General features: G+C 63.5%; 49 protein-coding genes and 1 riboswitch (1 of these 50 running past the window's edge). Of the genes, 29 read left to right on the top strand and 20 right to left on the bottom strand.

Translation table 11 applies throughout. From position 1 onward, the window contains the following. On the bottom strand, positions 1-3,903 hold the 5' portion of the coding sequence (gene mnxG, locus ACYCCG_RS21415) for a manganese-oxidizing multicopper oxidase MnxG (protein ID WP_459671693.1). The gene continues 1,941 nt to the left of window position 1, outside the view; the window shows 3,903 of its 5,844 coding nt (coding positions 1-3,903); it begins with the start codon at positions 3,901-3,903; the stop codon falls past the left edge of the window. A gap of 328 nt (positions 3,904-4,231) precedes the next feature. Here mnxG and ACYCCG_RS21410 point away from each other — a divergent pair, with 328 nt between their 5' ends. Beyond that, the gene (locus ACYCCG_RS21410) at positions 4,232-5,305 is read left to right on the top strand and encodes an enoyl-CoA hydratase/isomerase family protein (RefSeq protein WP_459671691.1); all 1,074 of its coding nucleotides are present in this window, start codon (positions 4,232-4,234) and stop codon (positions 5,303-5,305) included. Positions 5,306-5,321: 16 nt separating this feature from the next. Next, positions 5,322-6,473, top strand: coding sequence for an acyl-CoA dehydrogenase family protein (locus tag ACYCCG_RS21405; RefSeq protein ID WP_014590771.1), 1,152 nt, complete (start codon positions 5,322-5,324; stop codon positions 6,471-6,473). 116 nt (positions 6,474-6,589) lie between these two features. On the opposite strand, the gene ACYCCG_RS21400 is transcribed toward ACYCCG_RS21405, so the two are convergent. Then, positions 6,590-7,522: a LysR family transcriptional regulator gene (locus ACYCCG_RS21400; protein ID WP_014590770.1), complete on the bottom strand. Its 933-nt coding sequence runs from the start codon at positions 7,520-7,522 to the stop codon at positions 6,590-6,592. Between the two features lie 114 nt (positions 7,523-7,636). Between ACYCCG_RS21400 and ACYCCG_RS21395 the strand changes: the two genes are divergently transcribed. Continuing rightward, on the top strand, positions 7,637-7,897 hold the full coding sequence (locus tag ACYCCG_RS21395) for a DUF2790 domain-containing protein (RefSeq protein WP_003247932.1): 261 nt from the start codon (positions 7,637-7,639) through the stop codon (positions 7,895-7,897). Between the two features lies 1 nt (position 7,898). Here ACYCCG_RS21395 and ACYCCG_RS21390 read toward each other — a convergent pair whose 3' ends face one another. After that, positions 7,899-8,591 carry a tRNA (adenine(22)-N(1))-methyltransferase gene (locus tag ACYCCG_RS21390; protein WP_339443877.1) on the bottom strand — a complete coding sequence of 231 codons (693 nt, stop codon included), beginning with the start codon at positions 8,589-8,591 and terminating at the stop codon, positions 7,899-7,901. Positions 8,592-8,727: 136 nt separating this feature from the next. On the opposite strand from ACYCCG_RS21390, the gene ACYCCG_RS21385 reads away from it, so the two are divergent. Further along, on the top strand, positions 8,728-9,108 hold the full coding sequence (locus tag ACYCCG_RS21385) for a RidA family protein (protein ID WP_003247927.1): 381 nt from the start codon (positions 8,728-8,730) through the stop codon (positions 9,106-9,108). 200 nt (positions 9,109-9,308) lie between these two features. Continuing rightward, entirely contained in the window at positions 9,309-11,309 is a 2,001-nt protein-coding gene (locus ACYCCG_RS21380) for a peptidase U32 family protein (protein WP_459671687.1), read from the top strand. Between the two features lie 436 nt (positions 11,310-11,745). Here ACYCCG_RS21380 and ACYCCG_RS21375 read toward each other — a convergent pair whose 3' ends face one another. Beyond that, positions 11,746-13,071 carry a sigma-54 dependent transcriptional regulator gene (locus ACYCCG_RS21375; protein WP_392515356.1) on the bottom strand — a complete coding sequence of 442 codons (1,326 nt, stop codon included), beginning with the start codon at positions 13,069-13,071 and terminating at the stop codon, positions 11,746-11,748. A gap of 341 nt (positions 13,072-13,412) precedes the next feature. Between ACYCCG_RS21375 and ACYCCG_RS21370 the strand changes: the two genes are divergently transcribed. Beyond that, positions 13,413-13,679, top strand: a complete 267-nt coding sequence (locus ACYCCG_RS21370) for a hypothetical protein (protein ID WP_003247923.1) — start codon at positions 13,413-13,415, stop codon at positions 13,677-13,679. Positions 13,680-13,785: 106 nt separating this feature from the next. On the opposite strand, the gene ACYCCG_RS21365 is transcribed toward ACYCCG_RS21370, so the two are convergent. From ACYCCG_RS21365 to cobW, 4 genes are all read right to left on the bottom strand, one after another. After that, entirely contained in the window at positions 13,786-14,376 is a 591-nt protein-coding gene (locus ACYCCG_RS21365) for a vWA domain-containing protein (protein ID WP_459671686.1), read from the bottom strand. Between the two features lie 77 nt (positions 14,377-14,453). After that, positions 14,454-15,467, bottom strand: coding sequence for an ATP-binding protein (locus tag ACYCCG_RS21360; RefSeq protein WP_339443882.1), 1,014 nt, complete (start codon positions 15,465-15,467; stop codon positions 14,454-14,456). A 1-nt stretch (position 15,468) separates the two neighbouring features. Next, positions 15,469-19,230: a cobaltochelatase subunit CobN gene (gene cobN, locus ACYCCG_RS21355; protein WP_459671684.1), complete on the bottom strand. Its 3,762-nt coding sequence runs from the start codon at positions 19,228-19,230 to the stop codon at positions 15,469-15,471. A gap of 3 nt (positions 19,231-19,233) precedes the next feature. Then, positions 19,234-20,301, bottom strand: coding sequence for a cobalamin biosynthesis protein CobW (gene cobW / locus ACYCCG_RS21350; RefSeq protein WP_459671683.1), 1,068 nt, complete (start codon positions 20,299-20,301; stop codon positions 19,234-19,236). A gap of 100 nt (positions 20,302-20,401) precedes the next feature. Next, positions 20,402-20,617, bottom strand: a riboswitch (cobalamin riboswitch). Positions 20,618-20,717: 100 nt separating this feature from the next. Between cobW and ACYCCG_RS21345 the strand changes: the two genes are divergently transcribed. The 4 genes from ACYCCG_RS21345 (at position 20,718) to ACYCCG_RS21330 (ending at position 24,358) form a co-directional block, all read left to right on the top strand. After that, positions 20,718-21,095, top strand: coding sequence for a glyoxalase superfamily protein (locus tag ACYCCG_RS21345; protein ID WP_339443885.1), 378 nt, complete (start codon positions 20,718-20,720; stop codon positions 21,093-21,095). Beyond that, on the top strand, positions 21,092-21,454 hold the full coding sequence (locus ACYCCG_RS21340) for a hypothetical protein (RefSeq protein ID WP_339443886.1): 363 nt from the start codon (positions 21,092-21,094) through the stop codon (positions 21,452-21,454). Before ACYCCG_RS21345 ends, ACYCCG_RS21340 begins: the two co-directional genes overlap by 4 nt. 170 nt (positions 21,455-21,624) lie before the next feature. Then, the gene (locus tag ACYCCG_RS21335; RefSeq protein WP_459671680.1) at positions 21,625-23,202 is read left to right on the top strand and encodes an ATP-binding cassette domain-containing protein; all 1,578 of its coding nucleotides are present in this window, start codon (positions 21,625-21,627) and stop codon (positions 23,200-23,202) included. Positions 23,203-23,338: 136 nt separating this feature from the next. Next, positions 23,339-24,358, top strand: coding sequence for a branched-chain amino acid aminotransferase (locus ACYCCG_RS21330; RefSeq protein WP_176683341.1), 1,020 nt, complete (start codon positions 23,339-23,341; stop codon positions 24,356-24,358). A 394-nt stretch (positions 24,359-24,752) separates the two neighbouring features. Here the strand turns inward: ACYCCG_RS21330 and ACYCCG_RS21325 are convergent, their stop codons facing one another. After that, a complete protein-coding gene (locus ACYCCG_RS21325; protein ID WP_209965499.1) occupies positions 24,753-25,181 on the bottom strand; it encodes a multidrug/biocide efflux PACE transporter in 429 nt (142 codons plus the stop codon). Between the two features lie 92 nt (positions 25,182-25,273). On the opposite strand from ACYCCG_RS21325, the gene ACYCCG_RS21320 reads away from it, so the two are divergent. The 6 genes from ACYCCG_RS21320 (at position 25,274) to ACYCCG_RS21295 (ending at position 32,453) form a co-directional block, all read left to right on the top strand. Next, positions 25,274-26,128 (top strand): LysR family transcriptional regulator, encoded by an 855-nt coding sequence (locus ACYCCG_RS21320; RefSeq protein WP_209965497.1) that lies wholly within the window; start codon positions 25,274-25,276, stop codon positions 26,126-26,128. A gap of 152 nt (positions 26,129-26,280) precedes the next feature. Beyond that, on the top strand, positions 26,281-28,026 hold the full coding sequence (gene capB, locus ACYCCG_RS21315; protein WP_012052132.1) for a caprolactamase subunit beta: 1,746 nt from the start codon (positions 26,281-26,283) through the stop codon (positions 28,024-28,026). Positions 28,027-28,039: 13 nt separating this feature from the next. Then, complete coding sequence (capA, locus tag ACYCCG_RS21310) at positions 28,040-30,124, top strand: caprolactamase subunit alpha (RefSeq protein WP_209965496.1); 2,085 nt, start codon at positions 28,040-28,042, stop codon at positions 30,122-30,124. A gap of 150 nt (positions 30,125-30,274) precedes the next feature. After that, positions 30,275-31,231: an AraC-like ligand-binding domain-containing protein gene (locus ACYCCG_RS21305; RefSeq protein WP_209965493.1), complete on the top strand. Its 957-nt coding sequence runs from the start codon at positions 30,275-30,277 to the stop codon at positions 31,229-31,231. A gap of 169 nt (positions 31,232-31,400) precedes the next feature. Next, positions 31,401-31,652: a hypothetical protein gene (locus ACYCCG_RS21300; protein ID WP_459671676.1), complete on the top strand. Its 252-nt coding sequence runs from the start codon at positions 31,401-31,403 to the stop codon at positions 31,650-31,652. An 81-nt stretch (positions 31,653-31,733) separates the two neighbouring features. Beyond that, positions 31,734-32,453: a TorF family putative porin gene (locus ACYCCG_RS21295; RefSeq protein ID WP_252458426.1), complete on the top strand. Its 720-nt coding sequence runs from the start codon at positions 31,734-31,736 to the stop codon at positions 32,451-32,453. On the opposite strand, the gene ACYCCG_RS21290 is transcribed toward ACYCCG_RS21295, so the two are convergent. Next, entirely contained in the window at positions 32,450-33,322 is an 873-nt protein-coding gene (locus ACYCCG_RS21290; protein WP_252458425.1) for a DMT family transporter, read from the bottom strand. The two genes, ACYCCG_RS21295 and ACYCCG_RS21290, sit on opposite strands and share 4 nt — an antisense overlap. Before the next feature lie 202 nt (positions 33,323-33,524). Continuing rightward, complete coding sequence (locus tag ACYCCG_RS21285) at positions 33,525-33,938, bottom strand: RidA family protein (protein WP_252458424.1); 414 nt, start codon at positions 33,936-33,938, stop codon at positions 33,525-33,527. A gap of 345 nt (positions 33,939-34,283) precedes the next feature. Between ACYCCG_RS21285 and ACYCCG_RS21280 the strand changes: the two genes are divergently transcribed. Continuing rightward, positions 34,284-34,610, top strand: a complete 327-nt coding sequence (locus ACYCCG_RS21280) for a hypothetical protein (RefSeq protein WP_252459092.1) — start codon at positions 34,284-34,286, stop codon at positions 34,608-34,610. A gap of 43 nt (positions 34,611-34,653) precedes the next feature. Here ACYCCG_RS21280 and ACYCCG_RS21275 read toward each other — a convergent pair whose 3' ends face one another. Beyond that, positions 34,654-34,866, bottom strand: coding sequence for a PLDc N-terminal domain-containing protein (locus ACYCCG_RS21275; protein ID WP_003247877.1), 213 nt, complete (start codon positions 34,864-34,866; stop codon positions 34,654-34,656). A 103-nt stretch (positions 34,867-34,969) separates the two neighbouring features. Continuing rightward, positions 34,970-35,440 (bottom strand): FAD/FMN-containing dehydrogenase, encoded by a 471-nt coding sequence (locus ACYCCG_RS21270; RefSeq protein ID WP_459671672.1) that lies wholly within the window; start codon positions 35,438-35,440, stop codon positions 34,970-34,972. Between the two features lie 161 nt (positions 35,441-35,601). On the opposite strand from ACYCCG_RS21270, the gene ACYCCG_RS21265 reads away from it, so the two are divergent. Continuing rightward, complete coding sequence (locus tag ACYCCG_RS21265) at positions 35,602-36,609, top strand: GlxA family transcriptional regulator (RefSeq protein WP_252459094.1); 1,008 nt, start codon at positions 35,602-35,604, stop codon at positions 36,607-36,609. Between the two features lie 36 nt (positions 36,610-36,645). On the opposite strand, the gene ACYCCG_RS21260 is transcribed toward ACYCCG_RS21265, so the two are convergent. Continuing rightward, positions 36,646-37,329, bottom strand: coding sequence for a TetR/AcrR family transcriptional regulator (locus tag ACYCCG_RS21260; protein WP_004577026.1), 684 nt, complete (start codon positions 37,327-37,329; stop codon positions 36,646-36,648). Between the two features lie 149 nt (positions 37,330-37,478). Then, positions 37,479-38,369, bottom strand: coding sequence for an NHL repeat-containing protein (locus ACYCCG_RS21255; RefSeq protein WP_252459096.1), 891 nt, complete (start codon positions 38,367-38,369; stop codon positions 37,479-37,481). A gap of 259 nt (positions 38,370-38,628) precedes the next feature. Here ACYCCG_RS21255 and ACYCCG_RS21250 point away from each other — a divergent pair, with 259 nt between their 5' ends. From ACYCCG_RS21250 to ACYCCG_RS21235, 4 genes are all read left to right on the top strand, one after another. Then, a complete protein-coding gene (locus ACYCCG_RS21250; RefSeq protein WP_459671669.1) occupies positions 38,629-39,609 on the top strand; it encodes an aliphatic sulfonate ABC transporter substrate-binding protein in 981 nt (326 codons plus the stop codon). Positions 39,610-39,625: 16 nt separating this feature from the next. Further along, positions 39,626-41,017 (top strand): LLM class flavin-dependent oxidoreductase, encoded by a 1,392-nt coding sequence (locus ACYCCG_RS21245; RefSeq protein ID WP_459671667.1) that lies wholly within the window; start codon positions 39,626-39,628, stop codon positions 41,015-41,017. Positions 41,018-41,123: 106 nt separating this feature from the next. Further along, positions 41,124-41,960 carry a bifunctional allantoicase/(S)-ureidoglycine aminohydrolase gene (locus tag ACYCCG_RS21240; RefSeq protein ID WP_003247865.1) on the top strand — a complete coding sequence of 279 codons (837 nt, stop codon included), beginning with the start codon at positions 41,124-41,126 and terminating at the stop codon, positions 41,958-41,960. A 90-nt stretch (positions 41,961-42,050) separates the two neighbouring features. Then, positions 42,051-42,650, top strand: coding sequence for an START domain-containing protein (locus tag ACYCCG_RS21235; RefSeq protein WP_459671665.1), 600 nt, complete (start codon positions 42,051-42,053; stop codon positions 42,648-42,650). Positions 42,651-42,925: 275 nt separating this feature from the next. Here the strand turns inward: ACYCCG_RS21235 and ACYCCG_RS21230 are convergent, their stop codons facing one another. From ACYCCG_RS21230 to pobA, 3 genes are all read right to left on the bottom strand, one after another. Next, on the bottom strand, positions 42,926-43,807 hold the full coding sequence (locus ACYCCG_RS21230) for a LysR substrate-binding domain-containing protein (protein WP_176683328.1): 882 nt from the start codon (positions 43,805-43,807) through the stop codon (positions 42,926-42,928). Positions 43,808-43,851: 44 nt separating this feature from the next. Then, a complete protein-coding gene (ggt, locus tag ACYCCG_RS21225) occupies positions 43,852-45,642 on the bottom strand; it encodes a gamma-glutamyltransferase (protein WP_209965477.1) in 1,791 nt (596 codons plus the stop codon). A gap of 150 nt (positions 45,643-45,792) precedes the next feature. Further along, entirely contained in the window at positions 45,793-46,980 is a 1,188-nt protein-coding gene (gene pobA / locus ACYCCG_RS21220) for a 4-hydroxybenzoate 3-monooxygenase (RefSeq protein ID WP_209965474.1), read from the bottom strand. A 172-nt stretch (positions 46,981-47,152) separates the two neighbouring features. On the opposite strand from pobA, the gene ACYCCG_RS21215 reads away from it, so the two are divergent. The 3 genes from ACYCCG_RS21215 to ACYCCG_RS21205 all read left to right on the top strand — a co-directional run bounded on the left by ACYCCG_RS21215 (position 47,153) and on the right by ACYCCG_RS21205 (position 49,421). Beyond that, positions 47,153-48,031 carry a helix-turn-helix domain-containing protein gene (locus ACYCCG_RS21215; RefSeq protein ID WP_176683326.1) on the top strand — a complete coding sequence of 293 codons (879 nt, stop codon included), beginning with the start codon at positions 47,153-47,155 and terminating at the stop codon, positions 48,029-48,031. Between the two features lie 75 nt (positions 48,032-48,106). Beyond that, a complete protein-coding gene (locus ACYCCG_RS21210) occupies positions 48,107-48,505 on the top strand; it encodes a MerR family transcriptional regulator (protein WP_176683325.1) in 399 nt (132 codons plus the stop codon). Between the two features lie 19 nt (positions 48,506-48,524). Next, a complete protein-coding gene (locus ACYCCG_RS21205) occupies positions 48,525-49,421 on the top strand; it encodes a hydroxymethylglutaryl-CoA lyase (RefSeq protein WP_176683324.1) in 897 nt (298 codons plus the stop codon). Positions 49,422-49,956: 535 nt separating this feature from the next. Here the strand turns inward: ACYCCG_RS21205 and ACYCCG_RS21200 are convergent. Beyond that, entirely contained in the window at positions 49,957-50,475 is a 519-nt protein-coding gene (locus tag ACYCCG_RS21200) for an MgtC/SapB family protein (protein ID WP_176683323.1), read from the bottom strand. Between the two features lie 135 nt (positions 50,476-50,610). Between ACYCCG_RS21200 and ACYCCG_RS21195 the strand changes: the two genes are divergently transcribed. From ACYCCG_RS21195 to ACYCCG_RS21180, 4 genes are all read left to right on the top strand, one after another. Next, positions 50,611-50,850 carry a DUF3203 family protein gene (locus ACYCCG_RS21195; protein ID WP_209965472.1) on the top strand — a complete coding sequence of 80 codons (240 nt, stop codon included), beginning with the start codon at positions 50,611-50,613 and terminating at the stop codon, positions 50,848-50,850. A 121-nt stretch (positions 50,851-50,971) separates the two neighbouring features. Continuing rightward, positions 50,972-52,375, top strand: a complete 1,404-nt coding sequence (gene ccoG / locus ACYCCG_RS21190) for a cytochrome c oxidase accessory protein CcoG (RefSeq protein ID WP_209965470.1) — start codon at positions 50,972-50,974, stop codon at positions 52,373-52,375. A gap of 50 nt (positions 52,376-52,425) precedes the next feature. Then, positions 52,426-53,835, top strand: a complete 1,410-nt coding sequence (gene mapR / locus ACYCCG_RS21185) for a GntR family transcriptional regulator MpaR (RefSeq protein ID WP_003247831.1) — start codon at positions 52,426-52,428, stop codon at positions 53,833-53,835. 171 nt (positions 53,836-54,006) lie between these two features. Then, positions 54,007-56,073 (top strand): PAS domain-containing protein, encoded by a 2,067-nt coding sequence (locus ACYCCG_RS21180; protein WP_339443899.1) that lies wholly within the window; start codon positions 54,007-54,009, stop codon positions 56,071-56,073. A gap of 9 nt (positions 56,074-56,082) precedes the next feature. On the opposite strand, the gene ACYCCG_RS21175 is transcribed toward ACYCCG_RS21180, so the two are convergent. Further along, positions 56,083-56,829 (bottom strand): SDR family oxidoreductase, encoded by a 747-nt coding sequence (locus ACYCCG_RS21175; RefSeq protein ID WP_209969790.1) that lies wholly within the window; start codon positions 56,827-56,829, stop codon positions 56,083-56,085. Positions 56,830-57,110: the final 281 nt, after the last annotated feature.

Raw genomic sequence — 57,110 nt, 5'->3', positions numbered from 1 at the left:
CACGTTGTCACCGGAATAGGTACGCAGCAATGGGGTGAACGGGTCGCCCGGCTCGGCGCCGGCCGTGTTGATATGTGGCGGGAACAGCGTGGTGCCGCCGGTGGGGCCGACTGCCGAGGTGATCGCCGATGGCGACAGGTTCATCGCCGGGATAGCGCGGTCGGTACGGGTTTGCAGGGCATAGCTGAGGTCGCCGGCCAGGCCGTCGGCCTGCATGCCACGCTTGCCGTCCGGGCCGACCTTGTTCGGGTCGTACACGCGCAGGGCCAGCGGCTCGTTACGGTAGTTGACGACGAACATCCCCGGGTCATCCACCGAGATCGCCTGCGGGCATGGCCGGCTTGGGCAGCCAGGGTTGATCCCACCACGTTCCTCGACGATGGCCTCAAGCAGGCTCGACGCCTTGCCACGCACGGGCGGGTTGATGGCGTAGCGGAAGCTGTCGGCTGTGGCCGGGTACGACTGGGCATTGGGAATGCCGTCCGGCCCTGCGCCTACATACACGCCGGCTTCATAGGCATGCTGGAAGTCGCTGTACTCCAGGAAGAACTCGCGGTAGCTGTCGTTCTTGCCGTCGCCATCGTGGTCGCCGGTCTGGATCACCGCCTGCCACGAGGTCGGGCCGCCGTCCTGGCGCGTGGCCGGGTTGTACAGCTGCTCGCCGGTTTCGGCGTGGTACCAGGTAGAGCCGGCCGGTTCGGCCAGCACGGTGGCATACAGGCCCACTTGCTGGTGGGTCGATGGGCCAAGGTGGTCATGGGTGAAGATGGTGCCCAGGCCGCGGTCGACGTTATGCACGTTCACCAGCGGGTCGGCGAACCAGCGCTGCATGGCTGTACGTGCGCCCAGCCAGTCGGCGCGGCCAAAGCGGCCGAAGTACGGGTGCTGCCTGGCTTCCGGGCAGGCAGCAGTGCCATCGCGGCTATCACCTTCGGTGCAACCGTTATAAGTACGAATGGCATGCACGCGCTCGACAACGCTACCGGGCGAAAGAATGCCGTCCTCGTAGTTCCAGCCGTTGGCCGAACCGTCGGCGGCGGTCAGGTCCCATTTGGGCAGGTGGATGTGCTGGCCGATCACGTCGGTCGGGGTGCGCACCTGGTAATCGTCCATCTCATAGATGTTCGGGATCAGGTTGGTGTGCTGGTACATCGCGCAGTCGAAGGTGTTCATGCGCATCACCAGCGGCTCTGGCGGGCGCTGCTTGGTAATGACCGGCCAGGCGTCCTCCCACAGGGCGATGATGCGTGCCTGCGGGAAGTGGTAGCCCACTTTGTTGTACACCGCGTCGAACTGGATGTTGGCCCCTTTGTAGATGCGTGGGCGGTCGGCAGTGAAGGCCGAGGCGCCACGGAAGTTCACACCCGTCAGGCTCTCTCCACTGTTGAACTCACCGACCCCGGAGGACTGCGTCAGGCGTTTTCCACGGTCATCCATGCAGGGCTCGTAGTACGGCGCACCCGCAGTTGGCAAGGCGCCGTTGGTGCGGAACACCTTGGCCACTGGCTGGTTACCGGGGATCAGTGCATAGCTGGGGTGTTCACCCATGGCGTGGAACTGCATGGCTGCCTGCTCCACATCGGTGCCCTCCTCAGGCAGGTAGATGGGCTTGGCCTTGTGCACGACCTTGGTGAAGTCCAGTTTGGTGGTGGTGGTATCCGCTACGCCACCGGCGGACACACCGTCCAGTGCATGGCGGCCAAGGCCGCCGTCCCAGCCATCGACCTGGTTCGCATCCAGGTTGGCCCACAGGGCTTTACCGCTGTCTTTCAGTTGCCGGGCCAGGGCCGGGTCGAGCATGTCCAGGGGCGGGGTTGGCGGGCGGTTGCCGACGCTGCTTTCCATGCCGCCGATCCAGAACGGGTAGCCTGGGTTTTTCAGCGTGCCGTCGGCATTGCGGTTGGCCTCGGTGCGGTCGACCAGCGCCAGCGAGCCCACGGCCTTGCGCACGGGCGCCTCACTGGCGTAGTCGTCATCATCCTCGTCTTCGTGGTCATCATCGTTGGCGGCAACCAACGCCTCGGAGAGCTTGGGCACGACCACGACTTTGCCGGGCATGGGCGCCATTGCCTTGCCGGGCAACGGCACGATGGCCGGAATAGGCGTACCGGCAATGATCTCGCCATCGGGCAGGGCCCGGGCGCCAACGGCCGGCTTACCGCTGCGCAGGGCGAACGGGGTACTGTGGAAGCCATTCTCGCCCTGCCCGCTTACCTCCAGGCGCGTGCCTTCTTCGAACACGTCATGTACCCGCCACATGGCCCACATGCCCTGGGCGAAGTGCGGGTAGAAGTGACAGTGGTAAATGGCATCACCGGCAACACGGTTGCGGTTGCCCGATCCACCGTTGGCGATTTCGTAGGTGTAGCCGACGCCAGCGCCGATGCCTTGGGCATCGATGTAGTCGGAGTTGTCGTCATTGGGGTTGAACAGCCACTGGTGGCCGTGCAAGTGGAAGATGTGCTGCTCGTGCCCGTTGTGGGTGTTGCGGAACTTGGTGAAGTCACCGATATAGCTGTGGTGCACGTTGGCAGGCTCTGAGGGGTAAAGGGCCATGCTGGCCTTGACCCCGACGGCACTGGCCGGCGGCACTTCGCCCGGGCGGATGTGTTCCAGGCCGACGTTTGCCGGTACATCCACCAGGGTGCCGATATCGCCAACCGTGTGGGCGCTGAGGAAGAACTCTTCATAGGCGCACGACAGGCAATCGTGCATCGGGCCCACCCCCAAGCGGTTGGCCACCACTTCGGCGCCCATGCCACCAGAACCGTAATTGATCATGAACGAATCGCGCGTAGGCTCCAGCACATGGCCCATCACCGGGTCGGCCCAGTAGCCAGGGAAGGCTTGGGTACCGGCAACCTCGTCGGCGAACTGCGAGGCGAAATCACGGAACGCCTCCAGTCGGTTGGGCAGCGCCGGGTTGCGTTTGCCCGTGCTTTCCAGCGGGTAAGTAGAGCTGGGGAAGCTGCCGTCGGGGTTGGGCCCCATGACGATGGCATCGGTCTCGCTGCTGATGATCTCGTTGCCGTTGACCATGGCAATGATCGGCTTGCCGGCCTTGCCTTCGGCGATCCACGGCTCGACCTGCGGATAACGGGCTTCGTAGTCGATCACGGGCTGGCCGGTGGCGGTTCGACCGGTGGTGGCCAGGCGCATTTCTTCTTCAGTGAGGGTATTGCGGTAGGTACGGCCCAGTTTGGGCACCACTACCACCTGGCCGAACAGGCCATTGGAAACGTTGCCCGCCGTGCCCTCGCCGCCGAATGTAGCGGCTTTGCTGGTGGCGGCAAAGGCGCCTTCGCGCTCGGCATACAAGGTGTAGCTGCGGGTGCTGCCGGGGCTGACGAAGAAGTTGCCGTTGCGCCCGGTATAGGCGGAAATATCGGCAATGCTGTTCACCGCCTGCATGCCGTTGACCTGGAAGCCGACCATGCGCTCGGCCACCTGCTCGTCGGCGACAAAGCCTTCGCCGCCTTCGTTTTCAACCTCCGGCCCCTCTTCCTCACCCTCGGGCTCTTCGGCCTCGATGCCGTGCTTGTTGGGGTTCGCCTTGTAATCCAGCAGGTTGGTCAGGTTGACCGTGAGGCAGTCACCGGCCGCCACGCGCAGCACGATAGGCCGCGGGCGCTTGTCCGGGCGCAGGGTGACCTTGCCCGGCACGGCGGCCCCGCCCATGCTCAGCGGGACGAGCTTGTCGTCCACCACATCCTCGCGCAGGGCAAACATCATGCCGTTGGCGTTCTGCGCGCCTAGGCGGTTGAACATCAGTGGCTGATCCAGTGCCACCACGTTGGCGACCAGGGTGCGCTGGCACTGCACAGCCGCCTCGCTGGTTGCTTCCCAGCCAAGCAAGGCCAGTACGAGTGATGACACGATGGGGCCTTTGAGCGGCGTCGACATGCTGCACCTCCGGGACACAGGATCTCTGTGGGGAGCTGGAGCAAGGTGTGTGCCAGAAGAAAAATTTCATATCCGTCAGCAACTTGCGATGTCAACCGAATCAGGTTGGGGAGGATCCCCCAGCGGGTTCCCCCGAATCGGGGGGCGAAATCCCGTGAGGGTAAAGGCTACGCCCCAGGCGCGCGCTGGCCTCGCACAAGGTAAAAACGCACGGTACCCTTGCACAATTGTCGATTGTACAAGGCAAATTCGCATGCCAGGATCCAGCGATCCTCCAGCGAACTCCAGACTTCACTTGGAAAATCAATAACAAAGCAGGGAGAACGCAATGACTGCGCACGCTCATACCCCGGCAGCAACCGACCACGTACTGGCCGAGGTCCGCAACCAGATCGGCCACCTGACCCTGAACCGCCCGGCCGGTCTCAATGCCCTGACCCTGGACATGGTGCGCAGCCTGCGTCAGCACCTGGATCAGTGGGCCGACAACCCGCACGTGCACGCCGTGGTCCTGCGCGGCGAAGGCCCCAAGGGGTTCTGTGCCGGTGGCGACATCCGCTCGTTGTACGACAGCTTCAAGGCCGGCGACACGCTGCATGAAACCTTTTTCGTCGAAGAGTACGCCCTCGACCTGGTCATCCACCGCTACCGCAAGCCAATACTGGTGGTGATGGACGGCTTCACCCTCGGTGGCGGCATGGGCCTGGCCCAGGGCTGCGACCTGCGCGTGGTCACCGAGCGCAGCCGGCTGGGCATGCCCGAGGTCGGCATCGGCTACTTCCCGGACGTAGGCGGTAGCTACTTCCTCTCGCGCATCCCCGGCGAGCTGGGCATCTACCTGGGTGTCAGCGGTGCCCAGATCCAGGCGGCCGACGCCTTGTATTGCGGCCTGGCCGACTGGTACCTGGCCAGCGACCAGCTCGCCGCCCTCGACCAGGGCCTCGACCAGCTCGACTTCAGCGACCACCCGCTGAAGGACCTGCAAAACCTGCTGGCCAGGCTCGGTACCCAGGTACTGGACGATGCGCCACTGGAAAAGTTGCGCCCGGTCATCGACCACTTCTTCGCCCTGCCCGACCTGCCAGCCATCGTCGAGCAACTGCGTGCGGTGAGCCTTGGCGACAGCCACGCCTGGGCGGTGGCCACCGCCGATCAGCTGGAAACACGCTCGCCTCTGGCCATGGCGGTTACGCTGGAGATGCTGCGCCGAGGACGCGAGCTGGGCATTGACGACTGCTTTGCCATGGAACTGCACCTGGACCGCCAGTGGTTCCAGCACGGCGACATTATCGAAGGCGTGCGTGCCCTGATCATCGACAAGGACAAGCAGCCCCGCTGGAACCCGCCGACCCTGGCCGCGCTGCAACGCCAGCGGGTCGAACAATTCTTCGAAGGCCTGTGAGCCCGGGAGTACACAGATGCAAGACCTCGAACTGAGCGAAGAACAGATCATGATCCGCGACATGGCCCGGGACTTTGCCCGTGGCGAAATCGCACCCCATGCCCAGGCCTGGGAAAAGGCCGGCTGGATCGATGATGGCGTGGTGCGCAAGATGGGCGAACTGGGCCTGTTGGGCATGGTGGTGCCCGAAGACTTCGGCGGCAGCTACACCGACTATGTCGCCTACGCCCTGGCAGTAGAAGAGATCGCCGCCGGCTGCGGCGCCACCGGGGCGATGATGAGCATCCACAACTCGGTAGGTTGCGGCCCGCTGCTGGCCTACGGCACCGCCGAACAGCAACAGCAGTGGCTGCCACGCCTGGCCAGTGGCGAGGTGATTGGCTGCTTCTGCCTGACCGAGCCACAGGCCGGCTCCGAGGCGCACAACCTGCGCACCCGCGCCGAGTTGGTGGATGGCCAGTGGGTCATCAACGGTGCCAAGCAGTTCGTCAGCAATGCCCGCCGTGCAGGCCTGGCGATCGTCTTCGCAGTGACCGACCCGGAGCTGGGCAAGAAAGGCCTGTCGGCGTTCCTGGTGCCTACTGACAACCCTGGGTTCAAGGTTGACCGCAGCGAGCACAAGATGGGCATCCGCGCCTCCGACACCTGCGCGGTCACCTTCGACAACTGCCGCATTCCTGCGGCCAATATCCTCGGTGAGCGTGGCAAGGGCCTGGCCATTGCCCTGTCCAACCTCGAAGGCGGCCGTATCGGCATTGCCGCCCAGGCCTTGGGCATCGCCCGCGCCGCATTCGAAGCAGCGCTGGTCTACTCACGTGACCGCATACAGTTTGGCAAGCCGATCAACGAACACCAGAGCATCGCCAACCTGCTGGCCGACATGCAGGTGCAGGTGAACGCCGCACGTTTGCTGATCCTGCATGCCGCCCGCCTGCGCAGCGCCGGCAAGCCGTGCCTGTCGGAAGCGTCACAGGCCAAGCTGTTCGCTTCGGAAATGGCCGAGCGGGTGTGCTCGATGGCAATCCAGGTGCATGGTGGGTACGGTTATCTGGAAGACTACCCGGTGGAGCGCTATTACCGGGATGCGCGGATTACGCAGATCTATGAAGGGTCGAGCGAGATCCAGCGCATGCTGATTGCACGGGAATTGAAAAACTATCCGCTGTAACGCAAAGGCAACGCGGTTCTTGGGGGAGCGGGCGACGCTGTGGCTGGCACCGGCTTTGCCGGTGTTCGCGGGCGCGCCCGCTCCCACAGGAATGTCACCGCGGCAAACTTCTCGCCTCAGCGCCAATACCGCGCATCATCCACCACCCTGGCATGCCCCTCGAACAACGCCGGCAGCTGTTCCTTGAGGTAGTCGATCCAGGTGCGCACCTTGGCGTCCAGGTAGTGGCGTGACGGATACATCGCATACAGCGCACTCTCCCGCAGCCGATACGGTGCCAGCAACCGGCACAAGCGCCCCTGCCCGATCGCCTCGCTGGCGGTGTAGAACGGCAGCAGGCCAATGCCCATGCCCAGCTCGCTGGCCACTAGCATGGCGTCGGCGACGTTGGTAGAGAAACTGTCGTTTGGCGCGATCACGCACTGGTCAACCCCTTGCGGGAACACCCAGTCACCTTCGTACATCGGGTAAGCCATGCGCAGGCAGCGATGGCCGTGCAAGTCTTCCGGGCGCTCCGGTACACCGTGGGTGTCCAGGTAGCCGGGGGCCGCGCAGGGGATACTGAAAATGTTGCCCAGCGGCACAGCGATCAGTTGCGAATCCGGCAGCGCACCGTCCACGGTGATCACCACGTCATGCCCTTCGGCCAGCGGGTCGGGGTTGCGCTGCGACAGCGTCAGCTCGATCACCACCTCCGGGTATAGCGTGTTGTAGCCGGCCACCAGCGGCATCAGCAACAGCCCCATGCCGTGCGGGCAGTGCAAACGCAGATGGCCGCGAGGCGTGAGGTGCGCACCTCGCGCTTCGCCCACGGCTTCTTCGGTCAGCAGCATGATCTGCCGCGCACGCTCCAGAAACCGCTCTCCCGCCTCGCTCATGCGCAGGCGCCGGGTGGTGCGGTGCAGCAGGCGGGTCTGGAGCTGGTTCTCCAGCTCGGCAACGATGCGCGAAACCTGCGCTGCAGAAATATCCAGAGCATTGGCAGCTGCAGCGAAGCTGCCACATTCCACCACCCGGGTGAAGGTACGCATGGCATGCAGCATGTCCATGAAGGGGTGCTCCTTATTGTTGCGTTAAAAGCAGGAATCTATCACGGGTTAGCCCATTTATTGTGGATGACCAATGAATAGATCATTAGCCATCCATTAAAAAAGGAGCCTGTCATGAAACGCTCGATCGCTGTCCTTGCCATTGCCGCTGCCTTCGCCTCGTTCGGTGCTTTTGCCGATGCCGGCAACAACCAGCCCGTCAGCAGCCAATATGAATACGGCATGCCGCTGGACGTGGCCAAGGTCATCTCCATCACCCCGGCCAGTAACGCCGCCGACTGCCAGGTGGGCACCGCACACATGGTGTACGTCGACCATCAGGGCCAGAAGCGCGAAATCGACTACCGGGAAATGGGCAACTGCTCGCAGCAGTGAATCAGGCCAGCACCTGGGTGATCCAGCCCACCTGCTGATTGAAATCGTCGATCTTCGCCTGAGGCACCGCATCGCGGGCCCGCTGGAAATTGGCCAGGGTCTGCTGCTTCTGCCGCAGCATGCGCCGCCACTTGACCACAAACGCCTCGCTTTTCTCCTGCATCAACACGGGGCCGAAGTACAGCTGTTCAGCGCTATACACCCCCCTGCCCGGCTCGGCGACGATGATCTCGTAATCGAAGCGGTTTTCCCGTAACAGCTCTTCGCTGACGATCTGGTAACCATTGCCCGCCAGCCACTGGCGCAGTTCGCGCTCACCGCCATTAGGCTGCAGTACCAGGCGCGTGACGCCGCCAAGGCGCTGCTTGCCGGCCTCGAGGATCTCGCACATGGTGTCGCCGCCCATGCCGCAGATGCTCACCACCGAGATACGGTCTTGCGGCTCGACCGCTGCCAGCCCATCGGCCAGGCGCACGGTGACCCGCTCTTGCAGGCCATTTTTGCGCACATTGCGCTGGGCCGAGGCGAACGGCGTCTGTGCCACCTCACCCGCTACAGCGGCCTCGAGCACGCCACGCAGCATCAAGGCCACCGGCAGGTAGCCGTGGTCCGAGCCAATGTCGGCCAAGCGCGCGCCCTGCGGTACATGGGCGGCCACGCGCTCCAGGCGCCTGGACAAAGTCTGTTCGTTCAACGTAAACCCCTGGTTTTGCAATCGGCCGCGATTCTGACGGCGAACGCCGCGTATTTCAAACACCGAGGCACCCTCGACCGGGCGGATGCGCTCGCGTAGGCTTGCCGTTTTCCTTCCGTTGCAAGGCGAACACACCATGGCAAATGCAGACATCATCTACACCCCGGACCCGGACGCCGAGTCGATTTCCTCCGACGTTGCCGAGTACAACGGCGTACTGGTCACCACGCAAATCCCGACCCACGCCGACGGCAGCCTGGAACTGGGCGGCATCGTCGAGCAGAGCGAATGCACCCTGCAGGCGCTGAAAGTGGCCCTGGAAAAGGCCGGCAGCGGTATGGACCGCGTGCTGCACCTGACCATCTACCTCACCGACATGGCCGACCGCGCGGCGTTCAACGAAGTGTACCAGCGCTTCTTCAGCAAGCCCTGGCCGGTGCGTGCGGCGGTGGGCGTGGCTTCGCTGGCATTTGAAGGCATGCGTGTGGAAGTGACGGCGATGGCTGCCAAGCGCTGAGCTGCGCTTGTTGGGGTGCGCAGCGCCCCCAACGCAAAACCGCCGGGGCCGCTCTGCGGCCCGTTCGCGACCCAAGGCCGCTCCCACAGTTGCGCGTACTCCCAGCCGATCCCGCACCTCCCGGCACCCCAATGATGCCGCCAGCCCGTTTCACCGCTACAATGCCCGCCTAAACCGTGACAGCCCGAAAATATAACGACATGTCCCTTCCAAAGAATCACCTGGAACTGCTCAGCCCTGCCCGTGACGTGGCCATCGCCCGTGAAGCGATCCTGCACGGCGCTGACGCCATCTATATCGGCGGCCCGAGCTTTGGCGCGCGCCATAACGCCTGCAACGAAGTCAGCGATATCGCCGAACTGGTCGAGTTCGCCCATCGCTACCATGCACGCGTGTTCACCACCATCAACACCATCCTCCACGACAACGAGCTGGAACCGGCGCGCAAGCTGATTCACCAGCTGTACGATGCAGGCGTTGACGCGCTGATCGTGCAGGACCTCGGGGTGATGGAGCTGGACATCCCGCCGATCGAGCTGCATGCCAGCACCCAGACCGACATCCGCACTCTGGAGCGGGCCAAGTTCCTCGACCAGGCCGGGTTCTCGCAACTGGTACTGGCGCGTGAGCTGAACCTGCAGCAAATCCGCGCCATCGCCGCCGAAACCGATGCTGCCATCGAGTTCTTCATCCACGGCGCACTGTGCGTGGCGTTCTCCGGCCAATGCAACATTTCCCATGCGCAGACCGGCCGCAGCGCCAACCGCGGTGATTGCTCGCAAGCCTGCCGCCTGCCCTACACGCTGAAAGATGACCAGGGCCGCGTGGTTGCGTTCGAGAAACACTTGCTGTCGATGAAGGACAACAACCAGACTGCCAACCTGGCTGACCTGGTCGATGCCGGCGTGCGCTCGTTCAAGATCGAGGGCCGCTACAAGGACATGGGCTATGTGAAGAACATCACCGCCCATTACCGCAAAGAGCTCGATGCCATCCTTGAAGACCGCCCTCAGTACGCCCGCGCGTCCAGCGGCCGTACCGAACACTTCTTCCTGCCCGACCCGGACAAAACCTTCCACCGCGGCAGCACCGACTACTTCGTGACCGACCGCAAGGTCGATATCGGCGCCTTCGACTCGCCAACCTTCACCGGCCTGCCGGTGGGTGTAGTGGAAAAGGTCGGCAAGCGTGACATGCACGTGGTTACCGACGTACCGCTGACCAACGGCGACGGCCTCAATGTGCTGGTCAAGCGCGAAGTGGTGGGCTTCCGCGCCAACATCGCCGAACCGCATGGCGAGTTCGAAGAAGACGGCCACAAGCGCTACCGCTATCGCGTCGAACCCAACGAAATGCCCGAAGGCCTGCACAAGCTGCGGCCCAACCACCCGCTGTCGCGCAACCTCGACCACAATTGGCAACAGGCCCTGCAACGCACCTCCTCCGAACGCCGGGTCGGCGTGGAGTGGCACGCGGTCCTGCGCGAGCAGCGCTTGATGCTGACCCTGAGCAGTGAAGAAGGCGTGAGTGTGCAGGTGGCCCTGGACGGCCCGTTCGGCGTAGCCAACAAGCCGCAGCAGGCACTGGAGCAGCTGCACGACCTGCTCGGCCAGCTGGGCACCACCCTGTACCACGCCGACCGCATCGAACTGGATGCCCCACAGGCGTACTTCATTCCCAACTCGCAGCTCAAGGCCCTGCGCCGCGAAGCCATCGAGGCGCTGACTGCAGCGCGTGTGCAGGCGCATCCGCGTGGCGGGCGCAAGGCCGAGAGCACACCACCGCCGGTGTACCCCGAGTCGCACCTGTCATTCCTGGCCAACGTATACAACCAGAAGGCCCGCGACTTCTACCACCGCCACGGCGTGCAACTGATCGATGCGGCCTATGAAGCCCACGAAGAACACGGCGAAGTGCCGGTGATGATCACCAAGCACTGCCTGCGCTTCTCCTTCAACCTGTGCCCCAAGCAGGCCAAGGGCGTGACCGGCGTGCGCACCAAGGTGGCCCCGATGCAGCTGATTCAGGGTGACGAAGTGCTGACCCTGAAGTTCGACTGCAAGCCGTGCGAGATGCATGTGATCGGCAAGATGAAGAGCCACATCATCGACCTGCCGACCCCGGGCAGCGCGGTGGCCCAGGTGGTGGGGCATATCAGCCCGGAAGACTTGCTCAAGACCATCCCGCGCGGACCGCACTGAGTTCGCCTGGCAGGGCCTCTTCGCTACACGGGCTTGTGGTTCCCTGTAGGAGCGGCTTTAGCCGCGAATACGGTAGCCGAGACAACGGTGAACGGCAGGTGGAAATTGGCCAGCAGGCACGGCCCTTTCGCGGGTAAACCCGCTCCTACACGGGCTGGTTCCCTGTAGGAGCGGCTTTAGCCGCGAATACGGTAGCCGCGACAATGGTGAACGGCGGGTGGACATTGGCCAGCAGGCCCGGCCCTTTCGCGGGTGAACCCGCTCCTACACAGGCCCTGTAGGAGCGAGTTTACCCGCGAATACGGTAGCTGCGACAATGGTGAACGGCGGGTGGAAACTGGCTAGCAGGCCCGGCCCTTTCGCGGGTGAACCCGCTCCTACACGGGCTTGTGTAAGAGCGGCTTCAAAGAACGGCGCAAGCGTACCTCAGCAGCGCTCAGCGTATCTGGTGCTTGTGCAGCAAGCGGTAGAACGTCGGCCGCGAAACGCCCAGCACCTTGGCCGCCACGCTCAGGTTGTCGCTGTGCCGGTTGAGCACATCGCACAGCGCCTGCCGCTCGGCGCGGTGCTTGTATTCCTCCAGCGTGCCCAGCGGCTGTTGTTCCGGGTCGAGCAACTGCAACCCCAGGTCCTGCGCCTCGATCTGCCGCCCTTCAGCCAGCACCAGCCCGCGGCGTACACGGTTGGCCAACTCGCGCACATTGCCCGGCCAGTCATGCCGCCCCATCGCCGCCAGGGCATGGTCGCTGAACGACCGTGGCCGACGCCCGGTCTCCACGCTGTAGAAATGGGCAAAATGGTTGGCCAGCATCGACAGGTCACCATGCCGGTCGCGCAACGGCGCGGTCACCACCTGCAAGACGTTCAGGCGGTAATACAGGTCTTCGCGGAAACGCCCTTGCTCAATGGCCCGCTCGAGGTCCACATGCGTGGCCGCCAGCACCCGTACATCCACCGGTATTGGCTGGCTGCCACCCACCCGCTCGATGTGCTTCTCCTGCAAAAAACGCAGCAAGTTGGCCTGCAACTCCAACGGCAGGTCGCCGATTTCATCAAGAAACAACGTGCCGCCATCGGCCGCTTCGATACGCCCGGCCTTGCGCTGGTGGGCGCCGGTAAAGGCGCCCTTCTCATGGCCGAACAGTTCGGACTGGATCAAGTGCTCGGGGATCGCCCCGCAGTTGATAGCGATGAACGGCTGCTCGCTGCGTTGCGACTGGCGGTGCAGGGTGCGCGCCACCAGCTCTTTGCCGGTGCCGCTCTCACCGCGGATCAGCACCGGCGATTCGGTGGGTGCCAGTTTACCCAGCAACTTGCGCAACTCGCGGATAGGCCGGCTTTCGCCGAGCAATTCATGGGTCGTCTCATCGACCTTGACAGCCCCCTTGCCGCGCAGGCGCGCCATGCCGAAGGCCCGGCCCAGGGTTACCTGCACACGGGAGACGTCGAACGGCAGGGTATGGAAGTCGAAAAACCATTCACACACAAAATCGCCGAACGCCGGCATGCGCAGCTGATCGGCGCTGAGCACGGCAATCCATTCGGTGTTGCTGCGCTTGATCATGTCCTTGACCGCATCCGGGTGCCTCAGGTGCGAAGCCTGCAAGCGCAATAGCCCGACATCGCACGTGTGGTCCAGCGCAGCCCCGAGCAGACAGCTGTCCACATCCCAGCCTGCGTTGCGCAGGCCAGGTAACAAACGGTGGCAATCGTCGCAGGGGTCGACGATAAGCAAACGGCGTTGAGCGGCAGGCTGCTGCATGACCGGTCCTTGGCGCCAGTTTTTGGTTTTTTGAAGTAAAACAGCAAGTTGTGGCGCTCGTTTAACAGTAGCAACGAAGTTGACGGTTCCCAGTACCGTTTGTCTGCCGAATCATTTTTTTACAAACCACTACGGGAATTTTCGCACTTTATCGACATCACAAGGCGGCGCAGGCAAGAACAGCGGCGCCCCTGGAAAAAAATTTACAACCAATGTGTGACTTACCCACTAACAACGAGCATCAGTACACACAACCCCGCGCTGCACTTCGCGATACATGAGGCGACTTTGAAGCAACGCGGACTTCACTTCGATGTTTGGGACCATAGAGAGACCGAACCATGAATGCCCCGCTCCGTGTCAACGAAGCACTGCTGATTGCCGACCACGCCTTCGAACCTTTCCAGTGCGTAGCCTGGGATGCGCCCAACGGTACTGGTGAACTGAGCCTGGCAGTGATCGACCGGACCAGCACCCGCATCGGCGCCAAGCAGGTGTCGTCGCGCATCTACTCCGACCCGGCCCAATGGGCCAGCCTGATCGAAGAAGTGCGCGCCGAATTGTGTGAAAAGGGTTACGACCTGCAACCGTGGTCGATGCCAAAGTAATATCGGCCAGCACAGCAAGTGCGTGCACTGTCACGCACTTGTACAACTTCTCTGTTGCTGTTGCGACAACTTTTCTGATTGCGACATAGTGTCGCAAACCGCCCTTTCAATCCACCACCTTGAATTGTTGCAAATGCTGGTAATCGGCATGCAATTGTTCTGCCAGACGCTGCGCGCGCCCCAGGCGCACTGGCGCCAGCTCCATATCGACCAACAACGTGGTGCATGGCATCGGCTGCACGGTATTGCTGTGCTGCAGGCGACCGTCGGTGAACACCAGACAACGCAAGGCCTCTTGCGGATGCGCTCGCTGCCGCGTCTGTAGCCAGTGCCGGGCCTGCTCCAGTGCGGCTAACAACGGCGTGCCCCCACCTGCCCCCAAGGCCTGCAACCAGGGTTGTAAGGCGGCCGATGCCTTCAGCCCGTGGCGCTGCCACTGTGGCGTGCGCCCGCTGGCAGTCAGCAGGGCCAAGCGGGCGCGCTGGCGATAGGCCTGGTCGAACAATGCCGCCAGCAACCCTTTGCTCTGCGCCAGCGCCTGATGACGCCGGGTTGAAGCCGAGGCATCGACGATCACCAGCCACAACTCTGCAGGCCTGCCCTTGCGCTGCTGCCAGCACAGGTCCTGTCGCTGACGCGGCCGCCCTTTGAGCAAGGTCGGCAGCCAGGCTACCCGGCCGGCCGCCGCATGATGCACGGGGCCACGGCGGGTACCGTTCTGCTTGCCTGTGCCCGCTCTGGCATCCGCCCCTTTGGCTGGTGGCTGGGGGATGCTCAGGGCTTTTTTGCCCAGTTCGGCACCTCGCGGCGGGCGCCGCTGGCAACCGGCTGTGCCGGTAATGCCCCCCAGTCGCCCTGCCCGCCCCGTTCACCCGGGTTGCCGGCGCCAGGCTGCTGGTCAGGCGGCGGTGGCGCCGACGGCGGGTTGGCCTGGGGCGTCATACGGCGGCGATGGCGCAAGGCGAATTCGGCCACCGCCTCGACATCCACTTCTTCGATAGCCTCAGCGCCGCGCCAGGCACAGTGGGCGCGCGCAGCGCGCAGCCACACCAGGTCGGCGCGCAGGCCGTCCACGCCGGCGGCGTAGCAGCGCTCGGTAATCCAGGCCAGCGCCTGGTCATCCAGGGCAATGTCGGCCAAGGCCTGGCGCGCCGCCTGGCAGCGCTCGCGCAGTTGCGCCTGGGCCTGGGCCCAGTGTGCGCAGAACGCCTGAGGGTCACTGTCGAAGGCCAGGCGGCGGCGAATGATCTGCTGCCGGGCCTCGGGCTCCGGCAAGCCCTCCAGCGCCACGTTCAGGCCGAAACGGTCGAGCAACTGCGGGCGCAGCTCGCCCTCTTCCGGGTTCATGGTGCCGATCAGTACGAAGCGGGCGCTGTGCCGGTGCGAGATACCGTCACGCTCGACGCGGTTTGTGCCGCTGGCAGCCACGTCAAGCAACAGATCGACCAAGGTGTCGGGCAGCAGGTTGACCTCATCGACATACAGCACACCGCCGTCGGCCTGGGCCAGCACGCCCGGGGAAAACTGCGCCTTGCCCTGCCCCAGCGCGGCATCCAGGTCGAGGGTGCCGACCAACCGCTCTTCACTGGCGCCCAATGGCAAGGTGACGAACGGGCCTTCGCCAAGCAGGTCGGCCAGACCACGGGCCAGGGTGCTCTTGGCCATGCCACGCGGCCCTTCGATCAGCACACCACCGATCCTGGGGTCGATGGCGGTCAGGCACAGAGCCAGCTTGAGGTCGTCTGCACCGACCACGGCCGCCAGCGGAAATTGTACGGGTTCACTCATTTCAAGCCTGTTCCTCGCCGTCGAGCAGTTGGTCCTCAAGGGCTTCGCGGTAGTCGCCCGGCGCCTGCCACAAGCCGCGCTGCTGGGCCTCCAGCAGGCGCTCGGTGAGGTCGCGCAGGGCCTCGGGGTTGTGCTCGCGCATGAAATCGCGGGTCGCCGGGTCGAGCACATAGGCATCGGCCAGCCCCTGGTAATGATGGTCGTCGATCAGGTGCGTGGTGGCGTCGAAGGCGAACAGGTTGTCGACTGTCGCTGCCATCTCGAAGGCACCCTTGTAGCCGTGACGCTTGACCCCGTCGATCCACTTGGGGTTGAGCGCACGGGCACGGATTACCCGGTTCAGCTCTTCCTTGAGGGTACGGACGCGCGGTCGGTCGGCCTGGCTGTGGTCGCCATGGTAGCTGGCCACCACCGCCCCGGACAGGGTTTCCGAGGCCGCCAGCATGCCGCCCTGGAACTGGTAGTAATCGTTGGAATCGAGCAGGTCGTGCTCGTGGTTGTCCTGGTTCTGCAGCACTGCCTGCACCTTGGCCAGGCGTTGGGCGAACTGGGCGCGGGCCGGGGTGCCGTCGTCGCTGCCGCCGTAGGCATAGCCGCCGTGATTGAGGTAGACCTCGGCCAGGTCGTCGCGGCTGTGCCACAAGCGCCCGTCGATGGCGTTCTGCACCCCGGCACCGTAAGCCCCGGGTTTGGCGCCGAACACCCGCCAGCCAGCCTGACGTGCGGCCTGCTCGGCATCCATGCCTTGAGCCTGCAGCGTTGCCCGCTCGCTGCGCACACGGGCAGCCAGTGGGTTGAGGTCGTCAGGTTCGTCCAGCGCGGCCACTGCCTGCACGGCGGCGTCGAACAGGCGGATCAGGTTACCGAAGGCATCGCGGAAGAAGCCGGAAACACGCAAGGTCACGTCCACCCTGGGGCGGTCGAGAAGGCTCAGCGGCAAGATTTCGAAATCGTCGACCCGTTGGCTGCCGGTGGCCCAGACAGGCCGCACGCCCATCAGCGCCATGGCCTGCGCGATGTCGTCGCCGCCGGTGCGCATGGTCGCCGTGCCCCACACCGACAGGCCGAGCTGGCGCAAGTGATCGCCGTGGTCCTGCAGATGGCGTTCGAGGATCAGGCTGGCCGAGGCGAAGCCCAGGCGCCAGGCTGTGGTGGTGGGCAGGTTGCGCACGTCCACGGTATAGAAGTTGCGACCGGTGGGCAGCACATCGAGGCGCCCTCGGCTAGGCGCACCACTGGGGCCGGCTGGCACGAAGCGCCCGGCCAGTGCCGCCAGCAGGCCATTCATTTCAGCCGTGCCGCAGGCGTCCAGGCTGGGGGCTACCGCTTCACACAGGGCCTGCACTACAGCGTGCACCGGTTGCCACTCACTCAGGTCGGGTAACTGTGCTGTGCCTTCCAGCGCCTGCCCGATCAGCTGCAGTGCCAACAGCTCAAGGCGCTCGCGGGTGTCGCCACAAGTGCGCCAGGGCTCATTGCTCATGGCCTGCAGCTGTTCAGGGCGTATGCCCTGCCACGGCTGCCCAAGGTCGCAATCGAGCGGGTCCCAGCCCGGCACCAGTGCTTTCGCCAGGGCGCGCAGCAGGCTGGCATTGCCGCCACGACCGTCGCCACGCTCGACCCGCAACAACGCCAGCAGCGTATCCAGGCGTAGCCGCCCTTCAGGTGACTGACCAAACACGTGCAGGCCATCGCGAATTTGCGACTCCTTCAGGTCGCACAGGTAGGTATCCAGGCGCGGCAGCCAGAGCGCCGCATCGTCCAGTTGCCCTTCCAGTTGCAACTCACGGTCAATGTGGGTGGCCTTGACCAGCTCGAGGATGTCACGCTGCAACTCGCGGGCACGCCGAGGGTCGAGCAACTGCGCTTCATAGAACTCGTCGGCCAGTTGTTCCAGGTGGCGCAGCGGGCCATAGGTTTCGGCACGGGTCAGCGGCGGCATCAGATGGTCGATGATTACCGCCTGGGTGCGCCGCTTGGCCTGGGCGCCCTCGCCCGGGTCGTTGACGATGAACGGGTAGATGTTCGGCAGCGGCCCGAGCAGCGCGTCCGGCCAGCACTGCGCCGACAGCCCGACGCCTTTGCCGGGCAACCATTCGAGGTTGCCGTGCTTGCCGACGTGGATCACCGCATCGGCGGCAAATGCGTGACGCAGCCAGAAGTGAAATGCCAGGTAGCCGTGCGGCGGCACCAGGTCAGGGTCGTGATACACCGCGCTGGGGTCTACCTGATAGCCCCGCGCCGGCTGGATACCGACGAAGGTCAAACCAAAGCGCAGGCCGGCAACCATCAGCCGGCCGCTGCGATACATCGGGTCCTGTTCGGGCGGCCCCCAGCGTTCCAGCACTGCCTGGCGGTTGGCCTGCGGCAGGCGCTCGAAGGCCAGCTGGTAATCGGCCAGGCTCAGGCTCTGGGCACAGGGGCGCTGGTCGAGGTGGTCGAGGTCGTTGGTCACGCCACCGAGCAACTGCTGGATCAGTTGCGTACCGCTGCCCGGCAGTTCGGCCAGCGGGTAGCCTTCGGCCTGCAGCGCCTTGAGGATGTTGAGTGCGGCGGCGGGCGTGTCCAGGCCGACGCCATTGCCAATGCGGCCATCGCGGGTCGGGTAGTTGGCCAGCACCAGGGCCACACGCTTCTGGGCATTGGGCAGACGGGCCAGCTCGACCCAGCGGCGGGCCAGCTCGGCGACAAAGTCCATGCGCTCGGGGTGGGCGCGGTAGCAGACAACGTCGGACTGGCTGCGCTCGCTGCGCCAGGCCATGTCCTTGAAACTGACCGGGCGCGTAATGATGCGCCCATCCAGCTCCGGCAACGCAATGTGCATGGCCAGGTCGCGTGCGCCCAGGCCCTGTTCGCTGGCCTCCCAGCCAGGCTGGTTGTCCTGCGCACAGATGGCCTGAAGCACCGGGATGTCGCGGCGGAACGGGCGCAGGTTGGGGCGCTCGGGGCTGGACAAGGCGAAACCGGTGGTATTGACCAGCACTTCGGCGCCGACCTCGTCCAGCCAGGCTTCGACCTGTTCCAGGCAGGCGCTTTCCTTGAGGCTGGCCACGGCGATCGGCAACGGGTTCAGGCCGGCAGCCTGCAGGCGCTGGCAGAATACGTCGATGAACGCGGTATTGGCCGCTTGCAGGTGCGAACGGTAGAACAGCAGCGGCGCCACTGGCTGCTCGGGGTGCCAGTGCGGGTACCAGTCTTCGAGTGTCGCGCTGCCCTTGGCGGGGTGATATACCGCGGTGCGCGGCAAAGGCTGCGGCTCGTCCCAGGCATAGTCGCGGCCCAGCCACTGGCTGGCCAGGCAGTTGAACAGGTTGATGGCATTGGCCTTGCCGCCCTGGCGCAGGTAATGCCAAAGCCGCTCGGCCTGTTCACCGCGGACGTTGCCCAGGCAGGTCAGCTCCGGGTCCGGGCGGTCATCGCCCGGCACCAGAATCAGCTGCACGCCACGGGCGGCCAGCTCGACCAGTTGTTCGACACCATAGCGCCAGTAACCAACGCCACCGTGCAGCGACACCAGGATGACCTTGGCGTGGCGCAGCACCTGGTCGACATACAGGTCGACCGAGGCATGGTTCTGCACCTGCATCGGGTTGGCCAGGCGCAGGCTGGGAAAGTCTTCGGGCAATTGCTCGGCGGTGTCGGCGAGCAATGCCAGGTGTGAATCGCCGCTGCAGAGAATCACCAGCTCGGCGGGTGTCTGGCCGAGGTCGGCAATGCTGTCATCCGGTACGAAACCACCGGGCTGGGTCCGCAGCAGGTGCATGGGTCAGGCGCCCAGCGCCTGGCGCAGGCGCGCCTCCAGCTGGGCAGCATCGAGGTCCTGGCCGATCAGCACCAGGCGGGTGATGCGCGGCTCGTCGGCGCGCCAGGCGCGGTCGAAGTGCTTGTCGAAACGGGTGCCCACGCCTTGTACCAGCAGGCGCATCGGCTTGCCCGGGATGGCGGCGAAGCCTTTGGCGCGCAGGATACCGAACTCCACCACCAACTGGGTCAATGCATCGAGCAGCAGGCTTTCGTCGGCTTCCGGCAGGTCGATGGAGATGGAATCGAAAGCGTCGTGGTCATGATCGTCATGATCGTCGCTATCGTGGTGCGAATCGTGGTGGGTTCGGCGGCCATCGATATGCGCCTCGGACTCGGCACCCACGCCCAGCAGCACCTCCAGTGGCAGCTTGCCGCTGCTGGCCTCGATCACTTTCACCGCCGGCGGCAGTTCTTCGGCCACCTCGGCACGCACCTTGGCCAGGCCTTCGGCGTCGATCAGGTCAGCCTTGTTCAACACCACCAGGTCGGCACTGGCCAACTGGTCAGCGAACAGCTCGTGCAAGGGCGATTCATGATCCAGGTTAGGGTCGAGCTTGCGCTGGGCATCGACCTGGTCCGGGTAGGCGGCAAAGGTGCCAGCGGCCACGGCCGGGCTGTCGACCACGGTGATGACCGCATCGACGGTGCAGGCGTTGCGGATTTCCGGCCACTGGAACGCTTGTACCAATGGCTTGGGCAGGGCCAGGCCGCTGGTTTCGATGAGGATGTGGTCGAGGTCGCCACGGCGGGCCACCAGCTCGCGCATCACCGGGAAGAATTCTTCCTGCACGGTGCAGCACAGGCAGCCGTTGGCCAGCTCGTAGACGCGGCCGCTGGCTTCTTCCTCGGTGCAACCGATGCTGCACTGTTTGAGGATTTCGCCATCGATGCCCAGTTCACCAAATTCGTTGACGATGACCGCAATGCGGCGGCCCTGGGCGTTGTCGAGCATGTGGCGCAGCAAGGTGGTCTTGCCCGAGCCGAGGAAGCCGGTGACGATGGTGACGGGTAGCTTGGCCAGTGTTTTCATGTCGCATTGCCCTTGGCAGTGTGGCGCGGGCATGCAGGACGACAGCCGCAGGCCAGGCCGGCCGGGCTTGTTCGCCACCGGATCACCCCGCCCGGTTGAAAGTCGAAAACGTGACGAGGCAGGTCTCCTGGCTTGCACCGTTCCATGCCCCGTTCAGTCGAACGGCGGGCTGGCGGGATGACGCCTTCCCGCGCGCTGGCGCAGTGGCTGTGTCGATCCGTTGTCGGTGCTTACAGTTGCGGGGGCAGCCGCGGCTTGTACCGCGTTCCCGTCTTAGCTTCGGCCAGGCCGAAGAACCTCGAAGTGGCAAGGCTACGCAGTGGCTGGCGGGTGGTCAACCATTGCTGCGGGGCCGGTCGACAACGCTGGGCGCAAGTGCGCTACAGTGGCGCCTTATCCACGGTCAAGGACGCACCATGCCCCTCGCCCCCGCCATACCTGTACTGCGCATATTCTCGATCGACAAGGCCAAGGAGTTCTACCTCGACTTCCTGGGTTTCAGCCTGGACTGGGAGCACCGCTTCAGCCCGGACTTGCCGTTGTACATGCAGATCCACCGTGATGGCCTGATCCTGCACCTTTCAGAGCACCATGGCGATGCCTGCCCTGGCTCGACCGTGTTCGCCCGCCTCGACGACCTGCGCGCGCTGGAGGGTGAATTGCAGGGTAAACAGTACGGTTTCGCCCGGCCCGAGGCCGAGCGCCTGGATTGGGGCCTGCAGATGCAGGTATGGGACCCGTTCGGCAACCGCCTGCGCTTTTGCCAGCAGATCGATGACGAGGCCAACCCATGAAGGCATTGGGCAAACGCGAGATAAGTCGCCTGGAGCGGGGGTTGGTTGCGTGCCTGACCGATGCCTGCGAAGCCGCCAAGGCAGAAATTGTCGGCTTCAGTTGGCTTACCCATCGCCTCGACCCCGAGGACTTTCCGAGCAGCCTGCGTATCACCTGGGTATTCGAGCAAGAGGCCGACAAGGCAGCGGCCGTGGTCGGTGATGCGAAGGCGCGCATGCTGGCGCTTACCGGCCTGGCGCTGGAGCAAGCCGGCATTGAGCTGGACCATCCGGCCTGGCATGTGCGATTCGACAGTGAAGAAGCCTGCGCGCACGGCCACGGCGGAGACTGGGCCAAGCGCTTGCAGACGCAGCGCTGAGCCCCAACCGGCAGCCGGTGCTTTACCCGGCCCCAGAGGGCCGTTAGGCTACGCAGTCTCTAAATTACGAGGTGTTCGTCCAATGCGCCATTGATGCCGCCGTCTGTTCGACGGCCAGTCTTCAGCCTCCGGTTCGTACCGGAGATGTCGCGGCATTTGTGGAGTTGTGCATGACGAACACGTCGATTCTGACGCTGGACAGCGTCTCCTTGGCCTTGCCTGATGGCAGGCCGCTGTTTAGCAACCTCAACGAAACCTTCGACCAACGCCGCACCGGCCTGGTCGGGCGCAATGGCGTGGGCAAAAGCCTGCTAGGGCAGATTCTTGCCGGCCAGCGTGAACCGAGCAGCGGCCATTGTCGGCGCCTCGGACCTGTCCATTTGCTGGACCAGCAAGTCATCGAGCGCAGCGCCACGCTGGCCGACCTGGCCCAAGTGGGACCGGTGATTGCGGCGCTGGAGCGCATCGAGCAAGGCAGCATCGAGCCCCAGGATTTCGACACCGTTGGCGAGCGCTGGGATATGCGCGAGCAATTGCAGCTACAGCTTCAGGGCCATGGCCTGGGTCAACTCGACTGGCGCCAGCCCGCACGAACCCTGAGCGGTGGCCAAGCCATGCGCGTGGCATTGATTGGCGCGTGGCTCAGCGATGCCGATTACCTGATCCTCGACGAGCCAAGCAATTACCTGGACAGCAACGCCCGTGCCCAGCTGCTGAGCATGATCGAAGCCTGGGACCGTGGCTTGCTGGTGATCAGCCACGACCGCAGCCTGCTGGCGCACATGGCACGCATTGTCGAACTATCCAGCCTGGGCTTGCAGGCCTATGGTGGCAACTACAGCCTCTATAGTGCGCAAAAAACCAACCAGACGGCGCAGGCCCAGCAGCAACTTGCCCGGCTGAAGCAGGCGCAGCAACGACAGGCCCGTGAACTGCAGCGCCAACGCGAAGACCTGGAGCGCCATCAGGCCCGGGCCGGGCGCCAAGCCAAGCACGCCAACCAGGCCAAGATTCTGGTCGACCGCAAGCAGGAGCGCAGCCAGGCCACTGCCGGCAAGCAGCACCGCGAGCATCGCGATGCTCGGCAAACGCTTATGGGCAAAGTGCGTGACGCCGCCCGCGAGATGGAGCATGACAGCGCTATTACCTTGCACACGCCCACACCTCAGCGTCATCCGGGCCGAGAAGTGTTGGCGTTGCAGGCACTTTGCTTGCCCCATGGCACCCGTAAAGCGCTTGACCTGCGCTTGTGCCTGGGCCAGCGCGTAGGGCTGATCGGCGCCAATGGCAGTGGCAAGTCCACCCTGCTCAGGCTGCTGAATGGGGAATTGCCGGCATCGCCCGACAATGTGCGCCTCATCGGTGAGACCGCCCTGCTCGATCAGCACTGCAGCACACTGGCAGGCAACCGTAGCGTGCTCGAACACCTACGCCAAGCCAACCCGACGATGGCCCAGGGGAAATTGCGCAGCCGCCTGGCGCAACTGGGCCTGGATGCGGCCCGTATCGAACTGCCCAGTGGCCTGCTTAGCGGCGGTGAGTGTATGAAGGCGGCGCTGGCCGCCGTGCTGTACCGCGAACGGCCGCTCGACCTGTTGCTGCTGGACGAACCCGGCAACCACCTGGACCTGCCTTCGCTGACAGCCCTGGAACGCATGCTTGGGCAGTTTCGCGGGGCGCTGATAGTGGCGTCCCATGATGCGGTATTGCTGGAAAACCTGGCGCTGGATGAGTACTTGCGGTTGTAGAAACCGAAAAAAAAGCATCGCAGCCTATCAATTCGTGACTGGCCGTTCCCGATCCGCCAAGGATGTATTAAGGTGGCATGGTGCGCATATAACAGCAGCCCGAGCGATCGGGCACTTGCAAGACAATGAGGGTGTCATGAGCAACGAAAGCATTAATTGGGACAAGCTGGGTTTCGACTACATCAAGACCGACAAACGCTACCTGTCCGTATGGCGCAATGGCGAGTGGGACAAGGGCACCCTGACCGAAGACAACGTACTGCACATCAGTGAAGGCTCCACGGCCCTGCACTACGGCCAGCAGTGCTTCGAAGGCCTGAAGGCCTACCGTTGCAAGGACGGCTCGATCAACCTGTTCCGCCCGGACCAGAACGCGGCCCGCATGCAGCGCAGCTGCGCACGCCTGCTGATGCCGCACGTGCCGACCGATGTGTTCATCGAAGCGTGCAAGCAAGTGGTCAAGGCCAACGAAAAGTTCGTGCCACCACACGGCAAAGGCGCCCTGTACCTGCGCCCGTTCGTGATCGGCACCGGCGACAACATTGGCGTGCGCACCGCCCCCGAGTTCATCTTCTCGGTGTTCGCCATCCCGGTTGGTTCGTACTTCAAGGGTGGCATGAAGCCGCACAGCTTCCAGATTTCCAGCTTCGACCGTGCTGCCCCGCAGGGCACCGGCGCGGCCAAGGTCGGTGGCAACTACGCTGCCAGCCTGCAGCCGGGCGCTGAAGCGAAGAAGGCCAACTTCGCCGATGCCATCTACCTCGACCCGCTGACCCACACCAAGATCGAGGAAGTCGGTTCGGCCAACTTCTTCGGCATCACCGCCAACAACGAGTTCGTTACCCCGAAATCGGCCTCGGTACTGCCAGGCATCACCCGCCTCTCGCTGATGGAGCTGGCGCAATCGCGTCTGGGCCTGACCGTGATCGAAGGCGATGTCGAGATCAGCAAGCTGGACCGTTTCGTCGAAGCCGGTGCCTGCGGTACCGCAGCCGTGATCACCCCGATCGGCGGCATCGAGTACAACGGCAAGCTGCACGTGTTCCACGACCTGGAAAAGGTCGGCCCGGTTACCCAGAAGCTCTACAACGAGCTGACCGGTATCCAGAGCGGCGATGTAGAGGCACCGGCAGGCTGGATCGTCAAGGTCGCCTGAGTCGCATCAGCTGTATGAAAACGGGGCATGCCAGTAATGGCATGCCCCGTTTTTCGTAGGTTTACACGGCCACCTTGAGGTGCGGGTTTACCCACGAATACGGTGGCGGCAGCGACGGGGAACGGCGGGTGGAAATTGGCCAGCAGGACCGGCCCTTTCGCGGGTGAACCCGCTCCTACGACGGCCTGTGTCCAATCACCAATGTGTGTCCACCCCCGATCAGGTGTAGGAGCGGGTTTACCCGCGAATACGGTAGCGGCAGCAACGGTGAACGGCGGGTGAAATTGGCCAGCAGGGCCGGCCCTTTCGCGGGTGAGCCCGCTCCTACGACGGCCTCTGTCCAACCACCGACCTGTGACCACCCCCGATCAGTGAACCGCGTCGGGTGACAGAATCATGCCAGGCGCCGCTGCACCAGCAGGTGCCGGACTTTGTCGAACGCCCAGTTGTACACCACGGTGTAGGGCAGGATGATCACGAAGAAGCCCAGCTCCACCATGAACGCCTGCAGCAGCGAAATCTCCAGCATCCAAGCCGCCACCGGCAGGCACCACACCACCAGGCCGGCTTCGAAGCCAAGACCGTGCACGAAACGCGTACCGGCCTTCCAGTTGATGCGTTCGGTTTGCACCCAGCGATCGACCAGTGCGTTGTAGACCATGTTCCACAGCATGGCGATTACCGACAGGGTCACCGCCAGCGCGCCCGCCGTTGCCAGCGACTTCCCCATGACCCAGGACAGCAGCGGCGCACACAGCAGTACTGCGAAAACTTCATAGCCAACCGCGTGGACCAGGCGTTCGGTGAAAGACACGTTTTTCATTGCAAATTCCATCCATTGCGTGAGTCGTGCTTCCCATTCTCTTTGACAGAACTGATACTCGCGATATAGCTACCATCGGTTTTATCAATACCATGCGTTACTCTCCCGAAGCTCTGGTCGCCTTTACTGAAGCCGCCTCGCTAGGTTCGTTTTCTGCGGCGGCGCGCAAGCTGCGCAAAAGCCAGTCCACCGTCAGCATCGCCATCGCCAATTTCGAGGCCGACATCGGCTGCCCGCTGTTTGATCGCAGTGGCCGCCACCCCACGCTCAATGAGGCGGGCAGGCAGGTGCTGAGCCATGTCGAGGCGATTCTCGATGCCAGCGCCCAGCTCGATGCGCTGGCAGTGCGACTGGCGCAAAATGTCGAGGCGCTGGTATCTGTGGTGATGTCGGACAGCTACAGCGTAACGTTCCAGGGGGCGGTGATGACTCGTTTCGCCCAGCACTACCCCCATACCGAGCTACGCTGCGGCCCGGCGGAGGACGCTGATGTGATCGAGATGGTCCAGCAGGGCCTGGCCCATGTCGGCATCCTTGCCACACAGCCTGGCTATCCCGCCGACGTGGCCGTGGCGCGCTTGCCGGAGCAGGCAGAGTTCGGCGTGTATGTCGCCAGCGAGCATCCGCTGGCGAACCTGGCGCAGGTACAGGCACAGCATCTGGAGAACGCGCGACAGCTGTATATCAAGACCTATGCCCCCAGCCTGCACCACGGCCGTGGCCAAGCGTGGTCGGCACCGGATTACCTGACCCTGCTGGAGTTCGCCGTGCGCGGGTTTGGCTGGGCCGAACTGCCCAGGGCGCTGGTAAAACGGTTTGGCAACGAGCTGGTGGAGTTGCAGATAGCGGGTTACCCCAGACGGGTGGATATGGATGTGGCCTGGTCGAGTCGGCGTGCATTGGGGCCGGCCGGGCAATGGCTGGTGCGACAGATGTTGGGACAATAGTTGTGTCGCCTGCCCGAACTTGAAGTGCGCCCAGACACAACAACCGGTACACCCAGCGACAAGCCTTCCCCCCACCCTGCCCCTTAGCCTGTCACCACGCGCCGCCCCGCTGCGGCACGCACCCAAAGCACAAGAACAAACGTTGGTGACCTATGCAGACAGTAGATCCGATCACCCTTGCGGTTGTCCGGGGTGCGCTGGAGACAGCGCAACGCGAAATGACCCTGACCCTGGAAAAGACCGGGCGCTCCAGTGTGTTCAACCTGGCCCACGACTATTCCAACTCGCTGTTCGACCACTTGCCGGAAATGATCCTGCAGGGCCAGGACATTCCCATCCACCTGGGCTCGCTGATCCCGGCCATGAAATGCGTGGCCGAGTTCTTCGGCGACGACATCGCCGAAGGCGACGTGATCTACCACAACGACCCCGCCTACAAGGGCAGCCATATTCTCGACTGCTGCATGTACAAACCGGTGTATTACCAAGGCGAGCTGGTGTTCTGGACCGTTTGCAAGGGCCACCTGACCGACATCGGCGGCCCGGTGCCGGCGGGCTACAACCCCGATGCCAAGGAGATCTATGCCGAGGGCCTGCGCATTCCACCGGTCAAGCTGTGGGAAAAGGGCAAGCGTCGTGAGGACGTGATCAACTTCATGCTCACCAACATGCGCGCCCGCCCTTATCAGGAAGGTGACCTCAATGCCCAGTATGGCGCCTGCAAGGTCGGCGAGCGGCACTTGCTGGAGCTGCTCGACAAATACGGCGTGGCACAGGTGCGTGCCTGCATCGCCGAACTGAAGAACATGGCCGACCGACACATGCGGGCGCTGTTGCGCGATGTGCCGGATGGAGACTACAGCGGCACCGCCGTGCTCGAAGATGCCGGCCACGGCCTGGGTGAACTGGCCATCACCGCCCATGTGCAGATCCGTGGCGACCAGGCCCATGTACGCATCGAGAGCCCGCCACAGGTGCCGTACTTCATCAATTCCTATGAGGGCAACTCCGTATCCGGAGTGTACCTGGGGCTGATGATGTTCGCCCAGGTGGCGCCGCCCTACAACGAAGGCCTGTATCGCTGCGTGACGGTCGATGTCGGCCCCAGGGGCACGCTGTGCAATGCCGAGGAACCCGCGCCCCACGTCAATTGCACCACTACGCCGATGGAAACCCTCGCCGATGCCGTGCGCACTGCGCTGGAACAGGCCTCGCCACAGCGGGTAACGGCCTCATGGGGGCATACCAGCGGTATCAACATTGCCGGCCGCGACCCGCGTAACGGCAATAGCGAGTACGTTACGATGGTGCTCGCCTCGATCATTTCCGGTGCCGGTGCCAACAAGGTGATGGATGGCTGGCACGCCTGCGGCCCGCTGTGCTGCTTCGGGGCGCTGATGAGCGGTGACATCGAGCTGCTCGAACACGCGTATCCGGTGCTGATCCACCGCTACAGCCTGATGGCCGACAGTGGTGGCGCCGGTGAGTTGCGCGGGGGTTCGGGCACCCGCCTGGAGATCGAGCCGCTGGACCACGCCATGACCGTGGTTGGCTTCGGCGAGGGCCGCCAGTTGCCCACCGCCGGTGCCGCCGGGGCTCGCAATGCCCTGCTCGAGCCCAAACTGGGCCGGCTGATCCATCGCCACGCCGATGGCCGCGAAGACCACTACACGCAGAACCCCATGCTCACCCTGCAGCCCGGCGAACGCATCATCAACATCAACCCAGGGGGTGGTGGCTACGGCGACCCGCTGCGCCGTCGGGTCGCAGCAGTACTGGAGGACGTGCGCAACGGCCTGGTCTCGCCACAAGGCGCAGCCCTGGAATATGGCGTGGTCCTCGATGCCGATGGCCAACTGGACGAAACAGCCACCCGCCTTGCCCGCGCCCCGCGCTAACCGGAGAACACGCATGCGTAACCAATATCGCCTGGGCGTAGACGCCGGCGGCACTTTCACCGATTTCATCCTGGCCGATCGCGACGGCGGCGTGCAGCTGTTCAAGGCCCCGTCCACGCCCCAGGACGGCACCCTGGCCATTCGCGCCGGCCTGGCACAGATCGCCGACGCCACCGGGCGCAGCCCGGCCGAACTGATCGCCAACTGTGACCTGTGCATCAACGGCACCACCGTAGCCCTCAATGCGCTGATCGAGCGCACCGGCGTCAAGGTGGGCCTGCTGTGCACCGAGGGGCACGAGGACAGCCTGGAAATCCGCCTGGGCCACAAAGAAGAGGGCCACCGTTACGACGCCCACTACCCGCCGGCACACATGCTTGCCCCACGCCACCTGCGCCGCCCGATCGGTGGCCGAATCCTTGGCGATGGTCGTGAGCACAGCCCGCTGGACGAAGCCGCCATCCATGCCGCCATCGACTACTTCCGTGCCGAAGGCGTGCAGGCCGTGGCCATTTCCTTCCTGTGGTCGGTGCGCAACCCCAGCCACGAACAGCGGGCCGCCGAACTGGTACGGGCTGCCCTGCCCGAGGTGTTCGTCTGCACCGGCTGCGAGGTGTTCCCGCAGATCCGCGAGTACACCCGCACCTCCACCACGGTGGTCAACGCCTACCTCAGCCCGGTAATGGCACGTTACGTGGCGCGTATCGACAGCCTGTTCCAGGAGCTTGGCGCACAGCAGCCGGTACGCTACTTCCAGTCCAATGGCGGGCTGGCGCCCGGGCACCTGATGCGTGAGCGCGCCGTCAACGCGATCAACTCTGGTCCGGCCTCAGCGCCACAAGCCGGGCTGGCGGTCGCGAGGCCGTTCGGAATCGACAACGTCATTACCGTGGACATGGGCGGCACCTCGTTCGACATCACCCTGACCAATGCCGGACGCACCAACTTCAGCAAGGACGTGGACTTCCTGCGCCAGCGCATCGGCGTGCCGATGATCCAGGTGGAGACCCTGGGTGCCGGCGGTGGCTCCATCGCCCATCTGGACGAGTTTGGCATGCTCCAGGTCGGACCGCGCAGCGCCGGCGCCATGCCTGGGCCGGTGTGCTACGGCAAGGGTGGCCGCGAACCCACGGTCACCGACGCCAACCTGGCACTTGGCTACCTGCCCGACGGCGCACTGCTGGGCGGCAGTATCCGCCTGAACCGCCAGGCCGCGCTGGACGCCATCCGGAGCAAGGTCGCCGAACCGTTGGGCATCAGTGTGGAACGCGCGGCATTCGGCATCACCACCCTGGTCAACCTGAACATGGTCAACGGCATCCGCCGCGTATCGATCGAGCGCGGTCACGACCCGCGTGACTTCGCCTTGATCGGCGCAGGCGGTGCGGCGGGCATGCATGTGGTGCGCCTGGCCGAAGAAATCGGCATGCACACCGTGCTGATCCCCAAGGTGGCCTCGGGCTTGTGTGCGTTCGGCCAGATCCTGTCCGACGTGCGCTACGACCAGCTCACCAGCCTGTCGATGCGCCTGGACGCCGGGCACGTCGACCTGGCGCAACTCAACCAGGCCCTCGCCAAACTGCGTCAGCAAGGCCTGGCCAACCTGCGCGAAGACGGCTTTGGCGACCAGGCCAGCAGCTGCCACTACACCCTGGAGATGCGCTACCTGGGGCAGATTCATGAGTGCAGTGTGGACTTGCAGCAGCACAGCATGGACGAGGCAGGGCTGGCCGCGCTGATCAGCCGCTTCCACAGCCGCCACCAGACCCTGTACTCGTACAGCGAACCCGCCAGCCCGGTGGAGCTGGTGAACCTGGAGTGCTCGGTGATCGGCCACCTGCCACGCCCGCCGCAACCCGAGCTGCAGGGGCCGGCCGAGCCCCCCGCCCCCACCGCGCAATCCGTCCGCCCGATGCTGTTCAGTGCCGATGGTGAATCGCAGCCCACACCGGTGTTCAACGGCAACCACCTGTTGCCTGGGCAGACCGTGCATGGCCCCTGCGTGATCGAGGAAGACACCACCAACATTGTCCTGCCACCCGGCTGGCAGGCGCGCCTGGAGCCTTCGGCCACCTACCGGGTGACACGCGGGGGTTGATCTTGCGGTCGGCGCGCGCCGATCATGGGCCAGATAACCGCCCGGCAGTTTTGCGCTGCCGGGCGGTTCGTACAATAACAAGAGCTGCTTGAGTAGCTTGCCTGCAGTTCCTTTTTTCAATGCTGCCCTCTTTGAAAAAGGACCCACCCCATGCCCACAGAACTCTCGACCCACGGCTGGCCACAGCCAGAGCACCAGGTACGCTGGGCCGAAGCCATCAGTGACACCTATTTTCCGCTGAGCCTTGAATTTGCTGCCGGACAGCCGTTCGATGGCCACCTGCAGCGCTGGAGTACGCCGAGCACACCGCTCAGCCTGTCGCGCCTGCGCTCCAGCCAGCTGGGTTACTCGCGCAGCAAAGCGCACATTGGCCAGGACCATGAAGCGTTCTACCTGGTGACCGTGCCGCATCGCAGCGAGGTGCACTTCGAACAGGACGGCCACCAGATCAGTTGCAGCCCGGGCGGTTTCATCGTCGAGCGCGGCGATGCACCCTACCGCTTCCACTACGGCACGCAGAACGACTTGTGGGTGCTCAAGCTGCCCGAGCGTGCACTCAAAGCCAACCTGCTGGGGCACAAGCGCTATACCCGGCATTGCTTCGATGCCCGTCAGGGCCTGGGGCGCATCTTTGTTGAGCAACTCGACCTGTGTGCCCGCCATTTCGACACCAGCCCCGCAGCCGCCCGACATTTACTGCTGGAACAGGCTTCTGCCACCCTGCTGCTGGCCTTGCAACAGGATGAGCGCGTGCTGGGCAGCGAAGGCAGCAACCTCAGCACCCTGCACCTGACGCGGGTCGAGCAGTATGTGCAGCAAAACCTGGGGGACCCCGAGCTGTCGCCACAAACCATCGCCAGCGCCTGTGGGCTGTCGCTGCGTTACCTTCACAAGCTGTTCGCGATCACACCCTACACCCTTGGCGAGTGGGTACGCCGTCAACGCCTGGAGGCCGTGCACCGGCAACTGCGCGACCCGCATTGCCACTCGGCCATCGGCGAATTGGCATTTCGCTGGGGTTTTGCCGACCAGGCGCAGTTCACCCGGGCGTTTCGCCAGCAGTATGGGTGCACGGCAAGCGAAGTGCGGGCTACGCGTACGCACTGATAAAGCAACGGAAAGTGGATGGGCCCTGTGCGTCCAGGATGCGATTTAGGTGGGCTTCCTCGGAACCGTCGATAGTCACTATCGAGCAGGGCAATTTCTACCGAACGCTGTGGCCGCATAACCTAGCTCCATCCCCTCGCTGCCTACTAGATTGCCCTGGAGCTAACCGATGAATGCCCTGGCCCGCCAGCTTTCCGCCACCCTTGTCGTTTTCGCCATCGCCGTGATCAGCGGCTGTGCCAGCCACCCTGAACTGCGCCCGTACACCGCTGAAGAAACTCGCCAGTTGCAACTGGAAGCCTTACAGCGCCGCGGCCTGTCGCTGGACAATTACGAGCAGCAACGGCGGGTGATCCTGCGTGCCGGTAACCTGCCTGTCGTGACCGAAGCTGCCGACGCTGAACCTTCGACCAAAGGCTGAACGGGCTAGCCGGCGGTTCCCTCCCTCCACTTGCGCAGGTATCCTCTACCGCTTAACCGCAAGCCTTCCAGGACGGAGACCATGATCAGGCCCCTTCTGTTGCTGAGTGCTGCGCTGCTTTTCAGCTCCGTGTCGCTAGCCCAGCAGATGAAACGCCAACTGGGCGATTTCGACTTTACACTCGGCACCACTCCCTCGCGCAGCATGGCGCAAGGGCTTATCTCACCCAGCGCCGTCGGCGCATTCCATGGTGGGCTCGACCTTAGCCACCCCAATGGCTGGTACCTGGGCCAGTACGCCCCAAGCATGGGGGTCACCCACAACTCGACCCTGCGCCTGGACAGCTACCTGGGCTACAAGCACCATTTCGACAGCAGCCTGGGCTACGAGGTAGGGTTGATCCATTACAGTCAGCCAAATATCGCAGGCCCCGACAGCTACGCCTTGTATGGGGGTATTTCGGTGCTGGGCAGCCGCTTCGGCGGAGCACTGCGTGACAACCCCGACAACCGCACGGGCACGCTGTTCGCCGACTTCGGCCATCTGCCGATGTTCGACGTCGACTTCAGCGTCAAACTTGCCCACCACCGCCTGGGCACGCCGTTCACCATTGGTGATGGCAGCCAGGTGAATACCTTTTCCGATTGGTCACTGGAATTGTCGCGGCCTTGGCTGGGCATCGACCTGAACCTGATCTACAGCAACTCCAGCCTGAGTGGCGACGGCTGCGATGCGTACTCAGGTATCAACACCTATTGCGACAGCGTGGTCACCCTCAAGGCCCAGCGCAACTTCTTCTAACGGCGCGGCGCCAGCGCCAGTGCAATACCGCCCAACACCACCACACAGGCGATCAACAAACGCAACGACACCGGCTCGCCGATCAGGGCAACCCCGCCCAGTGCGGCAATCACCGGCACACTCAGTTGCAGGGTCGCCGCCTGCTGTGCACTGACCTGCCTGACCACGCCGTACCACACGGCGTAGCCTGCGCCTGAGGCCAGCACACCCGAAGCCAGGGCATACGCCAAGCCAGGCGGCGTGAGGTGCGGGCCGGCGCCCAGCAACAGCATAGGTAGCAGCAACACCAGGCAAGGCAGGCTGCGGGCAAAATTGCCGGCAGTGTCGGCCAGCGGCCTGGGCGAGCCTTTGCCCAGTAGCGTATACACACCCCAGGCCACGCCGGACAGGGCCATCAGCAAGGCACTGGCCAACTGCGGTGCCGAAGCACCGGGCAACAGCAGCACCAGCAGGCCGGCAAAGGCGATCAGCATACCCAGAAGCATGCGTACCGTGATGTGTTCGCCTCTGTACCAGGCAAAACCGAACATGGTGATTTGTACGGCACCGAACAGCAACAACGCCCCCACCCCTGCCCCCAGTTGCAGGTACGCCGCAGAAAACAGGAACGCGTACAGGAACAGGGCCAGGCCGCCCCACCAATTGCCGCCCATGGTGTGCACCGGCTGGCGCAGGCGAATCAGCAACAGCAGGAACAGCGCACCACTGGCCAGGCGTACCATGGTGAAGGATACCGGGTCGATGGCCCCGTCTTTCAGCGCCAGCCGGCAGAACACCGAGTTGGCAGCAAATGCCACCAGGCTGAACAGCGCAGGCCAAAGCCAGGCTCTGGTCTTGCGGTCAGTATGCGTGCTCGTGCCGGTGCTCATGGTGTGGTCACCTCTGAGTGGGGTTGTTGTTATAGCGGCATTTAGTCAGGACCGGCACCGATATACAAGGAAGAGGCCACCGTGGAGGATGGCACCGTCTAAGCCGGTGTTCGCGGGTAAACCCGCTCCTACGGGCGATCACGCTGGCTTTCCAAATTTTGAGCAAGACAGTTGCTCCTACAACGCAGTGCCTGCGTGGTGGTCACTCCACGGCGGCTACAGCCTCGATTTCCACCAGCATGCCGTCCAGCGCCAGCCGGGGCACCGGTATCAACGTGCAGGTCGGTTTCATGCGCGCTCCCCAGACCCTGTCGGCCTCGGCCACCCATTGGCCCAGGCGCGCTTCGGAGTGCTCGACAATCAGCAGGGTCAGCTTGAACACCTGGGCCAGGCTGGCACCTTTCGACGCCAGGGCCAGTTCCAGGTTAGCCAGTGCCTGGCGAGCCTGTTCGGCGAAAACAGGTGACAACCGGCCATTGCTCTCCTCCCCCCCCTGGCCGGCGATGAACAGTAGACGGCTGTCAGCGCGCACTTCGGCGACATGGGAGTAGGCGTTGCCACTGGGGTCGTAGAGGCCTTCGGGGTTGCTTAGCTGGAATGCGTTTGATGGGGTCACGACAAGCCCTCGCTCGGTTGGAAGAGCGCCGGAGTATCGGACCTTAAGCTAACTCGAGGTCAAGCACGAAGTAGGACATTTCGTACAAAACACCGTCATGTCAGAACCACGCGTGTGTTTGCGCGGTGGCTGTAAGGCCGTAGGCTCTGTACGAATAGTCTTGAGACGCAGGTCAGGCAAGGCGAAAACAGCCGAGGAACAGCCGGGGTCGCGCCCGACTGTACTGGAGTACATGAGCATTCCGAGGCTGTTTTCAACGCAGCATGAACAAGTATCAAGGCTTTTCGTACAGAGCCAAGATTGCAAAGCCCGGCATGGAGGCCTTTAACCAACAAGGAAAAACCGATGAGCAAATTTGATTTTCAGCTGGCCTATACCATCAAGCCGCAGAACGCTCCACGCGATGAAACCGATGCGGCACAGGCACGTCTGCACCTGCGGGAAAAGCTCGGCCTGGACACCGTCGAGCACATTGAAACCACGCTGCTTGGCATAATCACGCTCAATAACACCACCCTCGCTGACCGCAAGCGGGAAGCTGAAAAGTTGGTCCGCGATTACATTCATGACGCACTCAGGGAATTGCGCGTACTGTCTACCGTGAAGTTCTACGGCTGCCTGATGGTGGACGGGCTGGGGCCGGCCATACGCTTCGACATCCTGCCCAAATGAACCTCGACGGCCCCAGGCGCCCCCGCGCCTGAGGCCGCAAACCTCATTTCTCCTGCAGCACCGCCCTGCCCTTCACCGCCCGCGGCCCGCGCCAGGCCCAGAACAGCAAACCGGGGAATGGTGCGTAGACCACGAAGACGATCCACAGCATCTTGCGCTCGGCGCGCCGTTCACTGCCGATGATGTGCCAGATGGCCCAGATCTCCAGCAGAATGACCAGGGCCGCGATGATGATCCAGATTGTACCGATTTCCATGAGCGCTCTCCCAATGGCATGTAATGGGTTGGGTTACTGCAAGCGCTGAGGGTTCAGATTGATTTGACTCGCCACACCTCTTTGCAGGCACGGCGATAGGGTTTCATTGCCGTGGTGCGTTCGCCAGTGCAGCCTTCAACGCCGCTGCATCGGTAAACGCCCGCTGGCTGACCAGCACGCCCTGCCGCAGTTGCAACCACTGCACCTGGCCATCCTGCCCGGGGTAACGACTGGCCACTCGCCCTTCTCGGTCGAGCAGCACCCGGTAGCTGTAATCGCGCATGGCTGGAACAGCGAACAGTTTGCTGATCAGTGCAGGCATGCGCTGAATGTCGGCCACAAATACGGCGCTGCGTGCCTCCAGGTAGCCCTTGGGCTCCTCGGCCAGTGCCGCCTTGACCAGCTTGGCACCGTCCATATCGCGTGCCACCAGCAGAATCTGCGTGTCGGCATCAAGGCTGTAGGCCTGGTCGTACTGGTCGAGCAGCGTGAACGGAGCGAGCTTGTCGCCCTGCTCCAGGGCGTTGGCCAGCAACGGCAACAGGCTGAGCAACACTACAGCGGCATATTTCATCAGGGGCATCCTCAATGACGGGAACGTCAGCATAGCGGCAAAGCATCAGGACAGGCAGGTTGCCTGAACACGACCTGTAATACGACACCGCCACCAGGGAGATTGTCTTTCCTCCGGGCACCGTCCACACTCTGCGGGCCAGCCAGGAAGCGGAGTCCAGAGTGCCCACGCCACGCCAGTTCAGCAAAAAGACCAGCACCAGCAACATGCTACGGCTGAAAACAAGCAGCGCCAATGTCCAGGCGCCCTATCGAGTCGACTTTATCCTGCTCGAACACTTCTCGATGGCCAGTTTCACTGTGGCCATGGACGTGCTGGTCACGGCTAACCTGCTACGTGCCGACAGTTTCCAGTTCACTCCGCTGTCGCTGGACGGAGACCGGGTGCTCAGCGACCTGGGGCTGGAGCTGGTAGCCACCGAGCTGTCCGCTGCGGCACTGAAGGAGCTGGACCTGTTGGTGGTCTGTGGCGGCTTGCGCACCCCCCTGAAGTACCCGGAACTCGATCGCCTGCTGGACGATTGCGCGGCCCACGGCATGGCCTTGGGCGGCTTGTGGAACGGCGCCTGGTTCCTTGGCCGCGCCGGGGCACTGGACGACTACGGTTGCAGCATCCACCCCGAGCAACGCGCCAGCCTGTCCGAACGCAGCCCGCAAACCCGCATCACCCCGGCCAGCTTCACCCTCGACCGTGACCGCCTCAGCGCCGCCAGCCCCAATGGCGCCATGGAGCTGATGCTGGGCCTGGTGCGCCGGCTGTACGGTGATGGCCTGGCCGAAGGCGTCGAGGAAATCCTGTCATTTTCCGGAGCGCGCTACCGCCAGGTGGGTCCAGGGGCGAAGAAGTCCATGAGCCTGCACCTGCGCACCATTGTCGAGCTGATGGAAAATAACCTGGAGGAAACCCTCAGCCTCGACCAGTTGGCCGCCTATAGCGGGCGCTCGCGGCGGCAGATCGACCGCCTGTTCCAGGCCCAGCTGGGCACGTCGCCCCGGCGCTATTACATGGAGCTGCGCATCACCAAGAGCCGCCGGCTGCTGCAGTATTCCGACCTGTCGGTGATGGAAGTGGCAGTGGCCTGCGGGTTTGTCTCGGTGTCGCACTTCAGCAAATGCTATGCGGCGTATTTCGGCTACCCGCCGTCGCGCGAGCAACGGCTGGGCGAGTGACCCAGGCTTCGAGTCAGCCCAGGCGCTCGAGCAATCTCAGGTACGCGGCTCGAGCTGGATATACCGCAATACCGCATCACAGATCATGGCTTTGTGGCGCAGTTTTATTTGCTCATCCGACAGGTCGATCTGGAAGATCTCGCCAAACGTATGGCGGTTCGACACCCGGTAGAAGCAGAACGAGCTCATCAGCATGTGCAGGTCGATGACCTCGATGCCGGCGCGGAACACGCCTTCCTGAACGCCACGGCGCAGGGTGTTGCCCAAGGCCTCCAGCACCAGGCTGCTCATTTCGCGAATGGCCGGCGACTGCTTGACGTACTCGCCATAGTGGATGTTTTCGGTGCAGATGATGCGCACGAAATCCACGTTGCGGTCGTGGTGATCGAAGGTGAACTCCACCAGCCGACGAATCGCCTGCTCAGCCGGCAACGACTCCAGGTCCAGGCTCTGCTCGGTCTTGCGGATATCCCCGTACAACTTCACCAGGCACTCGCAATACAACTGCTCTTTGCTGCCGAAGTAGTAGTAGATCATGCGCTTGGAAGTGGCGGTGCGTTCGGCGATGGCGTCGACGCGGGCGCCGGCCAGCCCTTGCTGAACGAACTCGTTGATGGCGGCCTGGAGGATGTCCTCGCGTGTTTTCTCAGGGTTGTTCTTGCGCGTTTTGCGCACCCCTTCGGTTTCAGGCTGGCCGAGGCCGACTACGGAATCACTCATACCCACTCACAGGCTGTTTATTGGAATGCGGGGGATTATCCGTTAGCGCGGCCATGCAGGGAAGCGCGCTGTTGGTCGGGTAGCCATGATGCCTTGGGCTCGAGCAGCGCGGTCAGCCTGCGGGCACTGATCATCAGCCAGGCGCACAGTCAGTTACGCTGGGCAGTCACAGTCGCGGGCGCCGGCGCGGGAGTCAGGCGCAGCACGCGGTTACGCCCACCTTCAGCGAGCAGATAACCCCCGATACCATCGGCGATGATCGCCTGGGGAGCCTTGAGGAAAGTCAGCACCGTTTGCTGGCTGCCATCGGCATCGATGCGCAGCAGGCGCGCACGGTGTGTGTTGTCCTCGCTGATCCATAGGCCACGTTGATCACAATACAAGAACGTAGGGTTACGCAGACCGTCGACCACCACCGGGTCGCTGCCATCGTCGGACAGGGAGCGGACCCTGCCATTGGCCTTTTCGGTGTACAGCAGGCGGCCGTCGCTGCAGCGGGTCAGGCCTTCGGTTTCGGTCAGGCCGGACCGCAGTACATCCAGCTGCCCGCTGCTCCAGTCATAGCGCATCAGGCGACCATTGCCCTTGCGGTCTTCGATGGCATAAAGATAGTTGCCTTCGTTCCAGAGGCCTTGCACGCTCTCGCCGTCGAACAGCCGGGTGACCTGGCCATCGCGGGACAGGCTGACAGGTGCCAGGCCACCTTCCTGGCTGAACACCCAGCCACCCTGTGCCGCGACCATACCATCGGGCTTGGACAGGTTATCGATCAGCACGACGCGCTCGCCCGTAGCCGTGATCTTGAGGATGCTGCCCCGGCCGTCATCCAGTTCACGGCTGACCAGCAGGCTGCCATCCGCTTGCGGTAACAGCGAGGCGGCTTTGGTTACGTCGCGATGCAACACCTCAACATCCCAGCCGGTAGCGGCCTGGACCGGGTAGAAACTCTGCCACGCGAAGAAGCCCAAGGTGGCCGCGAGCAGCCCGGAGGTGGCAGTCAAGGCGATGCGGGCGCTGCGCTTGCGCAGGATGTGCGGCATGAAGGGGCTCCTCGGAATCGTTGCGGATCCTAGCAAGCGAATGTGAAAAAAAAGTCGAAAGCTGCACAAACGGGCGCTGCAGGACCCACCGATCTCAGCCCATGGCGCCTCCAACAACGATAGGCACCCAGCCACTAAAAACTAAATGATATAAAAATAACCAAACAATCTAACAAACTGGAATATATAAATTGAAAGCCAAACGCCACCTCCTTAATCTGGGCAGATCGCCTCTCACCCGATTCAAGGAGCAATGCCCATGCCCAAACATGCCTTCTCCCCACTACGCCGTCTGCTGATCGGCAGTTTACTGGCCAGCGTCGCCAGCGCCTTGCTGCCCTGGTCCGAAGCCATTGCAGACGACACCCGGACACTGCGCATCGGCTACCAGAAATTCAACAGCATCAACATCCTCAAAGGCAGCGGCGCCCTGGAGAAGGCCCTGGCACCGCAAGGTGTGAAGGTCAGCTGGCATGAGTTCGCCGCCGGCCCCCAGCTACTGGAGGCACTGAGCACCGGCGCCATCGACCTCGGCCACGCAGCCGATGCCCCCTCGGTGTTCGCCCAGGCCGCCGGCAAGCCTGTGGTCTACCTGGCCGCCGAACAACCCTACCCACGCGGCATTGGCCTGGTCGTGCGCGAGCAAGACCACCTGGCCAGTGTGCAGGACCTGAAAGGCAAGCGCGTGGCCACCGGCCGCGGCTGGAATGCCCAATACCTGCTGGCCGTAGCCCTGCAGCAGGCTGGCCTCAGTTACAAGGACATTACCCCCGCCTACGTTAACAATGCCGCCGATGCCGTGGCCGCCCTGCAATTGGGCAGTGTGCAGGCCGTGACCCTTTGGGACCCGTTCCTCGCCGCCGCAGAAAGCCAGCCAGGGTTGAGAAACCTGCGCGACGGCAGCGGCCTGTCCAACAACCGCACCTTCTACCTGTCCACAGCCCGCTATGCCGACGAGCACCGTGCACTGCTGAAAACCTTCTTTGCCGAGCTGGGCAAGGTCAGCCAGTGGGCCAACGCCAAGCCTGCCGAAGTTGCCGCGCTGCTGGCACCGCAGTTGGGGATCAGCACCCAGGTGCTGGAAGCGGCCAGCGAACGGCGCAACTACAACGCCGTCGCTATCACCCCGCAGATCGTTGCCGAACAACAGAAGCTGGCGGACACCTTCCAGGGCCTGGGCCTGATTCCACGCAAGCTACAGGTGGCCGAAGCGGTCTACCCGGCTTCCGTGTTGCCTTGAACGGAGCGCGCTGACCATGCCCCGCCCGATCCGCTTCAACGCGTTCAGCATGAACGCTGCCAGCCACCAGTCCCCTGGACTGTGGCGCCATCCGCGCAACACCAGTATGGCGTTCAACCGCTTGAGCTACTGGACCGACCTGGCCCGCCTGCTCGAACGCGGCCTGTTCGACGCCCTGTTCATCGCCGATGTGCTGGGTATCTACGACGTCTATCAAGGCAGCCCGCAAGCCGCCCTGCGCGGTGGCGTGCAGGTGCCGGTCAATGATCCGCTGCTGCTGGTGCCGGCGATGGCCGGGGTGACCGAGCACCTGGGCTTCGGTGTCACCTTTTCGCTGACCTACGAACACCCCTACCCCTTCGCCCGGCGCATGTCCACGCTCGACCACCTGAGCAATGGCCGGGTCGGCTGGAACATCGTCACCGGCTATCTGGACAGCGCTGCGCGCAACCTCGGCCTGGCGCGTCAACTGGGCCACGACCAACGCTACGACCTGGCCGAGGAATACCTGCAGGTGCTGTACAAGCTGTGGGAGAAAAGCTGGGACGACGACGCCGTGCTGCTGGAGCGTGAAAGTGGGCGCTATATCGAACCCTCGCGGGTACACCCGATCAACCATGTGGGCGAGCACTTCCAGGTGCCCGGCATGCACCTGTGCCAGCCGTCGCCGCAACGCACCCCGGTGTTGTTCCAGGCCGGTGCGTCGGCACGCGGTCAGCAGTTTGCCGCACGGCATGCCGAATGCGTGTTCATCAGCGGGCCAACGCCGACTGTGCTGCGCCGCTACGCCGACGGCATCCGCCAGGCCTGCGAAGCGGCCGGGCGTGGCCTTGACGAAGTGCTGATCTACGCCCAGGTGCTGTTGATCGTCGCCCCCACGCGGGAAGAGGCCGAGGCCCGCTTTAACGACTATCGCCGCTATGTCGACCTGGACGCTGCCCTGGCGCTGCTGTCAGGCTGGACCGGTATCGACTTCGCCGGCCTCGACCCCGATGCACCGATCGAGTACGTCGAGAACGATGCTGGCCGTGCCGCCCTCGCAGCCTTTACCGCCGCCGACCCCACTCGCCGCTGGACCGTACGCGAAGCCGCCGAATTCGTTGGCCTGGGCGGTCGCGGCCCCGTGCTGATCGGCACTGTCAGCGAAGTGGCCGACCAGCTGGAAACCTGGCTGGACCATACCGGCATCGACGGTTTCAACCTGACCTACGCCGTGCAACCGGACGACCTGGCCAATGTAGTCGACCTGCTGGTGCCCGAGCTGCAACGGCGTGGCCGCTACCCGCTGAGCTACATCGAGGGTCCCCTGCGCCACAAGCTGTTCGGCCGCGGCGGCCAGCTGCCCGAACAGCACGCTGGGCGTCAGGTCGGCATTCAGCGATTAAATACCGAGTATTCCAACATTTAATTTGTGGATAGCACATGCTCGACCCTATTCTGTGACCACATCCCCTGCGCCGCACCGGCCGGTGCGGTTCAAGGCATGGGGAGAGAACAACAAGTCGAGATCGTCCATGTCGAACCATTCGTACTTCGCCCCACACGGTGGGCACCCGGCTCAAACCGAGCTGCTGACTGACCGTGCCATGTTCACCGAAGCCTATGCCGTCATCCCTAAAGGCGTGATGCGTGACATCGTCACCAGCCACCTGCCCTTTTGGGACAAGATGCGCATGTGGGTCATCGCCCGCCCGCTGACCGGTTTTGCCGAAACGTTCTCCCAGTACATCGTCGAACTGGCCCCGGAAGGCGGCAGCGAGCGCCCTGAGCTGGACGCCGATGCGGAAGCCGTGGTGTTCATTGTCGAAGGCGAACTGGACATCACCGTCGAAGGCAAGCACCACACCCTGGTACCTGGCGGCTACGCCTTCCTGGCCCCGGGCGCCGAGTGGAGCCTGCGCAACAACAGCAAGTCCAACGTCACCTTCCACTGGCTGCGCAAGCACTACCAGAAGGTTGAAGGCCTGGATGTACCGGAGTCCTTCGTCACCCACCGCGACAACGCCACCGTCATCGAGATGCCGGGCACCGAAGGCCGCTGGAAAACCACCCGCTTTGTCGACATGGCCGACATGCGCCACGACATGCACGTGAACATCGTCACCTTCCAGCCGGGCGGTGTGATTCCGTTCGCGGAAACCCACGTGATGGAGCACGGCCTGTACGTGCTGGAAGGCAAGGCAGTGTACCGCCTGAACCAGGACTGGGTCGAAGTGGAAGCCGGTGACTTCATGTGGCTGCGCGCCTTCTGCCCGCAAGCCTGCTACGCCGGCGGCCCAGGCAACTTCAGCTACCTGCTGTACAAGGACGTAAACCGTCACGTACACCTGACGCTGAATCCTAAGCGCTAAGCCCAGGCTGATGCCCGCAAGCCCGCCAACCTGGCGGGCTTTCTGTTTGCCACGCATACTGAAAAACACCCACCCCTGCAGGGTACAGCCATGAACCGCTGCCTGCTGATCGCGACCTTACTGCTGTGCACCTCCGCCCTGGCCACCGATGGCTGGAACCTGGCCTACGACCGCGAAGGCATTCGCGTGTACCTGAAGGACCCAAGCGCCTCGCCCTACCCGCAGTTTCGTGGTGTCAGCACCATGAAAGCCAGCGTGCGCACGCTCACTGACCTGCAGGATAACCTGCGCGTAGCCTGCAAGTGGCTGTACGCCTGTGACCAGCTGCGGCTGCTGGATGTGGAAGGTGATAGCACCTGGGTATACCTGACCACCAACCCACCATGGCCAACGAGGCCGCGGGACATGGTACTGAAAGTGACCAGCGAACGCCTGGCCGACGGTACCCTGGTGCGCCACCTGAGCGCCGAGCCCGACAGAATCCCCAAGGTTGAAGGACTGATCCGGGTACGGCACCTGAGTGGCAAGTGGCGGATGCAGCCGCTGGGTGAGCGGGTGACCGAGGTGACCTACCAGTTGCAGGCCGCCCCTGCCGGGGATGTGCCGAGCTGGCTGGCCAACCGGCTAATGGTGGATATAGCGGTGGTGACGCTGCGTACCTTGCGAGCGGTGGCTGAGCGCCAACCTTGAGTATGCTGGTCGCCGCCATCCGCCGGGCTTTGCTCTGGAAGATCACGCCGTACCACGGTACGTACTACAGAAAATAAAAAACTGCAGGATGTGCGCGAGGATCGAGACCTTGAATCAGGTCCGGGCGAAAAGGGAGCGTGACGGGTGTGGGAGCGGGCTTGCCCGCGATGCAGGCTGCGCGATGGAAGGCAAAGGGCTTCACCTGTATTCGCCGGGCAACCTCACAGTGATCGTGCTGGCTTTGAGTGCTGTGCAAGAGCATCTCCCACAGATCGTCAGATCCCACCGCCCGCCAGCAACTGTGTCATCACCTCAGCCAACGCCTTGACCATCACATCCGCCGTCGGCCGGTGCACGATGACGATCTCATAGCTGTCGACCTCCGGCAGCCCTTGCCCGGCCCCCAACACCCTGTGCTCGCCGGAGGCCGCCCTGGGTGGCAGCAGGCTGATACCCATGCCATCGGCGACCGCAGCCTGGATGCCACTGAGGCTCGAGCTGGTAAAGCTGATACGCCAGCGCCGGCCCATGCCTTCGATGGCGCTGATCATGTCCTCGCGGTACAGGCCGCGTGGCGGAAAGGTGACCAACGGGATCGGGTCCAGCTCGAAGGCGGGCGTGTGTGCACTGTCGATCCACTGCAGACGCTCTGGCCAGCAGGCAACGCCCTCACGGCTGTTGCGCCGCTGCTTGAGCAGCACAAGGTCAAGCTCGCCATTGTCGTAGGCCTGGCTCAGGTCACGGCACAAGCCACTGGTCACTTCGAGCTTCACCTGTGGGTGCAGCCGGCTGAATGCCGATAGCGCATTGGTGGTACGCCCGCCCACGAAGTCCTCGGGCACGCCAAGCCGTACCGTGGTGCCCACCATCGCCCCGGCCAGGGCTTCAAGCATCTGATCGTTCAGGGCCAGCATGTGCCGGGCATAGCCGAGCAAAGTCTGCCCGGCGTCGGTCGGCAGCACGTCACGGTTGCCCCGCACCAGCAGGCGGTGGCCGACCATGTCTTCCAGGCGGCGCACCTTCTGGCTGATCGTCGACTGGGTCGAATGCAGCCGCGCGGCAGCGGTGGTGAAGCTGCCGCAGTCGGCCACCACGACAATGGCGCGTAGCAGGTCGAGGTCGAACAGGGCCCTATTCGATTTCACGCTGATAGACATCTGGGTATTCAACTACTGAATGGCAAGTCTGCGTTCTATCACGGCTAGTCACCGAGGGCCACTCCTTCCCGCCGAGGATCGGCACCGCCTGACCAACCTTCGCCACTGCGCTGGATGATCTGCATGCCGCTGGTCATGGTCATCGGTGTCACCTCATGCCCCCACGCTGCCAACTGGCGGATCAGCGCCGGGCTGCTCAGCCCTGCTTCCACTTCAGTGCCGGCATTGCGGCTGCCGAAGTTGGGCAGGCCGGCTGCCTGCTGCGGGTCGAGCTGCCAATCCAGCAGGCCGACCAGTGCCTTGTTCACGTAACCGATGATCTGCGAGCCGCCCGGCGAACCGAGGCTCGCGACAAACTCGCCAGTGGCACGCGAGAACACCAACGTCGGCGCCATGGCCGACAGCGGGCGTTTGCCCGGCTGCACCCGATTGGCCACCGGCTTGCCGTGCTCGTGGGGGATGAACGAGAAGTCGGTCAGCTGATTGTTGAGCAGGAAGCCCTTGACCATCAGGTGCGAGCCAAATGCGGCCTCCACCGAGGTGGTCATGGCCAGGGCCTGGCCGCTGTCATCCACCGCGCTGAGGTGAGAGGTGGAGATGCGCGGTGGCGAGCGGTCGGGCGCAAGCGCCAGCTCCGCTCCTTGCGGGCGGCCCGGGCCGGCGCGCTTCATGCTGTGCTCGCCGATCAGCGCCGCGCGGCTGGCCAGGTAAGCAGAATCGGTCAGGGCCTTGACCGGGACCGGCACGTAGTCGCTGTCGGCCAGGTACTGAGCGCGGTCGGCGTAGGCCAGGCGCTCGGCCTCGGCGATCAGGTGCACGGCCAACGGCGGGGCTTCCAGGCGGGCCGGAGACGAGGTAGTCAGCGGTCGCAACGCTGCCAGGTCGCGTTGCGGCGCGGTGCGCTGCACGGCTTCGAGCAGGCCCAAGGTCTGCAGGACGGTCACCCCACCCGATGAGGGCGGCGGCATGCCGCAGATCCGCCAGGCCTTGTAGGGACCGCACAACGGCTCGCGCTCCTTGGCCTGGTAGCGCTGCAAGTCCTGCAACGACAGATACCCGGCATTGGCATGGCCACGCACCTTGGCGACGATGGCTTCGGCAATTTCACCGCCGTAGAACACCTCGGGCCCCTGTGCGGCGATCTGCTCCAAGGTCTGTGCCAACTCAGGGTTGCGCAGGATCGTACCCACGGCCAGCGGCCTGCCCTGTTCATCCAGGAAGTAACGGGCCATTGCGGGTGAGCGGGCAATGTAGGGGTCCCCGGCCAGTAGTGTGTGCAGGCGCTCGGAAACCGCGAAGCCGTTGCGTGCCAAGGCGATGGCCGGGGCGAACAGGGCGTGCCAGGGCAACTTGCCGTGCTGCTCGTGGGCCAGTTTCAGGGCACGCAGCACCCCGGGCACGCCCACCGAACGCCCACCGATTTGCGCCACCCGGAACGGCATGGATGTGCCATCGGCATGCAGGAACAGCGCTTCCGTCACCGCCGCAGGCGCTGCCTCACGCCCGTCGAATGCCTGCACGCGCTTGCCATCCCAGTACAGGATGAACGCCCCGCCGCCGATCCCACTGGACTGTGGCTCGACCAGCGTCAGTACCATTTGCATGGCAATGGCGGCGTCAATCGCACTGCCGCCGGCACGCAGCATCGCCCGCCCCGCTTCACTGGCCAGCGGGTTGGCTGCGGCGACCATGTGCCGGCTGGCGTGCACCGGCTGCAAACCGCTACGGTAGCCGGAGGCCAGTTCCGGTGGTGCGGGTAATACCTGGTCGGCACCGGCCCAGTTACTGGTAACCAGCAGGCACAGAGCGCCGATCAGCGGGGTGGGATATTTCATCGTCATGCATCCTGCCATCACCTATTCAGCGAAGCACTGTCGGTCATACGCAGTCTTGACTTCAAGCCTTGGTGTAATTACCGGCAAGCCATTCGCTGACCAATGCAGCCCTTGCTCTCTGCGTGATTGCCAGGTTTGCGCAATGACAGATCAGGTCACTTCTTCGAACGGCAGCCCCACATAGTTCTCGGCAATGTTCACCAGCCCCGCCGGCGAGGTCAGGAAGTACTCGCGGTCAGCTTCCTGCATCTTCTGGTCCCAGGCATCCTTGTGACTGCCGAAGTCATGCAGCAGTTGGGTCATGAACCAACTGAAGCGCTCGCCCTTCCAGACGCGGCGCAGTGCCAGCGGCGAGTATTGCGCAAGCAGGTCGACGCGCCCTTCGTGGTACACCTTGACCAGAATGCGGTACAGGTAGTTGACGTCCGAGGCCGCCAGGTTAAGGCCTTTGGCACCGGTAGGGGGGACGATGTGCGCCGCGTCCCCCACCAGGAACAGGTGACCATACTGCATGGGTTCGACCACCAGGCTACGCAGCGGCGCAATACTTTTTTCCAACGCGGGGCCTGTGACCAGGTCCGCCGCTACCTCGGCGGGTAAACGGGCTTTCAGTTCGTCCCAGAAACGCTCGTCAGACCACTCCTCGACCCGATCCTGCAAAGGTACCTGCAGGTAGTAGCGGCTGCGTGTTTGCGAGCGTTGGCTACACAACGCGAAACCGCGCTCATGGTGGGCGTAGATCAGCTCGTGATTGACCGGTGGTGTGTCCGACAGCAGGCCCAGCCAGCCAAACGGGTAAACCCGCTCATACTGCTTCAGCACGCCCTCCGGGATGCTCTGCCGCGAGATGCCGTGAAAGCCATCGCAGCCGGCGATATAGTCGCAGTCAACCCGCTGCACCCGGCCATCCTTTTCGAAGGTCAGGTAGGGCTTCTCGCCTTTCAGTTCATGCGGCTGGACATTGCTGGCGGAATAAATGATCGGCGCACCACTGGCTTCACGGGCCTGCATCAGGTCACGGGTGACTTCGGTCTGGCCGTAGACCATCACCGTCTTGCCGCCGGTCAGGGCTTTGAGATCCAGACGTTGGCGGCGCCCGCCAACCAGCAGTTCGACACCCTCGTGCACCAGGCCTTCACGGTCCATGCGCTCGGCCACGCCGGCCTCGCGCAGCAGGTCGACCGTGCCTTGCTCCAGCACCCCGGCGCGGATGCGGCCTAGTACGTACTCGGCGGTCTGGCGTTCGACGATGATGTTATCGATACCGGCCTTGTGCAGCAGCTGGCCCAGCAGCAGGCCAGACGGACCTGCACCAATAATTGCAACCTGAGTTTTCATTGTTGTTGTCTCTGTTCGGACGATACCGGCCCGGAACTGGCAGCGGGGCGGCATCTGCTGTTAGGGTTTGCCATTGCATTTTTACTGGCAGAAAACGCTTCTTAAGTGTGCTATTCCATAAAAAACCTGCACTTTTACGAAAAGCGTTCGATTAACGGACAGGTCAGCCCAGATGAAATCCACCCTCCCCGGCGTCCCGTTGTTCAAGCTGTATGGCGAAAATCAGGCCTGGCCCGGTACCGACCTGCTGCATTGCGAATCGATCCCGGCGCGCAGCCGCCTGCATCACTGGGAGATCAAGCCGCACCAGCATGCCGAGCTGTTCCAGCTGCTGTATGTACAGCGGGGTCAGGCACAGGTGGAGATTGAGGGGATGCGCAGTGCCATCGGCGAAGCGGCGATCCAGGTAGTGCCGCCGATGACCGTGCATGGTTTTCGCTTCAGCGCCGACATCCAGGGCTATGTACTGACCTTTGGTACCGCCCTTGTAGCGAACCTGGAACAGCGCCTGGGCGCGCCACTGACGGTGCTGGCCCAGCCAGCGTGTTACCCCCTGGGCCATGACCGCGTGCACCTGCGCAGCCTGGTCGACACCTTGCAGCGGGAGTACCAAGGCAATGCCCCGGCTCGCGCGGCGATGCTCGAAGCGTTGGTGACCGCGCTGATGGTGTGGATCAGCCGCCGCCAGCAGCTAGGGCTGGCGCCGCGTAACCGCGATGAACGTGACCGCCTGTTGCTGGGGCAGTACTTGCGCCTGGTCGAAGCGCATTACCGCGAGCATCTGTCGGTTGAAGATTATGCCGCGCGGCTGAATGTTCCGAGCTTGCAACTGAACCAGCTGTGCCGGACGCTGAGTGGTCAGACTGCGTTGCAGGTGGTGCACCAGCGGTTGTTGCTGGAGGCGCGACGCAACCTGATCTACACGCGGATGAGCATCGGGCAGTTGTCGGACAGCCTGGGGTTTACCGACCCGACCTACTTCGCCCGGTGGTTCAAGCGCTTGAGTGGGCAGACGCCCAATGGGTATCGCAGATCGGGGTTGTCTGAATAATCCATACCGGCCTCTTCTTGACGTATACGTCAACCTGCCCTCAGGATATCCGCATACCCCACGCCGAGCCCGAGCATGAGCACTCAGACCTACAGCATCTCCGACCTGTCCCGCGAGCTGGACATCACCACCCGCGCTATCCGCTTCTACGAAGAACAGGGCCTGCTCAGCCCTGAGCGTCGTGGCCTGGAACGCATCTACTCACCGCGCGACAAGGTCAGCCTGAAGCTCATCCTGCGCGGCAAGCGCATCGGCTTTTCCCTGGCCGAGTGCCGCGAGTTGATCGAACTGTACGACCCCACCAGCGGCAACCTCAAACAGCTCAACAGCATGCTGGCGAAGATCGCCGAGCGCCGCGCCCAGCTGGAGCAGCAGATGCTGGACATTCACCAGATGCAACTGGAACTGGATACCGCCCAGGAGCGCTGCGAACAAGCCCTGGCCGCCACCCTGAACAACAAAGACCACCGCTGAACGCCACAGGAAATCCGCCATGTCCTTGCCTAAACACGTCCGCCTGGTCGAAGTCGGCCCCCGCGACGGCCTGCAGAACGAAGCCCAGCCCATCAGCGTCGCCGACAAGGTGCGCCTGGTCAACGACCTCACCGAAGCAGGCCTGGCCTATATAGAAGTGGGCAGTTTCGTGTCCCCCAAGTGGGTGCCACAGATGGCCGGCTCTGCCGAGGTATTCGCCGGCATCCAGCAGCGCCCCGGTGTGACGTATGCCGCGCTGGCGCCGAACCTGCGCGGTTTCGAGGACGCCCTGGCTGCGGGGGTCAAGGAAGTAGCGGTATTCGCTGCAGCCTCCGAAGCGTTCTCGCAACGCAACATCAATTGCTCGATCAGCGAGAGCCTCAAGCGCTTCGAACCCATCATGGACGCTGCGCGCAGCCACGGCGTGCGCGTGCGCGGGTATGTGTCATGCGTGCTCGGCTGCCCTTATGAGGGCAAGGTCAGCGCCGAGCAGGTGGCCCCGGTGGCCCGCGCCCTGCACGACATGGGCTGCTATGAGGTTTCGCTGGGTGACACCATCGGCACCGGTACTGCAGGTGACACCCGGCGCCTGTTCGAGGTGGTGTCGGCCCAGGTGCCGCGCGAGCAGTTGGCCGGACACTTCCATGACACTTACGGCCAGGCCCTGGCCAACGTCTATGCCAGCCTGCTTGAAGGCATCAGCGTGTTCGACAGCTCGGTAGCCGGGTTGGGCGGCTGCCCTTACGCCAAGGGTGCTACCGGCAATATCGCCAGCGAGGATGTTGTGTACCTGCTGCAAGGGCTTGGCATTGAAACCGGCATCGACCTGGGCCGGCTGATAGCCGCCGGCCAGCGCATCAGCAGCGTGCTGGGCCGCGACAATGGGTCGCGGGTAGCGCGGGCGTGTAGCGCTTAATAGGTCACACGGATGTCACATCGGTGTGGGTGAAGTGTTACCTCCCGCACATTTCACAGCAAAAAATCGGGTAACAGGGAAACAAATCGGCAGAATTTCAGGCTGGGTGGTGTCGATCAAAATTCTTAAATCATTGATTTAAAAGGGTTTTTAAAAGTTGGCACGCACCCTGCTATATCTCTGGTACAACAACAAAAAAAACGCGATACCCAATAAAAACAACAGGTAACGGCTCTGACATAACAAGAACAACACGGCAGAGGCGTAGCAAGCAGATTTTTTTGGAGTCGACACGCTTTTCAGGGGTTCGCCCCGCGGGCTGGCACAGAACAATAAAACTACCTCAAGGTAGCGGCAGCCAGGTTCGGATCAGCGATGATGACAGCAGGTCAGCGCTCAAAAAAATACGTTTGCTCTTGACCCCGCATGGGGGTCGCCCGCAGCACCAGGACAAGCCGACAAAAACAACAAAAGGCCGGTCCCAATAATAAAAAAAGAGCAGGCAACAACGCTTTGAGGGGAGCTTCGGCTCCCCTCAGTGCTTCCTGCCCTCTTCCTCCTCCTGCTTCTCCTCATCCTGCCCTTCGACCTTTTCCACCATCAACGGCATCGTGCCCAGTACCAGCAGGGCCAGTACCGTGCTGATCAGCGCCGTGGCTTCGCGTCCCATGCCGGCCGCCGTACCGATGGCAGCCGTCATCCATAGCCCGGCAGCGGTCGTCAGGCCTTTCACATGGCTGGTGTCCTGGCCGTTGCCCTTCAGAATGGTACCCGCACCGAGAAACCCGATACCGGCAACGATGCCCTGGATCACCCGACTGAGTGCCTGGTCATCGGCCCCCGCCATGCTGGGTGACAGCATGAACAGGGCGGCGCCCAGCGAGACCAGCATGTGGGTACGCACCCCGGCAGACTTGCCCTTGTGTTCACGCTCGAAGCCCAGTATTGCGCCAAGCACAGCAGCCATCAGCAAGCGCACAAGGATTTGCGTGACCTCGCGCTCATCGGTGACATCGGCGAATTCGGCCTGGATTGCTTGCCAGATGACATCCATCGCGGTGCTCCCCTGCCTGAGCATGTGTTTTCAGGTTGACCTCTGCACGCAATGCAAAGTGCCGCTCAGCCTGCCGATGCAGCAACTGGCCCCTGACCGCGGTCCACCCTGTAACCACCCCAGGAGGCCCCCACCATGCCCATTGAAATCGACGAAACCACCCGCCGCTGCACACTGACCGGCGAAGACCTGCGCATCGAGGGCGAAGGCCCGGATATCGAGATCATCACCGACGAGCAATTGCGCATGTCGGTGGCCATTCTGGCCGGCCAACGCGTGCCCATTACCGAAACCGAGGCCGATGCACTGACCGTGGCGGGTGCGGTGGATAGCCGCAGGCATCTGAAGGCCAGCGCGCCAGGCTCGGTAATATGAGGCCTGGCGGGGCTATGCGGCAAATCTGATATGGTTTTTATCGTAAAATCTGAACCTGTGCTGATAACAGCTTCAGCGCCATAGTGCTCATGCCTGATCGAGGCCTGATGAGCACCGAACCATGAACGATAGAATCCCTTTTGCAGAGATCGCCACCGCCCCAGCCAGCATCCAAGCACGACGCACCGACAGCGGTATCCATACCCGCAGCTTTACCGGGTTTTACCGTAACCTGCGCATCGGCTTTGCCGGCGCCCTGTTCGTGCTGTTCTTCGGCACGGCCTGGCTGAACTGGAACGGCCGCCAGGCCGTACTGTGGGACCTGGGAAACAGCAAGTTCCATATCTTCGGCGCCACCTTCTGGCCACAGGACTTCATCCTGCTGTCGGCGCTACTGATCATCTGTGCCTTTGGCCTGTTCGCCATCACCGTCTACGCCGGGCGTGTCTGGTGCGGTTACAGTTGCCCGCAAAGTACCTGGACCTGGCTGTTCATGTGGTGCGAAAAGGTTACCGAGGGCGACCGCAACCAGCGCATCAAGCTGGCCGCGGCGCCCTGGAGCCTGAACAAACTGGCCCGTCGCACGCTCAAACACAGCCTGTGGTTGGCCATTGGTGTGCTCACGGGGTTGACCTTCGTCGGCTACTTCACCCCGATCCGGCCACTGGCCGCGGAATTGCTCAGCTTGCAACTGGGCGGTGTGTCACTGTTCTGGGTGCTGTTCTTCACGGCCGCTACCTACATCAATGCCGGCCTGCTGCGTGAAGCGGTGTGCCTGCACATGTGCCCATATGCGCGCTTCCAGAGCGTGATGTTCGACAAGGACACCCTGGCGGTCGCTTACGACCCGCGCCGTGGCGAGGCCCGTGGTCCGCGTAAGAAAGGCAGTGATGTCGGTGCCCAGGGACTGGGCGACTGCATCGATTGCACGCTGTGCGTGCAGGTGTGTCCCACCGGCATCGACATTCGTGATGGTTTGCAGATGGCTTGCATCGGCTGTGCCGCGTGCATCGACGCCTGTGACGGGGTAATGGACAAGATGGGGTATGCCCGCGGCCTGATTGGCTACAAGTCCGAGCACAGCCTGCAAGGCGGTACCACTCACTGGCTGCGCCCGCGCCTGCTGGGCTACGCTGCCGCGCTGCTGGTCATGATCGGGGCACTGGTGATGGCCCTGCAACTGCGCCCGATGGTATCGCTGGATGTGATCAAGGACCGCGGCCTGTTCCGCGAAAACGCCCAAGGCCAGATCGAGAACATTTACCTGCTGAAGGTCATCAACAAGACCGAACGTACCCAGCACTATCAATTGCGCCTGCTGGACGCTGACGGTTTCACCCTGCAGGGCAATAGCGCACTGGTCATCCCTGCTGGCGAAATGAGCGAACTGCCGGTGTCGGTGGCGATGCTCGCCGAGCGCCCGACCAGCAGCTCGCAGACGCTGAGCTTTGAAATCAGCGAGCGTGACGACCCCGCTATCCGCAGCGTGGCGCACAGTCGCTTCGTCGCCCCGATGAACCGCTGATCCCTTACACTCACGCCACCTTGCCTGCCAGGCTTCGACAGAAGGCCAGAATGAAACGCTACGAACGCTTCGCCGATGACATTGCCGAACTGATCCGCTCCGGGGTGCTGGGCCCCGGCCAGCGCGTGCCGTCCGTGCGCTACGCCAGCCAGACCCACGGGGTCAGCCCGTCCACCGTGTTCCAGGCCTATTACCTGCTGGAACGGCGTGGGCTGATCCGGGCCCGGCCGCGCTCCGGGTATTTCGTCAACGCCCACGTTCCGCGCCAGTTCAGCGAGCCGCAGGCGCTGCAGCCGGTGAGCGAGTCTACCGATGTCGACGTTAGCGCCTTGGTATTTTCGATCCTCGACTCGATCAAGGACCCCAACACCATTGCCTTCGGCTCAGCCTTCCCCAGCCCTGAACTGTTCCCGCTGCAACGCCTGTCGCGCTCACTGGCCAGCGCCAGCCGCAGCATGGACCCACGCATGGTGGTGACCGATCTGTCCCCGGGCAACCCTCAGCTGCGCCGGCAGATAGCCCTGCGCTATATGGTCGGTGGGTTGATGCTGCCGATGGAAGAGCTGCTGATCACCAACGGCGCACTGGAGGCCCTGAACCTGTGCCTGCAGGCAGTGACCCAGCCGGGCGACCTGGTAGCCATCGAGGCCCCCGCCTTCTATGCCTGCCTGCAGGTGCTGGAGCGGCTCAAGCTCAAGGCCGTGGAAATCCCCGTGCACCCGCGCGAGGGCATGGACCTCGGGGTGCTGGCGCAGACCCTGGAGAAGCACCCGGTAAAAGCCGTATGGTGCATGACCAACTTCCAGAATCCTGTAGGTGCAAGCATGCCGGAGGCCAAGAAACAGGCACTGGTGGAGTTGCTGGCGCGCCATCAGGTGCCATTGATCGAAGACGACGTGTACGCCGAGCTGTACTACTCGCAACAGGCGCCCAAACCCGCCAAGGCCTTCGATACCCAGGGCCTGGTCATGCACTGCGGCTCGTTCGCCAAAAGCCTGGCGCCGGGCTATCGCATTGGCTGGGTGGCCGCTGGGCGCTTTGCGCAGAAGATCGAGCGTTTGAAGCTGATGACCTCCCTTTGTGCCTCCATGCCGGCCCAGGCAGCCATCGCCGACTACCTGCAACACGGCGGCTACGACCGCCACCTGCGCAAGCTGCGCTACGCCCTGGAGGGCCAGCAGGCCAACATGCTGGCAGCCATCGCCCGCCACTTCCCGGCGCAGACACGGGTCAGCCAGCCCTCCGGCGGTTACTTCCTGTGGCTGGAACTGCCCGAGCAGATGGATGCCCTCAAGCTGTTCCATATGGCCCTGGCCCAAGGCATCAGCATCGCGCCAGGGCCAATCTTTTCGCCCACCCGACGCTTCGGCAATTGCATCCGCCTGAATTACGGCAGCCCTTGGCATGACGGCGCCGAACAGGCCATGGAAACCCTCGGGCGGATCATTCGCTCGTTCTGATAGCGAGGCGCCCGACACGCGCACCGAGCTGCTGGCCAAGCCCTTCGATCTGCAAGCACTTGCCCAAGTGCTTGAACGGTTGCTGGGGAGCACTGCCCAGTCGCACTGAGCGGCTATTCGCCTGCAGGTGAACACGTTAAAGTCTGGATTTTTCAGTTGCCGGACGCAGGCATGCCTTCTCGTGATCTGAACTCACTGCGCCAACAAGTCGAAGACCTCCAGCGACAGAACACGCTGCTGGAGCAACGGCTTGCAAGCCTCCAGGGGCACGGCCAGGACTTCTATCGCTCGCTGTTCGACACCATGGACGAAGGCTTCTGCATCATCGAGTTCTTCGACGGCCCCCATGGCCCGCTGAGTGATTACGTGCACGTGCTGGCCAACGCCGCCTATGCCAAACACGCCGGCATCCCCAACGTGGTCGGGCAAAAACTGCGCGAGATGGTGCCCGATGAGGCGGATGACTGGGTGGTCCGCTATGGCGCTGTACTTCGCACCGGCGAACCACTGCACTTCGAGCAAGAGCTGGTTGCCACCGGCCGCGTGCTGTCGGTGACCACTTTTCGCATAGAACCTGCCGAGAAACGCCAGGTGGCGGTATTGTTCAAGGATGTCACCGAACGCCGGCGTGCAGAGCAGGCCCTTCAGCGCCTTAACGAAGAGCTCGAACAACGGGTGACTGCCGCACTGGCGGAGCGCCGCTTGTTTGCCGAGCTGGTCGATCACAGTGTGGTCAATGTGCATGTGGTCGACAGGGACCTGCGCTGGCTGGCTGTCAATCGCCAGGCCAAGCATGACTTCCACCTGCTGTACGGGAGGACACCCGAAATCGGCGACTACCTGCCCGGGTTGTTCGAGGATGGCACCGCCGACCAGACGCCAATTCTGCCGATGTGGCAGCGCGCCCTGGCTGGCGAGCAGTTCATCGAGATCGGCACCTTTGGCAAGCCCCCCGTGCTGCGCCATTATGAGCTGCGCTTCAACGCCTTGCGCGATTCAGAAGGCGAGGTACAGGGCGCGTTTCTGTTCGCCTATGACATCAGTGAGCGAGTGCAGGAGCAGGAACGCTTGGCCAAGGCCGAAGCGGCGCTGCGCCAGGCACAGAAGATGGAGGCCGTAGGCCAGCTCAGTGGCGGCATTGCCCACGACTTCAACAATTTGCTGGGTGGCATCCTTGGCGCCCAGGAGCTGATGCGGCAACGCCTGGACCAGTCACGCTTCGACGCCCTGGCGCCCTTGCTGGAGCTGTCCAACAGCGCGGCGCAGCGGGCCTCGTCGCTGGTGCATCGGCTGCTGGCGTTCTCCCGCCAGCAGACCCTGCAACCCTGCTCCACGCAAGTGGCCACCTTGGTGGCCGACATGGAAGACCTTCTGCGCCGCACCATCGGCCCGGCGATTACCCTGAGCAGCCGCTTCGCCAGCCAGCTGTGGCCGACCTTCATCGACCCTCCACAACTGGAAAGCGCCCTGCTCAACCTATGCATCAACGCGCGTGATGCCATGCCTGCCGGTGGTGTGATCGAGATCATTGGCGACAACCTGCAGCTTGACGACGAGCAGGCCCTGGCACTGGAACTGCCGGCCAGGGAGTACGTGCGCCTGAGCATCGTCGACAACGGTAGCGGCATGTCGGCTGACGTCGTCGAGCGCGCAGTCGAGCCGTTCTTCACCACCAAGCCGATGGGCCAGGGCACCGGCCTGGGGCTGTCCATGACTTATGGCTTCGTGCGTCAGTCGGGCGGGCAATTACGGGTGCTTTCGGTGCCTGGCGAGGGGACCCGTATCGAACTGCTGTTACCCCGCCACCACGCGCCAGCCCAGACGCCAATCAGCAAACCGCAGCGCGTGCCTTCGCGAAGAAGTGGCGAGACTGCAAAACGCATTCTGTTGGTTGAAGACCAGACCGCCTTGCGCCTGGTGATCGGCGAAGTGCTGGAAGAGCTGGGCTATCGGGTAGACGCCTTCGAGAACGGTCCGACTGCTCTCGCCCACCTGCAAAGTGGCGAACGGCCAGACTTGCTGCTGAGCGATGTCGGCCTGCCTGGCGGCCTGAATGGCCGCCAGGTAGCCGAACGCTGCCGTGAGCGCTACCCGGACCTCAAGGTGCTGTTGATCACCGGCTACGATGAGAGCGCGGCGCTCAGCGACGGCCAACCGCTGCAAGGTACGCTGGTGTTGACCAAACCGTTCGAACTGGAAGCACTGGCGGAGCGGGTTCGCGAGTTGCTGGAGACTTGACGGGCGCGTTCAGCGCCCGCCGCCCAGGTCGATGAAGCTGCCGGTGGCATAGGAGGCTTTGTCCGAAAGCAACCAGAGGATGGCCTCGGCCACTTCCTCGGGATGCCCCCCTCGGCCCATGGGCAAGCCAGATTCAAGCTTGCTGACGCGGTCCGGATCACCAGAAAGCGCATGGAAACCGGTATGGATATAGCCCGGTCGTACGCCATTGACGCGCACGCCCTCGCCTGCCACTTCTTTGGCCAGGCCGATGGTGAAGGTGTCGAGCGCGCCCTTGGAGGCGGCATAGTCGACATATTCATTGGGCGAACCCAGGCGTGCGGCTACCGATGATACGTTGACGATGGATCCGCCTTGCCCGCCATGCTGGCGCGCCATGCGCCGCAGGGCGTGCTTGGCGCAGAGCATGGGGCCGACGACGTTGGTCTTCATGACGTTCAGCAGCCGGAACTCGGACATGTCCTCGACCCTGCTCTGCTGGCCGATGGTGCCGGCGTTGTTGACCAGTGCGGTGACCGGGCCGAGCTCATCGTCGACGCGCAGGAACAGTTGGATGATTTCATCCTCGACGCTGACGTCGGCGCGCACCGCGATGGCCTCGGCGCCCAGGGCGTGGACCTGGCTGAGGATGGTTTCGGCGGCCTGGTCATCGGCGTGATAGTTGATGCAGATGCGGTAGCCCTGGCGGGCGGCCAGCAGCGCAGTGGCGGCGCCGATGCCGCGGCTGCCGCCGGTGATGACGATGACGTTCTCCATGGGTTTGCCAATGGTTTTGGGAAGGGAGCATCGACAATAGGCGAAACGGCGCTGCGTTGGAATGACGAAGATCAGCACAGCCAACCCTCTGCTGTTGATGTGGCTGTTGATCTGGCTTTTGATCTGGCTGTTGATGTGGCTTTTGATCTGGCTTTTGATCTTGATCTTGATCTTCGCGACTTCAGGAGGCCGAACGCAGGCCTTGCGGAGGGAGGTGACGGGCATGGATGCCCGTCAAGCGCTGAGGCCCCAGGATGGGGCCTGCAGCGCGGTCCTCCCGG

This window comes from Pseudomonas sp. VEM90, assembly GCF_054611535.1.
Note: the sequence above shows the minus strand (reverse complement) of the source record. Positions and strands in the feature narration are given on the sequence as shown.

Bases quoted from the DNA above. Each gene is read 5' to 3' on its own strand.
- ACYCCG_RS21410 (WP_459671691.1), top strand. From the start codon at position 4,232: ATGACTGCGCACGCTCATACCCCGGCAGCAACCGACCACGTACTGGCC.
- ACYCCG_RS21405 (WP_014590771.1), top strand. From the start codon at position 5,322: ATGCAAGACCTCGAACTGAGCGAAGAACAGATCATGATCCGCGACATG.
- ACYCCG_RS21400 (WP_014590770.1), bottom strand. From the start codon at position 7,522: ATGGACATGCTGCATGCCATGCGTACCTTCACCCGGGTGGTGGAATGT.
- ACYCCG_RS21395 (WP_003247932.1), top strand. From the start codon at position 7,637: ATGAAACGCTCGATCGCTGTCCTTGCCATTGCCGCTGCCTTCGCCTCG.
- ACYCCG_RS21385 (WP_003247927.1), top strand. From the start codon at position 8,728: ATGGCAAATGCAGACATCATCTACACCCCGGACCCGGACGCCGAGTCG.
- ACYCCG_RS21380 (WP_459671687.1), top strand. From the start codon at position 9,309: ATGTCCCTTCCAAAGAATCACCTGGAACTGCTCAGCCCTGCCCGTGAC.
- ACYCCG_RS21375 (WP_392515356.1), bottom strand. From the start codon at position 13,071: ATGCAGCAGCCTGCCGCTCAACGCCGTTTGCTTATCGTCGACCCCTGC.
- ACYCCG_RS21370 (WP_003247923.1), top strand. From the start codon at position 13,413: ATGAATGCCCCGCTCCGTGTCAACGAAGCACTGCTGATTGCCGACCAC.
- ACYCCG_RS21360 (WP_339443882.1), bottom strand. From the start codon at position 15,467: ATGAGTGAACCCGTACAATTTCCGCTGGCGGCCGTGGTCGGTGCAGAC.
- cobN (WP_459671684.1), bottom strand. From the start codon at position 19,230: ATGCACCTGCTGCGGACCCAGCCCGGTGGTTTCGTACCGGATGACAGC.
- cobW (WP_459671683.1), bottom strand. From the start codon at position 20,301: ATGAAAACACTGGCCAAGCTACCCGTCACCATCGTCACCGGCTTCCTC.
- ACYCCG_RS21345 (WP_339443885.1), top strand. From the start codon at position 20,718: ATGCCCCTCGCCCCCGCCATACCTGTACTGCGCATATTCTCGATCGAC.
- ACYCCG_RS21340 (WP_339443886.1), top strand. From the start codon at position 21,092: ATGAAGGCATTGGGCAAACGCGAGATAAGTCGCCTGGAGCGGGGGTTG.
- ACYCCG_RS21335 (WP_459671680.1), top strand. From the start codon at position 21,625: ATGACGAACACGTCGATTCTGACGCTGGACAGCGTCTCCTTGGCCTTG.
- ACYCCG_RS21330 (WP_176683341.1), top strand. From the start codon at position 23,339: ATGAGCAACGAAAGCATTAATTGGGACAAGCTGGGTTTCGACTACATC.
- ACYCCG_RS21325 (WP_209965499.1), bottom strand. From the start codon at position 25,181: ATGAAAAACGTGTCTTTCACCGAACGCCTGGTCCACGCGGTTGGCTAT.
- ACYCCG_RS21320 (WP_209965497.1), top strand. From the start codon at position 25,274: ATGCGTTACTCTCCCGAAGCTCTGGTCGCCTTTACTGAAGCCGCCTCG.
- capB (WP_012052132.1), top strand. From the start codon at position 26,281: ATGCAGACAGTAGATCCGATCACCCTTGCGGTTGTCCGGGGTGCGCTG.
- capA (WP_209965496.1), top strand. From the start codon at position 28,040: ATGCGTAACCAATATCGCCTGGGCGTAGACGCCGGCGGCACTTTCACC.
- ACYCCG_RS21305 (WP_209965493.1), top strand. From the start codon at position 30,275: ATGCCCACAGAACTCTCGACCCACGGCTGGCCACAGCCAGAGCACCAG.
- ACYCCG_RS21300 (WP_459671676.1), top strand. From the start codon at position 31,401: ATGAATGCCCTGGCCCGCCAGCTTTCCGCCACCCTTGTCGTTTTCGCC.
- ACYCCG_RS21295 (WP_252458426.1), top strand. From the start codon at position 31,734: ATGATCAGGCCCCTTCTGTTGCTGAGTGCTGCGCTGCTTTTCAGCTCC.
- ACYCCG_RS21290 (WP_252458425.1), bottom strand. From the start codon at position 33,322: ATGAGCACCGGCACGAGCACGCATACTGACCGCAAGACCAGAGCCTGG.
- ACYCCG_RS21280 (WP_252459092.1), top strand. From the start codon at position 34,284: ATGAGCAAATTTGATTTTCAGCTGGCCTATACCATCAAGCCGCAGAAC.
- ACYCCG_RS21275 (WP_003247877.1), bottom strand. From the start codon at position 34,866: ATGGAAATCGGTACAATCTGGATCATCATCGCGGCCCTGGTCATTCTG.
- ACYCCG_RS21270 (WP_459671672.1), bottom strand. From the start codon at position 35,440: ATGAAATATGCCGCTGTAGTGTTGCTCAGCCTGTTGCCGTTGCTGGCC.
- ACYCCG_RS21260 (WP_004577026.1), bottom strand. From the start codon at position 37,329: ATGAGTGATTCCGTAGTCGGCCTCGGCCAGCCTGAAACCGAAGGGGTG.
- ACYCCG_RS21255 (WP_252459096.1), bottom strand. From the start codon at position 38,369: ATGCCGCACATCCTGCGCAAGCGCAGCGCCCGCATCGCCTTGACTGCC.
- ACYCCG_RS21250 (WP_459671669.1), top strand. From the start codon at position 38,629: ATGCCCAAACATGCCTTCTCCCCACTACGCCGTCTGCTGATCGGCAGT.
- ACYCCG_RS21245 (WP_459671667.1), top strand. From the start codon at position 39,626: ATGCCCCGCCCGATCCGCTTCAACGCGTTCAGCATGAACGCTGCCAGC.
- ACYCCG_RS21240 (WP_003247865.1), top strand. From the start codon at position 41,124: ATGTCGAACCATTCGTACTTCGCCCCACACGGTGGGCACCCGGCTCAA.
- ACYCCG_RS21235 (WP_459671665.1), top strand. From the start codon at position 42,051: ATGAACCGCTGCCTGCTGATCGCGACCTTACTGCTGTGCACCTCCGCC.
- ACYCCG_RS21230 (WP_176683328.1), bottom strand. From the start codon at position 43,807: ATGTCTATCAGCGTGAAATCGAATAGGGCCCTGTTCGACCTCGACCTG.
- ggt (WP_209965477.1), bottom strand. From the start codon at position 45,642: ATGAAATATCCCACCCCGCTGATCGGCGCTCTGTGCCTGCTGGTTACC.
- pobA (WP_209965474.1), bottom strand. From the start codon at position 46,980: ATGAAAACTCAGGTTGCAATTATTGGTGCAGGTCCGTCTGGCCTGCTG.
- ACYCCG_RS21215 (WP_176683326.1), top strand. From the start codon at position 47,153: ATGAAATCCACCCTCCCCGGCGTCCCGTTGTTCAAGCTGTATGGCGAA.
- ACYCCG_RS21210 (WP_176683325.1), top strand. From the start codon at position 48,107: ATGAGCACTCAGACCTACAGCATCTCCGACCTGTCCCGCGAGCTGGAC.
- ACYCCG_RS21205 (WP_176683324.1), top strand. From the start codon at position 48,525: ATGTCCTTGCCTAAACACGTCCGCCTGGTCGAAGTCGGCCCCCGCGAC.
- ACYCCG_RS21200 (WP_176683323.1), bottom strand. From the start codon at position 50,475: ATGGATGTCATCTGGCAAGCAATCCAGGCCGAATTCGCCGATGTCACC.
- ACYCCG_RS21195 (WP_209965472.1), top strand. From the start codon at position 50,611: ATGCCCATTGAAATCGACGAAACCACCCGCCGCTGCACACTGACCGGC.
- ccoG (WP_209965470.1), top strand. From the start codon at position 50,972: ATGAACGATAGAATCCCTTTTGCAGAGATCGCCACCGCCCCAGCCAGC.
- mapR (WP_003247831.1), top strand. From the start codon at position 52,426: ATGAAACGCTACGAACGCTTCGCCGATGACATTGCCGAACTGATCCGC.
- ACYCCG_RS21180 (WP_339443899.1), top strand. From the start codon at position 54,007: ATGCCTTCTCGTGATCTGAACTCACTGCGCCAACAAGTCGAAGACCTC.
- ACYCCG_RS21175 (WP_209969790.1), bottom strand. From the start codon at position 56,829: ATGGAGAACGTCATCGTCATCACCGGCGGCAGCCGCGGCATCGGCGCC.